This window comes from Allostigmatella hybrida, from assembly GCF_020103775.1.
GTDB lineage: Bacteria > Myxococcota > Myxococcia > Myxococcales > Myxococcaceae > Hyalangium > Hyalangium aurantiaca.
Window position 1 is genome coordinate 1 of the sequence record NZ_JAHXBH010000028.1, and the last position, 53788, is coordinate 53788.

At 66.9% G+C, this 53788-nt stretch carries 63 protein-coding genes (1 of these 63 cut by a window edge); 48 read left to right on the forward strand and 15 right to left on the reverse strand.

The genetic code is table 11. The annotated features are described in order from the left end of the window. The 31 genes from KY661_RS29905 to rplQ all read left to right on the forward strand — a co-directional run. The coding region (locus KY661_RS29905) for an EF-Tu C-terminal domain-related protein (protein ID WP_263437478.1) at positions 1-556 on the forward strand (556 nt) is incomplete at its 5' end. A gap of 185 nt (positions 557-741) precedes the next feature. Beyond that, positions 742-1050, forward strand: coding sequence for a 30S ribosomal protein S10 (gene rpsJ / locus KY661_RS29910; protein ID WP_002614753.1), 309 nt, complete (start codon positions 742-744; stop codon positions 1048-1050). A gap of 50 nt (positions 1051-1100) precedes the next feature. Further along, positions 1101-1724, forward strand: a complete 624-nt coding sequence (rplD, locus tag KY661_RS29915; protein ID WP_075008652.1) for a 50S ribosomal protein L4 — start codon at positions 1101-1103, stop codon at positions 1722-1724. Continuing rightward, a complete protein-coding gene (locus KY661_RS29920) occupies positions 1721-2020 on the forward strand; it encodes a 50S ribosomal protein L23 (protein WP_075008651.1) in 300 nt (99 codons plus the stop codon). Before rplD ends, KY661_RS29920 begins: the two co-directional genes overlap by 4 nt. Positions 2021-2046: 26 nt before the next feature. After that, a complete protein-coding gene (gene rplB, locus KY661_RS29925; RefSeq protein ID WP_075008650.1) occupies positions 2047-2892 on the forward strand; it encodes a 50S ribosomal protein L2 in 846 nt (281 codons plus the stop codon). 22 nt (positions 2893-2914) lie between these two features. Beyond that, positions 2915-3202: a 30S ribosomal protein S19 gene (gene rpsS, locus KY661_RS29930; protein WP_002614770.1), complete on the forward strand. Its 288-nt coding sequence runs from the start codon at positions 2915-2917 to the stop codon at positions 3200-3202. 14 nt (positions 3203-3216) lie between these two features. Continuing rightward, on the forward strand, positions 3217-3561 hold the full coding sequence (rplV, locus tag KY661_RS29935) for a 50S ribosomal protein L22 (RefSeq protein ID WP_075008672.1): 345 nt from the start codon (positions 3217-3219) through the stop codon (positions 3559-3561). Positions 3562-3598: 37 nt separating this feature from the next. Next, positions 3599-4261, forward strand: a complete 663-nt coding sequence (gene rpsC / locus KY661_RS29940) for a 30S ribosomal protein S3 (RefSeq protein WP_075008649.1) — start codon at positions 3599-3601, stop codon at positions 4259-4261. A gap of 58 nt (positions 4262-4319) precedes the next feature. Next, positions 4320-4739: a 50S ribosomal protein L16 gene (gene rplP / locus KY661_RS29945; RefSeq protein ID WP_002614778.1), complete on the forward strand. Its 420-nt coding sequence runs from the start codon at positions 4320-4322 to the stop codon at positions 4737-4739. 23 nt (positions 4740-4762) lie between these two features. Beyond that, positions 4763-4978, forward strand: a complete 216-nt coding sequence (gene rpmC / locus KY661_RS29950; protein WP_075008648.1) for a 50S ribosomal protein L29 — start codon at positions 4763-4765, stop codon at positions 4976-4978. A 72-nt stretch (positions 4979-5050) separates the two neighbouring features. Beyond that, positions 5051-5368, forward strand: coding sequence for a 30S ribosomal protein S17 (gene rpsQ, locus KY661_RS29955; RefSeq protein ID WP_075008647.1), 318 nt, complete (start codon positions 5051-5053; stop codon positions 5366-5368). 106 nt (positions 5369-5474) lie between these two features. Beyond that, positions 5475-5843, forward strand: coding sequence for a 50S ribosomal protein L14 (rplN, locus tag KY661_RS29960; protein ID WP_002614807.1), 369 nt, complete (start codon positions 5475-5477; stop codon positions 5841-5843). Between the two features lie 39 nt (positions 5844-5882). After that, the gene (gene rplX / locus KY661_RS29965) at positions 5883-6212 is read left to right on the forward strand and encodes a 50S ribosomal protein L24 (protein WP_075008646.1); all 330 of its coding nucleotides are present in this window, start codon (positions 5883-5885) and stop codon (positions 6210-6212) included. A gap of 172 nt (positions 6213-6384) precedes the next feature. Then, on the forward strand, positions 6385-7035 hold the full coding sequence (gene rplE / locus KY661_RS29970) for a 50S ribosomal protein L5 (protein ID WP_075008645.1): 651 nt from the start codon (positions 6385-6387) through the stop codon (positions 7033-7035). A gap of 18 nt (positions 7036-7053) precedes the next feature. Beyond that, complete coding sequence (locus KY661_RS29975; RefSeq protein ID WP_002614761.1) at positions 7054-7239, forward strand: type Z 30S ribosomal protein S14; 186 nt, start codon at positions 7054-7056, stop codon at positions 7237-7239. A gap of 169 nt (positions 7240-7408) precedes the next feature. Beyond that, positions 7409-7810, forward strand: coding sequence for a 30S ribosomal protein S8 (gene rpsH, locus KY661_RS29980; RefSeq protein WP_075008644.1), 402 nt, complete (start codon positions 7409-7411; stop codon positions 7808-7810). A 64-nt stretch (positions 7811-7874) separates the two neighbouring features. Then, on the forward strand, positions 7875-8441 hold the full coding sequence (rplF, locus tag KY661_RS29985; RefSeq protein ID WP_225413471.1) for a 50S ribosomal protein L6: 567 nt from the start codon (positions 7875-7877) through the stop codon (positions 8439-8441). Between the two features lie 105 nt (positions 8442-8546). Next, positions 8547-8900 (forward strand): 50S ribosomal protein L18, encoded by a 354-nt coding sequence (gene rplR, locus KY661_RS29990; protein WP_075008642.1) that lies wholly within the window; start codon positions 8547-8549, stop codon positions 8898-8900. 23 nt (positions 8901-8923) lie between these two features. Beyond that, the gene (rpsE, locus tag KY661_RS29995) at positions 8924-9445 is read left to right on the forward strand and encodes a 30S ribosomal protein S5 (protein WP_075008641.1); all 522 of its coding nucleotides are present in this window, start codon (positions 8924-8926) and stop codon (positions 9443-9445) included. Positions 9446-9447: 2 nt separating this feature from the next. Next, complete coding sequence (gene rpmD / locus KY661_RS30000; RefSeq protein ID WP_225413472.1) at positions 9448-9708, forward strand: 50S ribosomal protein L30; 261 nt, start codon at positions 9448-9450, stop codon at positions 9706-9708. 54 nt (positions 9709-9762) lie between these two features. Then, the gene (gene rplO / locus KY661_RS30005) at positions 9763-10293 is read left to right on the forward strand and encodes a 50S ribosomal protein L15 (RefSeq protein ID WP_225413473.1); all 531 of its coding nucleotides are present in this window, start codon (positions 9763-9765) and stop codon (positions 10291-10293) included. A gap of 127 nt (positions 10294-10420) precedes the next feature. Then, positions 10421-11767: a preprotein translocase subunit SecY gene (secY, locus tag KY661_RS30010; protein ID WP_075008671.1), complete on the forward strand. Its 1347-nt coding sequence runs from the start codon at positions 10421-10423 to the stop codon at positions 11765-11767. Between the two features lie 150 nt (positions 11768-11917). Further along, a complete protein-coding gene (locus KY661_RS30015; RefSeq protein ID WP_075008638.1) occupies positions 11918-12565 on the forward strand; it encodes an adenylate kinase in 648 nt (215 codons plus the stop codon). An 88-nt stretch (positions 12566-12653) separates the two neighbouring features. Further along, the gene (gene map, locus KY661_RS30020) at positions 12654-13409 is read left to right on the forward strand and encodes a type I methionyl aminopeptidase (protein ID WP_225413474.1); all 756 of its coding nucleotides are present in this window, start codon (positions 12654-12656) and stop codon (positions 13407-13409) included. Between the two features lie 151 nt (positions 13410-13560). Beyond that, positions 13561-13779, forward strand: a complete 219-nt coding sequence (gene infA, locus KY661_RS30025) for a translation initiation factor IF-1 (RefSeq protein ID WP_002614803.1) — start codon at positions 13561-13563, stop codon at positions 13777-13779. A gap of 75 nt (positions 13780-13854) precedes the next feature. Then, positions 13855-13971, forward strand: coding sequence for a 50S ribosomal protein L36 (gene rpmJ / locus KY661_RS30030; RefSeq protein WP_002614755.1), 117 nt, complete (start codon positions 13855-13857; stop codon positions 13969-13971). Positions 13972-14019: 48 nt separating this feature from the next. Continuing rightward, the gene (gene rpsM / locus KY661_RS30035; protein WP_075008636.1) at positions 14020-14406 is read left to right on the forward strand and encodes a 30S ribosomal protein S13; all 387 of its coding nucleotides are present in this window, start codon (positions 14020-14022) and stop codon (positions 14404-14406) included. Positions 14407-14477: 71 nt separating this feature from the next. After that, positions 14478-14915: a 30S ribosomal protein S11 gene (gene rpsK / locus KY661_RS30040; protein ID WP_075008635.1), complete on the forward strand. Its 438-nt coding sequence runs from the start codon at positions 14478-14480 to the stop codon at positions 14913-14915. Between the two features lie 60 nt (positions 14916-14975). Next, the gene (gene rpsD / locus KY661_RS30045) at positions 14976-15602 is read left to right on the forward strand and encodes a 30S ribosomal protein S4 (RefSeq protein WP_075008634.1); all 627 of its coding nucleotides are present in this window, start codon (positions 14976-14978) and stop codon (positions 15600-15602) included. A gap of 186 nt (positions 15603-15788) precedes the next feature. Beyond that, the gene (locus KY661_RS30050) at positions 15789-16820 is read left to right on the forward strand and encodes a DNA-directed RNA polymerase subunit alpha (protein ID WP_075008633.1); all 1032 of its coding nucleotides are present in this window, start codon (positions 15789-15791) and stop codon (positions 16818-16820) included. Positions 16821-16999: 179 nt separating this feature from the next. Beyond that, a complete protein-coding gene (rplQ, locus tag KY661_RS30055) occupies positions 17000-17434 on the forward strand; it encodes a 50S ribosomal protein L17 (RefSeq protein ID WP_225413475.1) in 435 nt (144 codons plus the stop codon). Positions 17435-17524: 90 nt separating this feature from the next. On the opposite strand, the gene KY661_RS30060 is transcribed toward rplQ, so the two are convergent. Genes KY661_RS30060 through KY661_RS30070 form a run of 3 tightly spaced genes read right to left on the reverse strand, consistent with a single transcriptional unit; the run spans position 17525 to position 20387 of the window. Then, positions 17525-18175 carry a hypothetical protein gene (locus KY661_RS30060; RefSeq protein ID WP_225413476.1) on the reverse strand — a complete coding sequence of 217 codons (651 nt, stop codon included), beginning with the start codon at positions 18173-18175 and terminating at the stop codon, positions 17525-17527. 36 nt (positions 18176-18211) lie between these two features. Beyond that, on the reverse strand, positions 18212-19591 hold the full coding sequence (locus KY661_RS30065) for a tetratricopeptide repeat protein (RefSeq protein ID WP_225413477.1): 1380 nt from the start codon (positions 19589-19591) through the stop codon (positions 18212-18214). A 16-nt stretch (positions 19592-19607) separates the two neighbouring features. Further along, entirely contained in the window at positions 19608-20387 is a 780-nt protein-coding gene (locus KY661_RS30070; RefSeq protein ID WP_075008629.1) for a lysophospholipid acyltransferase family protein, read from the reverse strand. A gap of 242 nt (positions 20388-20629) precedes the next feature. On the opposite strand from KY661_RS30070, the gene KY661_RS30075 reads away from it, so the two are divergent. From KY661_RS30075 to KY661_RS30090, 4 genes are all read left to right on the forward strand, one after another. Continuing rightward, positions 20630-21244 carry a deoxynucleoside kinase gene (locus KY661_RS30075; protein WP_075008628.1) on the forward strand — a complete coding sequence of 205 codons (615 nt, stop codon included), beginning with the start codon at positions 20630-20632 and terminating at the stop codon, positions 21242-21244. Next, on the forward strand, positions 21241-22416 hold the full coding sequence (locus tag KY661_RS30080; RefSeq protein WP_225413478.1) for a DUF2314 domain-containing protein: 1176 nt from the start codon (positions 21241-21243) through the stop codon (positions 22414-22416). Before KY661_RS30075 ends, KY661_RS30080 begins: the two co-directional genes overlap by 4 nt. A 21-nt stretch (positions 22417-22437) precedes the next feature. After that, the gene (locus KY661_RS30085; RefSeq protein ID WP_225413479.1) at positions 22438-23343 is read left to right on the forward strand and encodes a pseudouridine-5'-phosphate glycosidase; all 906 of its coding nucleotides are present in this window, start codon (positions 22438-22440) and stop codon (positions 23341-23343) included. A gap of 143 nt (positions 23344-23486) precedes the next feature. Continuing rightward, a complete protein-coding gene (locus tag KY661_RS30090; protein WP_225413480.1) occupies positions 23487-24434 on the forward strand; it encodes a hypothetical protein in 948 nt (315 codons plus the stop codon). Positions 24435-24452: 18 nt separating this feature from the next. Here the strand turns inward: KY661_RS30090 and KY661_RS30095 are convergent, their stop codons facing one another. Beyond that, positions 24453-26162 carry a dipeptidase gene (locus KY661_RS30095; protein WP_225413481.1) on the reverse strand — a complete coding sequence of 570 codons (1710 nt, stop codon included), beginning with the start codon at positions 26160-26162 and terminating at the stop codon, positions 24453-24455. Between the two features lie 160 nt (positions 26163-26322). Between KY661_RS30095 and KY661_RS30100 the strand changes: the two genes are divergently transcribed. The 3 genes from KY661_RS30100 (at position 26323) to KY661_RS30110 (ending at position 29226) form a co-directional block, all read left to right on the forward strand. After that, positions 26323-27807, forward strand: coding sequence for a hypothetical protein (locus tag KY661_RS30100; protein ID WP_225413482.1), 1485 nt, complete (start codon positions 26323-26325; stop codon positions 27805-27807). Positions 27808-28117: 310 nt separating this feature from the next. Next, positions 28118-28663 (forward strand): DUF2381 family protein, encoded by a 546-nt coding sequence (locus KY661_RS30105; protein WP_225413483.1) that lies wholly within the window; start codon positions 28118-28120, stop codon positions 28661-28663. Between the two features lie 62 nt (positions 28664-28725). Next, positions 28726-29226, forward strand: coding sequence for a serine/threonine protein kinase (locus KY661_RS30110; RefSeq protein WP_225413484.1), 501 nt, complete (start codon positions 28726-28728; stop codon positions 29224-29226). 23 nt (positions 29227-29249) lie between these two features. Here the strand turns inward: KY661_RS30110 and KY661_RS30115 are convergent, their stop codons facing one another. Next, positions 29250-29723 (reverse strand): FBP domain-containing protein, encoded by a 474-nt coding sequence (locus tag KY661_RS30115; protein WP_075008621.1) that lies wholly within the window; start codon positions 29721-29723, stop codon positions 29250-29252. A 119-nt stretch (positions 29724-29842) separates the two neighbouring features. On the opposite strand from KY661_RS30115, the gene KY661_RS30120 reads away from it, so the two are divergent. Beyond that, positions 29843-30379: an NUDIX domain-containing protein gene (locus KY661_RS30120; protein WP_075008620.1), complete on the forward strand. Its 537-nt coding sequence runs from the start codon at positions 29843-29845 to the stop codon at positions 30377-30379. On the opposite strand, the gene KY661_RS30125 is transcribed toward KY661_RS30120, so the two are convergent. The 4 genes from KY661_RS30125 to KY661_RS30140 form a co-directional block, all read right to left on the reverse strand. Beyond that, positions 30376-30870 carry a GAF domain-containing protein gene (locus tag KY661_RS30125; protein ID WP_225413485.1) on the reverse strand — a complete coding sequence of 165 codons (495 nt, stop codon included), beginning with the start codon at positions 30868-30870 and terminating at the stop codon, positions 30376-30378. The genes KY661_RS30120 and KY661_RS30125 overlap by 4 nt on opposite strands. 101 nt (positions 30871-30971) lie before the next feature. Continuing rightward, complete coding sequence (locus KY661_RS30130; RefSeq protein ID WP_225413486.1) at positions 30972-32006, reverse strand: D-alanine--D-alanine ligase family protein; 1035 nt, start codon at positions 32004-32006, stop codon at positions 30972-30974. 52 nt (positions 32007-32058) lie between these two features. Next, positions 32059-33129 (reverse strand): putative zinc-binding metallopeptidase, encoded by a 1071-nt coding sequence (locus KY661_RS30135; protein WP_225413487.1) that lies wholly within the window; start codon positions 33127-33129, stop codon positions 32059-32061. Positions 33130-33255: 126 nt separating this feature from the next. Beyond that, positions 33256-34944: a serine/threonine protein kinase gene (locus KY661_RS30140; RefSeq protein WP_225413488.1), complete on the reverse strand. Its 1689-nt coding sequence runs from the start codon at positions 34942-34944 to the stop codon at positions 33256-33258. A gap of 102 nt (positions 34945-35046) precedes the next feature. Here KY661_RS30140 and KY661_RS30145 point away from each other — a divergent pair, with 102 nt between their 5' ends. Continuing rightward, complete coding sequence (locus KY661_RS30145) at positions 35047-37023, forward strand: ABC-F family ATP-binding cassette domain-containing protein (RefSeq protein ID WP_225413489.1); 1977 nt, start codon at positions 35047-35049, stop codon at positions 37021-37023. Between the two features lie 4 nt (positions 37024-37027). On the opposite strand, the gene KY661_RS30150 is transcribed toward KY661_RS30145, so the two are convergent. After that, the gene (locus tag KY661_RS30150; protein WP_225413490.1) at positions 37028-37423 is read right to left on the reverse strand and encodes an ACT domain-containing protein; all 396 of its coding nucleotides are present in this window, start codon (positions 37421-37423) and stop codon (positions 37028-37030) included. A 210-nt stretch (positions 37424-37633) separates the two neighbouring features. On the opposite strand from KY661_RS30150, the gene KY661_RS30155 reads away from it, so the two are divergent. Continuing rightward, positions 37634-39628: an AAA family ATPase gene (locus KY661_RS30155; protein WP_225413491.1), complete on the forward strand. Its 1995-nt coding sequence runs from the start codon at positions 37634-37636 to the stop codon at positions 39626-39628. Between the two features lie 274 nt (positions 39629-39902). Here the strand turns inward: KY661_RS30155 and KY661_RS30160 are convergent, their stop codons facing one another. Both KY661_RS30160 and KY661_RS30165 read right to left on the reverse strand, forming a co-directional pair. Beyond that, positions 39903-40472 (reverse strand): imm11 family protein, encoded by a 570-nt coding sequence (locus tag KY661_RS30160; RefSeq protein ID WP_225413541.1) that lies wholly within the window; start codon positions 40470-40472, stop codon positions 39903-39905. 14 nt (positions 40473-40486) lie between these two features. Beyond that, complete coding sequence (locus KY661_RS30165; protein WP_450097583.1) at positions 40487-41842, reverse strand: AHH domain-containing protein; 1356 nt, start codon at positions 41840-41842, stop codon at positions 40487-40489. A 39-nt stretch (positions 41843-41881) separates the two neighbouring features. On the opposite strand from KY661_RS30165, the gene KY661_RS30170 reads away from it, so the two are divergent. Next, a complete protein-coding gene (locus tag KY661_RS30170; RefSeq protein ID WP_225413493.1) occupies positions 41882-42280 on the forward strand; it encodes a DUF2721 domain-containing protein in 399 nt (132 codons plus the stop codon). An 18-nt stretch (positions 42281-42298) separates the two neighbouring features. Here the strand turns inward: KY661_RS30170 and KY661_RS30175 are convergent, their stop codons facing one another. The 3 genes from KY661_RS30175 to KY661_RS30185 form a co-directional block, all read right to left on the reverse strand. Continuing rightward, positions 42299-42946 carry a TFIIB-type zinc ribbon-containing protein gene (locus tag KY661_RS30175; RefSeq protein ID WP_225413494.1) on the reverse strand — a complete coding sequence of 216 codons (648 nt, stop codon included), beginning with the start codon at positions 42944-42946 and terminating at the stop codon, positions 42299-42301. A 21-nt stretch (positions 42947-42967) separates the two neighbouring features. Next, entirely contained in the window at positions 42968-44005 is a 1038-nt protein-coding gene (locus KY661_RS30180; protein WP_075008610.1) for a chemotaxis protein CheB, read from the reverse strand. A gap of 68 nt (positions 44006-44073) precedes the next feature. Beyond that, complete coding sequence (locus KY661_RS30185; protein ID WP_225413495.1) at positions 44074-46320, reverse strand: sensor histidine kinase; 2247 nt, start codon at positions 46318-46320, stop codon at positions 44074-44076. 108 nt (positions 46321-46428) lie between these two features. On the opposite strand from KY661_RS30185, the gene KY661_RS30190 reads away from it, so the two are divergent. The 6 genes from KY661_RS30190 to KY661_RS30215 form a co-directional block, all read left to right on the forward strand. Then, positions 46429-48810, forward strand: a complete 2382-nt coding sequence (locus KY661_RS30190; protein ID WP_225413496.1) for a transglycosylase SLT domain-containing protein — start codon at positions 46429-46431, stop codon at positions 48808-48810. Between the two features lie 49 nt (positions 48811-48859). Then, positions 48860-50260, forward strand: a complete 1401-nt coding sequence (selA, locus tag KY661_RS30195) for an L-seryl-tRNA(Sec) selenium transferase (RefSeq protein ID WP_225413497.1) — start codon at positions 48860-48862, stop codon at positions 50258-50260. Next, on the forward strand, positions 50257-50850 hold the full coding sequence (locus tag KY661_RS30200; RefSeq protein ID WP_225413498.1) for an HNH endonuclease: 594 nt from the start codon (positions 50257-50259) through the stop codon (positions 50848-50850). The genes selA and KY661_RS30200 overlap by 4 nt, the downstream gene beginning before the upstream one ends. Before the next feature lie 90 nt (positions 50851-50940). Next, positions 50941-51990 carry a P-loop NTPase gene (locus KY661_RS30205; protein WP_398577267.1) on the forward strand — a complete coding sequence of 350 codons (1050 nt, stop codon included), beginning with the start codon at positions 50941-50943 and terminating at the stop codon, positions 51988-51990. Further along, a complete protein-coding gene (locus KY661_RS30210) occupies positions 51987-53582 on the forward strand; it encodes a helix-turn-helix domain-containing protein (RefSeq protein WP_225413499.1) in 1596 nt (531 codons plus the stop codon). Before KY661_RS30205 ends, KY661_RS30210 begins: the two co-directional genes overlap by 4 nt. A 78-nt stretch (positions 53583-53660) precedes the next feature. Beyond that, positions 53661-53788, forward strand: the beginning of a protein-coding gene (locus tag KY661_RS30215) for a hypothetical protein (RefSeq protein WP_002618271.1). 136 nt of this gene lie beyond the right edge of the window; the window shows 128 of its 264 coding nt (coding positions 1-128); its start codon is at positions 53661-53663; its stop codon lies beyond the right edge, outside the window.

The window sequence follows — 53788 nt, forward strand, 5'->3', positions numbered from 1 at the left end:
GTTCCTGATGCCGGTGGAAGACGTGTTCTCCATCGCCGGCCGTGGAACGGTGGCGACGGGCCGCGTGGAGCGCGGCATCATCAAGGTGGGCGAGGAAGTGGAGATCGTCGGCATCCGTGCGACGCAGAAGACGGTCATCACGGGCGTGGAGATGTTCCGCAAGCTGCTGGACGAGGGCCGGGCGGGAGACAACATCGGCGCGCTGCTGCGGGGTCTGAAGCGCGAGGACCTGGAGCGTGGGCAGGTGCTGGCCAAGCCGGGCAGCATTAATCCTCACACGAAGTTCAAGGCCCAGGTATACGTGCTGTCGAAGGAAGAGGGCGGGCGGCACACGCCGTTTTTCAAGGGTTACCGGCCGCAGTTCTACTTCCGGACGACGGACGTGACCGGAACGGTGAAGCTGCCGGACAACGTGGAGATGGTGATGCCGGGAGACAACATCGCCATCGAGGTGGAGCTCATTACTCCGGTTGCCATGGAGAAGGAGCTGCGCTTCGCCATCCGTGAGGGTGGCCGCACGGTGGGCGCCGGCGTCGTTGCCGACATCATCGCTTAGTTTTCGGGGGCTTTCCCGGCGTCGCTTGGAGGCGCCGCCGGGGAAGCAGCCGAATAGGGTTGCAACCACTGGGGTGAGGTGTTATACGCGCGCCCCTCGTCTGAAGCACGGCTCTGTGACATCCAGGGGACGTCAGTCGTAACCGCCCTCACGTAAGCAGGGGCCGTCAAAGAGGTCTTTTCGAAATGGCGACAACGAAGATCCGCATCCGGCTGAAGGCGTACGACTCGAAGCTCCTGGACCAGAGTGCTGGGGAGATTGTCGAGACGGCCAAGCGCACGGGCGCCAAGGTGGCTGGTCCAATCCCCCTGCCCACACGCATCAACAAGTTCACGGTTCTGCGGTCGCCGCACGTGGACAAGAAGAGCCGCGAGCAGTTCGAGATCCGCACGCACAAGCGTCTGCTCGATATCCTCGAGCCGACCCAGCAGACGCTGGATGCGCTGATGAAGCTGGATCTGTCTGCTGGCGTTGACGTCGAGATCAAGTCCTAGGAGCAGGGCAGGGTTGGTGCAGTTGCACTCCGACCCCCAAGGAAACTGTCATGGCGAAGTTCAAGGTAATCGACCTGGATGGCAAGCAGGTGTCGGAGATCGAGCTCTCCGACGAGGTGTTCGGCGCTGAGCCGAACCCCCACCTCCTGTACGAGGTGGCGAAGATGCAGCAGATCAACAAGCGCCGGGGCACGGTGGGTGTGAAGAACACCTCGCTCGTGAGCGGCGGCGGCAAGAAGCCCTGGAAGCAGAAGGGCACCGGCCGCGCTCGCCAGGGTTCCATCCGCGCCTCTCACTGGGTGGGCGGCGGTAAGGCGATGGCTCCCAAGGCCCGGGACTACTTCTACCGGCCGCCCCGCAAGGTTCGCCGTGGCGCGCTCCGCGCCGCGCTGTCCCAGCGGGCCCGGGAGAACGCCCTGTTCATCCTGGACGGCTTCAAGCTCGACGCCCCGAAGACCAAGCAGGCCTTCGATGTGCTGACCCGGCGCCTGAAGCTGGAGAACGCCCTGGTGGTGGACGAGAAGGGCAACAACCACCTTCACCGCAGCGTCCGCAACCTGGCCCGCTTCGACGTGCTGCCGCCCGAGGGCATCAACCTCGAGTCCGTGCTGCGCCACAAGCAGCTGGTGCTGACCTCGGCCGCCGCGAAGGCCATCCAGGAGGCCCTGTCATGAACCTGCACGACGTCATCAAGGGTCCGCTCATCACCGAGAAGCTGGACCAGGCCCGCGAGAAGTTCCGTCAGTACTCCTTCATCGTGGACAAGAAGGCCACGAAGATCGATGTGGCGCGTGCGGTGGAGAACCTCTTCAAGGTCTCCGTCGAGGGTGTTCGCACCAACATCGTCCGCGGCAAGACCAAGCGCGTGGGCCGCAGCATCGGCAAGCGCCCCAACTACAAGAAGGCCGTCGTCACCCTCAAGGCGGGCGACACTATCGAGCTCTTCGAGGGAGGGACGGTCGAGCCGTAACCGGCTGACCGTCTGAGGAGACCACCATGGGCATCAAGAAGTACAAGCCGACTTCCGCTGCTCGCCGCCTGATGACGGTGTCCGACTTCGCGGACATCACCAAGAGCACGCCCGAGAAGAAGCTGACCGCCCCGCTGAAGCGCTCGGGCGGCCGCAACGTTCACGGCCACATCACCCGCCGTCATCAGGGCGGTGGCCACAAGCGGCGCTACCGCATCATCGACTTCAAGCGCCTGGACAAGGACGGCGTGCCGGCCAAGGTCGTCGCGGTCGAGTACGACCCGAACCGCACCGCCAACATCGCGCTGCTGCACTACGCGGACGGCGAGAAGCGTTACATCCTGGCCCCCGTGGGCCTGGCGGTGGGGGACACCCTGTTCGCGGGTGCCAACGCCGACATCCGTCCGGGCAACTGCCTGCCGCTGCAGAACATCCCGGTGGGTACGGTCATCCACAACGTGGAGCTGAAGCCGGGCCGCGGTGGCCAGATCATCCGCTCGGCCGGCACCTCGGGCCAGCTGATGGCCAAGGAAGACCGCTACGCTCAGGTGCGTTTGCCTTCGGGCGCGGTGCGCAAGGTGCTCATCGAGTGCCGCGCCACCGTGGGCCAGATCGGCAATATCGAGCATGAGATCATCCGCATCGGTAAGGCGGGTAAGAGCCGCTGGCTGGGCATCCGGCCCACCGTCCGCGGTCTGGCGATGAACCCTGTGGACCACCCGCACGGCGGTGGTGAGGGTAAGTCCGGCCAGGGTAACCCGCACCCGGTGTCGCCGTGGGGCCAGAAGACCAAGGGTCTCACCACGCGCACCAACAAGCGGACCGACAAGTTCATCGTCAGCGGGCGCCGGCAGGGCGCGCGCAGCCAGTAGCCCGTAGACTAAGGATTTCGACATGGCTCGTTCGATTAAGAAGGGACCGTTCGTCGATGATCACCTCCTGAAGAAGGTGGAGGACATGATCAAGACGAACCAGAAGAAGGTCGTGAAGACCTGGTCGCGCCGCTCCACCATCCTGCCCGAGTTCGTGGGGCACACCTTCGCGGTGCACAATGGGAAGAAGTTCATCCCGGTGTTCGTGACGGAGAACATGGTGGGTCACAAGCTCGGCGAGTTCGCGCCGACGCGCACCTTCGGTGGCCACTCGGCGGAGAAGAAGGTCGCCAAGGCGCCCGGGAAGTAACGGAGACGATGACGATGGATTCCACTGCACACCTGCGGCACGTCCGCATGTCTCCCCGCAAGCTCTCGCTCGTGGCGGCGCTCGTCCGCGGCAAGTCGGTCGAGGCGGCGCTCCACATCCTGAAGTTCACCCCCCGCGCGGCCTCGGCCCCGGTGGCCAAGCTCATCAAGAGCGCCGTGGCCAACGCGACCGACAAGTCCAAGGGCCAGGTCGACGTGGACACGCTCTACGTGAAGACCATCTCCGTGGACCAGGGGCCCACCCAGCGCCGGTTCATGCCGCGCGCCATGGGCCGCGCGACTCCCATCCACAAGAAGAGCAGCCACGTTCACGTGGTGCTCTCCGAGGCCAAGAAGTAGCCCTCCGGGCCCCACTCGATTTCGAAGGAGAAGCACGTTGGGACAGAAAGTTCATCCGATCGGGTTCCGCCTCGGGGTCATCAAGACCTGGGACTCCAAGTGGTTCGAGCACAAGAACTACGCCCAGTGGCTCCATGAGGACATCCGCATCCGCGAGTTCGTGAAGAAGTCGCTGAACCACGCGGGCGTCTCCAAGGTGGAGATCGAGCGGGCGGCGAACAAGGTGAAGGTCAACGTGCACACCGCGCGGCCGGGGATTGTCATCGGCAAGCGGGGTGCCGGCATCGAGACGGTGAAGAAGGACCTGCAGCAGTTCACCAAGAACGAGGTCTTCCTCAACATCGTCGAGGTCCGCAAGGCCGAGACCGACGCGCAGCTGGTGGCCGAGAACATCGCCACCCAGCTCGAGCGCCGCATCGCCTTCCGCCGCGCCATGAAGAAGGCCCTGCAGACGGCGATGAAGTTCGGCGCCAAGGGCATCCGCGTGGCCTGCTCCGGCCGTCTCGGTGGCGCCGAGATGGCGCGGTACGAGTGGTACCGCGAGGGCCGCGTGCCCCTGCACACCCTGCGTGCCGACATCGACTACGGCTTCGCCGAGGCCAAGACGACCTACGGCAAGATTGGCTGCAAGGTCTGGATCTGCCGCGGAGAGGTCCTCCCGGGCAAGGGCAACCAGGCCCCTCTGCCCCCCACCCGCTAGCTTTGAGCTCCCCGGGGCACCCATAGGGTGCCCCGCCTGGGACTGAAGGACACCAACGATGCTCCAGCCTGCTCGTACGAAGTACCGCAAGATGCACAAGGGCCGCATGCACGGCCAGGCCCACCGTGGCAGCGACCTCACCTATGGTGAGTTCGGCCTGGTGACCCTGCAGCCGGGGTGGATCACCTCCCGGCAGATCGAAGCGGCCCGTATCGCGATGACCCGCCACGTGAAGCGCGGCGGCAAGATCTGGATCAGGATCTTCCCGGACAAGCCCATCACGAAGAAGCCTGCCGAGACCCGTATGGGTACCGGTAAGGGAGGCGTGGAGTACTACGTGGCGGTGGTGAAGCCCGGCCGCGTGCTCTACGAGATGGAGGGCATGACGCCCGAGGTGGCCACCGGCGCGCTGAAGCTGGCGCAGGCCAAGCTGCCCGTCCTCACCAAGATCGTGACCCGCAGCGAGCTGTCGCTCTAGGCTGCCGCGCGAGGAGACCTGAGATGGCGACTGCGAAAGAGTTGAAGGAGTTGTCGGCGGAGGACCTGAAGAAGCGCGCGGACGAACTGCGCGGCACGCTCTTCCAGGACCGGCTGAGCATGCGGACGGGCAATCTGGACAGCCCCGAGAAGCGTACTGAGCACCGCCGTGACCTGGCCCGCATCCTGACCGTCCTGGGTGAGAAGACCCGGGCCGAGAAGGCGGCCAAAAAGGCTTGACGGCGTGTCCCTGCGGGGACCTGGCCGTCACCGGGACGTCCCGGGGACACTGATTGACAGGCGAGATTCACGATGGCTGAAGCGACCCAGACCACCTCCGCTCCCGCGACCTCCACCCGTGGCCGTCCCAAGACGCGCGTGGGGATCGTCACCTCGAACAAGATGCAGAAGACGGTGGTTGTCACCGTCCAGCGCCGCGCCGCTCACCCGAAGTACGGGAAGATCATGAGCATGCGCGAGAAGTACAAGGCGCACGTCGAGGACCACGACTACCCGAAGAAGATCACCATCAACGAGGGCGACCGCGTGCGCATCGCCGAGACCCGGCCTGCCTCGAAGGACAAGCGGTGGCGGGTGGTTGAGGTGATCGAGAAGAGCAAGAACGTCTGAGCCACGTGTAAGCCCGCGGTGCCTTGGGGCGCCCGGGCGGCTCGAGCCGCGCGGCCCCGTCCTCAGCGGAGGGGGCTTGCCGTAGGATCCTAGAGGAGACTTCCAGATGATTCAGATGACGAGCGTGCTCGACGTGGCCGACAACTCGGGCGCCAAGAAGGTGTTCTGCATCAAGGTGCTCGGTGGCTCGAAGCGCAAGTATGCGTCGATCGGCGACGTGATCGTCGTGTCGATTCGCGAGGCCTTGCCGAACTCCAAGGTGAAGAAGGGTGACGTGGCCAAGGCCGTCATCGTGCGCACCAAGCACGAGGTGGGCCGTCCCGACGGCAGCTACATCAAGTTCGACGGCAACTCTGCGGTCCTCATCAACAAGGACCTGGAGCCCATCGGGACGCGCATCTTCGGGCCGGTGGCCCGTGAGCTCCGCGCCCGCAAGTTCATGAAGATCATCTCGCTCGCGCCGGAAGTCCTCTAAGGACGTCCGGCCCGCCGGTGAGCAGCCAGAGAGGAAGCCATGCAGAAGCTGAAAGTGGGAGACACCGTGCAGGTCATCTCGGGCAAGGAGCGCTCCGAGAAGACACCGGCGAGCAAGCGCGGCAAGGTGCTGACGATTGACCGCGACGCCGGCCGCGTGACGGTGGAGGGACTTCGCACCGTCAAGCGTCACCTTCGCAAGACCGCTCAGAGCCCCGAGGGGGGCATTGTCGAGAAGCCGGGCACCATCGCGCTGTCGGATGTCCAGGTGGTGTGCACCAAGTGCGACAAGCCGACGCGGGTGGGCATCAAGGCCGAGGGCGACGCGAAGAAGCGGTTCTGCAAGAACTGCGACGCCCTCATTGACTAGGAAGCCGGGTTCGGGCATGTATGCGCGCCCTTTGGCCCCTAGGCCAGAGGCGGGCAGGCAAGCCTTTTAGAGGGTCCGAAGTTCCGGGGCCCTCTCCGTGTTTTTACGATTCCAGAGGTACTGATCGGATTCGCTGGGTACAGGACGGCGCTCCGAAGCAGAGGACTGACAGATGGCTGACGAGAAGAAGCCCGAGCAGAAGAAGGAAAAGAAGGGCCGCAAGAAGGAAGACGTCAAGAAGGCTGGCTATGCGGCCACCATCGAGGAAGGGCTCGAGGCGAAGCCTGCCCGGATGAAGCTGCGCTTCCGCAAGGAAGGCGTGCCCGCCCTGATGAAGGAGCTGAACCTGAAGAACCCCCTCCAGGTTCCGCGGCTCGAGAAGATCGTCGTCAACATGGGTCTTGGCGAGGCGCTCGCCAACAACAAGATCCTGGAGTCGGCCGTCGACCAGTTGGGTGCCATCACCGGCCAGAAGCCCGTGGTGACGCGCGCCCGCAAGTCGATCGCGAACTTCAAGCTGCGCCAGGGCCAGGCCATCGGCTGCGCCGTCACGCTGCGCGGCGACCGCATGTACGAGTTCCTGGACCGCCTCATCTCCGTGGCGCTGCCGCGCGTGCGTGACTTCAAGGGCGTGTCCCCCAAGGCGTTCGACGGGAAGGGCAACTACACGCTCGGTGTGCGCGAGCAGATCATCTTCCCGGAAATCAACTACGACCAGATCGAGAAGGTGAAGGGGCTCAACATCAGCTTCGTCACCACCGCCCAGAACGACGAGCAGGGGCTGGCGCTGATGCGTCACTTCGGCATGCCGTTCCGCCAGTAATCCAAGGATTCAAGCTCCATGGCCAAGCTCTCCAAAATCGCCCAGGCGAAGCGCAAGCCGAAGTTCTCGGTGCGCAAGTACAACCGCTGCCCGCTGTGCGGCCGTCCGCGCGCGTTCCTGCGGAAGTTCCAGATGTGCCGTATCTGCCTGCGCCTGCGCGCGCTGCGCGGTGAAATCACCGGCGTGACCAAGTCGTCCTGGTAGCCGGTCCCCGGGCGCCCGGCCCCTGAGAAGGGGAGGGCGTCCTGGTGCCCCCGGGGCACCGAAGTGGTGAAGCAGTCTCGAGCGCGGCGAACCCCCGGGATGGGCCCGGCAGGCGCGGCGGTCGGAAATCGCAGAGGGACTCGGACCCTCTGCCTGGAAGGTATCACCCATGTCGGTCATCAACGATCCCGTCGGCGATATGCTGACCCGCCTGCGCAACGCCTCGCGTGCGCGGCACGACAAGGTCGTCATTCCCCACTCGAAGCTCAAGGTCGAGATCATCCGCGTCCTGAAGGACGAGGGGTACATCGGGGAGTACACTGTTCACGAGCGCCAGCCCCAGAGCGAGATCAGCGTTCAGCTGAAGTACGGCCCGGACCGGAGCTCGGCCATCACCGGCATCAAGCGCATTTCCAAGCCGGGCCTGCGCCGGTATGTTCCGGTGCGTGACATCCGCCCCGTGCTGGGCGGCCTGGGAATCTCCGTGCTGTCCACCTCCAAGGGGATCCTGTCGGACAGCGAGGCGCGGAAGCAGAACATCGGCGGCGAGATTCTCTGCACCGTTTACTAGCCAGCCGCTTGGTGCTGCGGCCCCTGAGAAGGGGCGCGCTCCGGGCAGACCGTATGAGGCAATCATGAGTCGGATTGGAAAACTGCCGATCAAGCTGGGCGACAAGACGAAGGCCATCGTCGCCGGCCAGAAGGTCAACTTCGAGGGCCCCAAGGGCAAGCTCTCCGTCGATCTCCCCGCCAAGGTGAAGGTGGAGGTGAAGGACGGACAGGTGAACGTGCTGCGCGAGGATGACTCGCGTGAGGCGCGCAGCCTGCACGGCCTGGCGCGCACCATCTTGGCCAACGCGGCCAAGGGCGTGAGCACGGGCTTCGAGCGCCGCCTGGACATCCGCGGCGTCGGTTTCCGCGCCGAGGTCAAGGGCAAGAGCATCCAGATGGCCCTGGGTTACTCGCACCCGGTGGTGTTCAACCTGCCCGAGGGCGTGACGGCCGAGGTGGACAAGGCCCCCCGCACCGAGGACAGCTTGCCCACGCTGGGGCTGACCCTTCGCTCCGCGGACAAGGAGGCCCTGGGGGCCGCCGCTGTGAAGATCCGCGCGCTGCGCCCGCCCGAGCCGTACAAGGGCAAGGGCATCAAGTACGCGGAGGAGAAGATTCGCCGTAAGGAGGGCAAGACCGGTACGACCTAACGGTCGTCCGTGCCCTGAACATTCAACCCCGCGGGCCCGGACAAGGGCCCGCGCTCATCCGGTGGTGGAAGGCCGCATCACCGCCGGACGGAAAAGGAACCAGCCATGGCCGTTGTGGAAGCCCGTATCAAGAGGAAGAACCGCATTCGCAAGAAGCTCTCGGGGAGCACCGAGCGCCCGCGGCTCACGGTCTACAAGAGCTTGAAGCACATCTACGCGCAGGTGGTGGACGACTCCACCGGCAAGACGCTGGCGTACGCTTCGTCCCTGTCCAAGGAGCTGAAGGGGCAGGACGAGGGCGACAAGAAGGACGACGCCAAGCGCGTGGGCAAGCTCATCGCTGAGAAGTGCAAGGCTGCCAATGTGGAGGCGGTGGTGTTCGACCGCAATGGCTTTCCTTACCATGGGCGCATTGCCGCCGTGGCTGACGCCGCCCGCGAGGCCGGGCTGAAGTTCTAAGCATTCGAAAGGAAGCTCTCCAAGTGGCAACTCCGATCAATCCGAACGATCTGGACCTCACCGACCGCGTGGTGAACATCAACCGCGTGGCCAAGGTGGTGAAGGGCGGCCGCCGTTTCTCGTTCGCCGCGCTGGTGGTGGTGGGCGATGGCAACGGCCACGTCGGCGTCGGCCTGGGCAAGGCCAACGAGGTCCCCGAGGCCATCCGTAAGGGTGGCGAGAACGCGAAGAAGAACCTGTTCCGCGTGCCGCTGATGGGTCACACCATCCCGCACGAGGTGCTCGGTCACTTCGGTGCTGGCTGGGTGTTGCTCAAGCCGGCCACCCAGGGTACGGGCGTCATCGCTGGTGGTGCGGTGCGTGCGGTTCTTGAGGCGGCGGGCATCCGCAACATCCTGACGAAGAGCCAGGGGTCGCGGAATCCGCACAACGTGCTGAAGGCCACGGTGGCGGGCCTGAAGCTGCTGCGCTCGGCCGAGCAGGTGTCCCGGCTGCGTGGCAAGGACGTCGAGGCGGGCAAGCTCGCCGGTGAGGCGCGAGGCTAGTCATGGCGATCAAGGTTAAGCTCATGAAGAGCTTCTCGGGTTCCTCCGAGGAAATCCTCTCTTCCATCCGCGGCCTGGGCCTGAAGAAGTTCGGGGACGAGCGGATTCTGAAGGACACGCCGTCGATTCGCGGCATCGTGTTCAAGGTGAAGCACCTGGTCTCCAGCGAGAAGGTGAGCCAGGAGGCCCCCGCGCCCAAGCGCCGCAAGCCCAGGAAGATCGCTATCCGGGATCGGGCCCGCGCCAAAGCAGCCAAGGGCTAGGACCCACTTCCGCGGTGGCCCTTTCGGGGAGTCCGCCGCGCACGAGGATTGAAGATGTCGACGACTCTCAACAACCTGAAGCGGCCTCACAACTCCTGGCACCGCAAGAAGCGGGTGGGCCGTGGCCAGGGCAGCGGTCTGGGCAAGACGGCCGGCCGCGGTGGCAAGGGCCAGAAGGCCCGTTCTGGTAACATGCGCTTCGAGGGCTTCGAGGGCGGCCAGAGCCCGCTGCAGCGCCGCCTGCCGAAGTTCGGCTTCACCTCGCCGAACCGCGTCATCTACGCGGTGGTGAACCTGTCGGACCTGGAGAACCAGTTCGACGCGGGCGCCACGGTGGACGAGGCCGCGCTCAAGAGCGCGGGCCTGGTCAAGGGCCGCTACGACGGCGTGAAGGTGCTGGGGCAGGGCGAGCTGTCCAAGAAGCTGACGGTGAAGGCGCACAAGCTTTCGGCCAAGGCTCAGGAAGCCATCCAGAAGGCGGGCGGGGCGGTCGAGCTCATTCCGCTGGTGGCGCACAAGCCGGAGTCCGCGTCCAAGGCCCACGCGGGCAAGGGCGTGAAGGCCCCTCGGCAGCCAAAGGCTTGAGCGTGTTAGGCGCGCATCACTTGCGAGTGGTGCGCGCCTTTTCGCTTGTGTAGGCTCTCGCGCCCCTCTCCGTTCTGGACAGGGGCGCTTGTTCTGTCAGCACTTTTTCGAAGGGGATGGCTCCCACGTGGCTCTGAATGCCTTCGCCAACGTCTTCCGAATCGCTGAGCTGCGAAGTCGGCTCGCGTACACGCTGGTGCTGCTTGCGGTCTACCGCATCGGCATCTTCATCAGCACGCCCGGCGTCGACCGCGCGGCGATGAACGCGTTCATGGACGCCCAGAAGCAATCGGGCGGCCTGGTCTCGCTGTTCAACCTCTTCTCGGGAGGGGCCCTGGAGCAGATGTCCATCTTCGGCCTGGGCATCATGCCGTACGTGTCCGCCTCCATCATCATGCAGCTCCTGGCGGTGGTGGTGCCCAGCTTGGAGCGCCTCCAGAAGGAGGGCGCTTCGGGTCGGCAGAAGATCAACCAGTACACCCGCTACGGCTCCATCGTGCTGTCCATCATCCAGGGCATCAGCATCTCCCGGTGGCTGGCGTCGCTGGGCCGCAGCGATGCGGGACAGAGCGGCTTCAGCCAGATCGTCGTGCCGGATGACAGCGCCTGGTTCACCTTCATGACGGTCATCAGCCTGACGGCAGGCACGGCCTTCATCATGTGGCTGGGCGAGCGCATCACCGAGCGCGGCATCGGCAACGGCATCTCGCTCATCATCTTCGCGGGCATCGTGGCGGGCCTGCTTCCCAGCGCCAAGACGCTGCTGGACATGACGGCGCAGGGGGCCATCGAGGCCGCGGCGCTGGTGGGCCTGGCGGTCTTCATGCTCTTCATCATCGCGGTGGTGGTGTACGTGGAGCGCGGCATGCGGCGCATCCCCGTGCAGTACGCCAAGCGCATGGCGGGGCGGCGGATGTTCGCGGGCCAGGCCACCTACTTCCCGATGAAGGTGAACACCTCGGGCGTGATTCCCCCCATCTTCGCCGGTGCGCTGCTGTCCTTCCCGGCGACCCTGGGCACCTGGTTCCCGTTCCTGCAGACGTTCCGGCAAGGGCTGGAGGGAAACCCCTGGCTGTACAACGGCCTGTTCGTGATGCTGGTCATCTTCTTCGCCTACTTCTACACGGCGCTGACGTTCCGGCCGGATGACGTGGCCGACAACATCAAGAAGCAGGGGGGCTACATCCCCGGCATCCGCCCGGGCCGCCAGACCGCTGACTTCATCGAGCGGGTGCTCAACCGCATCACCTTCGGTGGGGCCATCTACCTGGCGACCATCTGCGTCATCCCGACCATCTTGACCCAGTGGCTCCAGGTGCCCTTCGCCTTCGGTGGCACCGCACTGCTCATCGTGGTGGGCGTGGCGCTGGACACGGTTCAGCAGATCGAGGGCCACCTCATCAGCCGGAACTACGAGGGCTTCGCGGGTCCCCGTGGTCCGCGTATCCGCGGCCGGGTGCGGGTGGCGGCCTAACCGAGGCCGGATTTGTGTGGGCGCCTCTTCCCAAAGACGCGGGAAGGGGCGCCTTGCCGTTCAGGGGTAGTCATTTGTGCATGGGGAATGCTTTCGGGGGTTCAGCGCGGAGGATTTCCGTGCGTTCTTTCGAGGGAGTGAGAGGAGCACATGAACCTGATCCTGTTGGGCCCGCCGAACGCGGGTAAGGGCACCCAGGCCAAGAAGCTGTATGCGGACTTCCAGATTCCGCAGATCTCCACGGGCGACATCCTGCGCAAGGCGGTGAAGGATGGCACCGAGCTCGGGAAGATCGCGGGTCCGCTCATGGCCGCGGGGTCCTACGTGCCCGATGACATCGTCATCGGCATTGTCGAGGAGCGGCTGAAGCAGGCCGACTGCGCCAGCGGCTACGTGCTGGATGGCTTTCCGCGCACCATTCCCCAGGCCGAGGCGCTGGACCGGATGCTGGAGAAGAACGGCAAGAAGCTGGATGCCGTCGTGTCGCTCGAGGTGCCGCACGCCAAGCTGATCGAGCGCGGCTCCGGGCGGCGCTCCTGCCCGGTGGACGGCAGCGTGTACCACGTCTACCAGAACCCTCCGAAGCGGGCAGGGTACTGCGACAAGTGCAACACGGGCCTGATCCAGCGCGACGATGACCATCCGGAGGTCATCGAGAAGCGGCTGCAGAAGTACGACGCCGAGACCTCCCCGCTGAAGGCGTTCTACGCGAAGAAGGGCATCCTCAAGAGCATCGATGGCGTCGGGACGCCCGAGGGAATCTACGCGGAGCTCCGGGCCATCGTCGCCCCTGCCTGACCGGAGGCCGGGCGGACGGGCCGGAGCCGCCTGCCAGGTGGCTCCCGGCCCCTTATAGCTTCTGCCAAGTGCACCGGGGCCCGAACGCATGAGCATCGAACTCAAGAGCCAGGATGAGATCGCCCTCATGCGGGACGCGGGCCGCATCGTGTGCGAGATCCTCGATGAGCTCGAGAAGGCCGTGGCCCCCGGGGTGACGACCTGGGAGCTGGATGCCCTGGCCGAGAAGCTCATCTACAAGAAGGGGGCAAAGCCTGCTTTCAAGGGATACCGGGGATTTCCTTGCTGCCTGTGCGCCTCGGTGAACCATGAGGTGGTCCACGGCATCCCCTCGAAGCGGCGGAAGTTGGCGCCCGGGGACTTGATGAAGCTGGACTTCGGGGTGGTCTACCGCGGGTTCTATGGAGACTCCGCCCGCACGGTTCCGGTGGGGAAGGTGAGCCCCGAGGCCGAGGGCCTGGTGAAAGCCACCCGTGAGGCCCTGAACAAAGCCATCGCGGTCATGGTGCCGGGCAATCGCATGGGCGACATCGGCCACGCGGTGCAGAGCCACGTGGAGGTGCGCGGTTATTCCGTGGTGCGCACGTTGTCCGGTCATGGCATCGGCCGCAAGCTCCACGAGCAGCCGGAAGTGCCCAACTACGGACAGCAGGGGTCCGGAATGAAACTGCGGCCCGGGATGGTCTTGGCGGTGGAGCCCATGGTCAACCTGGGGACTTCGGAAGTGGAAGTACTCGAGGACGATTGGACGGAGGTGACGCTTGATCGCAAGCTCTCCGCCCACTTCGAGCACACCATCGCGATCACGGAGGCAGGGCCGGAAGTCCTCACCCGGCGAAGCTGAAAGGGCTCGACGCTGGGTGAAATATGTTGTGAAGTCGAGGGGTTGGTAAAGGTTCAGAATTTCAGCGCGCTGGGTGCTTGCCACTTCGGGACCAAAGTGTTATCCCGCCGCGCTTCCTAGGGTTCGTGCTGGTCCGGAAGAGGGTTTCTGATTGCCGAAGGATGATTCCATCGAAGTCGAGGGGACCGTAATGGAGCCCCTGCCCAACGCGATGTTCCGCGTGGTGCTGGACAATGGCCACAAGGTGCTCGCGCACATCTCCGGAAAGATGCGGATGCACTTCATCCGCATCCTGCCGGGGGACAAGGTCAAGGTCGAACTGTCGCCCTACGACTTGACCCGAGGCCGGATCACGTACCGGGCGAAGTAACACTGGAGTCCCGCCCCACAGGGGTGGGACTCCCCCTGAAGAGCTTCTCTTTTCTCGAAAGAAGGATGTAGCGCCATGAAGGTTCGGGCGTCCGTCAAGAAGATTTGCGACAAGTGCAAGGTGATTCGCCGTAAGGGAATCGTGCGCGTCATCTGCGCTTCCAACCCCCGGCACAAGCAGCGCCAGGGCTAACGGCTCGGCCGTTGGCTCCAGACCAACTCCACTCAGAAGGAACGAACGATGGCTCGTATCGCCGGTGTCGATCTGCCGCCCGCCAAGCGCGCGGTGATTTCGCTCCAGTACATCTACGGGATCGGCAACAAGACCGCCCACGAGATCTGCGCCTCCGCGGGCATTGATCTCACCACCCGGACCAAGGATCTCACGGACGACCAAGCCCGGAAGATCCGCGACTACATTGAGGCCAACCTCAAGGTCGAGGGTGATCTCCGGCGCGAAGTGACGATGAACATCAAGCGGCTGATGGACCTGGGCTGCTACCGTGGCCTGCGTCACCGCAAGGGCCTGCCCGTTCGCGGCCAGCGCACCCACACCAACTCGCGCACCCGCAAGGGCCCCAAGCGCGGCATCGTTCGGGCCAAGCCGGCTGCTCCGGCGGGCCGCTAATCCGTTCCCACCTGCGCCGTTCCGTTTGCGGAGCGGCGTCGATCATCTACTGCTGAGGAGCAGCGACTCTCATGGCTGAAGAAGTCAACACCTCTGCTGCCCCCGCCACCGAAGGTGGCGAGACCGCTGCGGCGAAGAAGGCCAAGCGCAAGGGCAAGAAGAACATTCTCAACGGCGTGGTCCACATCCAGTCCACGTTCAACAACACCATCATCACCATCACGGACGTGTCCGGGAACGTCATCTCCTGGTCCTCCGCGGGCGCGCGTGGCTTCAAGGGAAGCCGCAAGTCGACGCCGTTCGCCGCGCAGGTGGCGGCGGGCGATGCGGCCGCCAAGGCCATGGAGCACGGCCTGAAGAACGTGACGGTGCTGGTGAAGGGTCCGGGCGCCGGGCGCGAGTCCGCGCTGCGCGCGCTGGCCGCCGCGGGGCTGAAGATCAGCCTCATCCGCGACGTGACGCCCATTCCCCACAACGGCTGCCGTCAGCCCAAGCGCCGCCGCGTCTAAACCCCATCCGGGCCGCGCCCATTGGGGCGGCCTCAGACCACCTCTCCAAGGAGAAGTTCCGTGGCCCGTTACACCGCGAGCGCCTGCCGCATCTGCCGGCGCGAGAACCTCAAGATGTACCTGAAGGGCGACCGCTGCTACACCGACAAGTGTGCGATCGAGCGGCGTCCGTATCCCCCCGGCCAGCACGGCCAGGGCCGGGTGAAGTTCTCCGGCTACGGCGTGCAGCTGCGCGAGAAGCAGAAGGTCAAGCGCATGTACGGCCTGCTGGAGAGCCAGTTCCGGGGCTACTACCACCGCGCCTCCGCGGCCAAGGGCAAGACGGGTGAGAACCTGCTGCAGCAGCTGGAGCTGCGCCTGGACAACGTGGTGTTCCGCATGGGTTTCGCGGACACCCGGAACGAGGCCCGTCAGCTGGTGCGCCACGGCCACTTCTCCGTCAACGGCAAGAAGGTGAACATCCCTTCGTTCGCCGTGAAGCCGGGCAGCACGGTGGAAGTCGTCGAGAAGAGCCGCAAGGTGCTCCGCATCTCCGAGGCGCTGGAGACGGTGGATCGCCGGGGTGTTCCGCAGTGGATCGACCTGGACAAGAAGTCCTTCAAGGGCACGGTGAGGACCGTCCCCAACCGCGAGGACCTGACCATGCCAATCCAGGAGCAGCTCATCGTGGAGCTCTACTCCAAGTAGTGACCAGGGCCCTTCGGGGCCCGTTTTTATGGCTCACGCGCCCTGGCGGTCTCCGCCGGGGCGTCGTGCTTCTGTCCGGCCCTGCTTTTCGTGGGCTGGCGTTCTGGCAGTAACCCCCCGCGTGCCCATCCTCCCGCCTCACCGGCGGGGATGTGGGTGGTGGCGCACGCTTCGAGGAGCAGCAACATGGCTGACACGTTCATTGCGAAGAACTGGCGTGACCTCATCAAGCCGCGCCGGCTGGAAGTGGATCAGGACTCGCTGACCACCACGTACGGGAAGTTCGTGGCGGAGCCCCTGGAGCGCGGTTTCGGCACCACGCTGGGCAACTCGCTGCGCCGGGTGCTCCTGTCCTCCCTGCAGGGCTCGGCCATCATCTCGGTGAAGATGGAGAATGTGGACCACGAGTTCACCACGCTCCCCGAGGTGGCCGAGGACGTCACCGACATCGTGCTGAACCTGAAGGAAGTCCTCCTTCGGATGCACACGAACGAGACGAAGACGCTGCGCATCGAGGCGGAAGGGCCCAAGGAGATCAAGGCCGGTGACATCATCGCCGACCAGGACGTGGAGATCCTCAACCCTGGCCACCACATCTGCACGGTGTCCGAGGGTGGCAAGGTGCGCATGGAGCTCTCGTGCCGCCGCGGCCGTGGCTACGTGCCGGCCTCCGTCAACAAGGTGGCGGGCGCCCCCATCGGCACCATCCCCATCGACTCGCTCTTCGCGCCCATCCGCAAGGTGAACTACCAGGTCACCAACGCCCGCGTGGGCCAGGTCACCGATTACGACAAGCTGACGCTCGAGGTGTGGACCGACGGTTCCGTCACCCCGCAGGACGCGGTGGCGTACGCGGCGAAGATCATCAAGGAGCAGCTCACGGTCTTCGTGAACTTCGACGAGACCGAGGAGCCCGTGGTGGCCGAGGCCCCGAAGGAGGAGGCCAAGCTCAACGAGAACCTGTTCCGCTCGGTGGATGAGCTGGAGCTCTCGGTGCGCTCCGCCAACTGCCTGCAGCAGGCCAACATCAAGAGCATCGGTGACCTGGTGCAGCGCACCGAGGCCGAGATGCTCAAGACGAAGAACTTCGGCCGCAAGTCGCTCAAGGAGATCAAGGAGATCCTCGCGGAGATGGGTCTGTCCCTGGGCATGAAGCTGGAGAACTGGCCGCCGAAGACGCCTCCGGCCGCCGCCCCGAGCGCGCAGCCCAAGGCCTAGTCTTTCCCGTGGTTCCGCTGTACCTCGCCCTTCGCCGCGGCACGGCTTCACGCGGCGCGGGGTGAGGGGGCCCTTGAGGCCCATTGGCAATGGCAGCCCCGTGCCGGGCCTGCCCTTCCCACCCGGTACCTGATACGGCCGGAGTGGTGGAGCCTCCCGGGGCTCCGGAGTGAACGGACATGCGTCACAGGCTTGGACAGAGGAAGCTTCACCGCACCACGAGCCACCGGCTCGCGATGCTCAACAACATGGTCACCTCGCTGCTCGAGCACGAGGCCATCCGCACCACGCTGCCCAAGGCCAAGGAGGCCCGGAAGCTGGCGGAGCGCATCATCACGCTCGGCAAGCGGGGCGGACTCGCCAACGTCCGTCTGGCGGCCCGGACCGTGAAGAACAAGGACGTCCTGCAGAAGGTCTTCAGCGAGTACAAGGACCGCTACAACACCCGCAACGGTGGCTACACCCGCATCATCAAGCTCGGCTTCCGCAAGGGTGATGCGGCGGAAGTGGCCCTGCTGGAGCTGGTGGACCGTCCGGCGAAGGTGAAGCCCGCGGCCACCGAGGGTGGCGAGGGCGCCGCGCAGCCGCAGGCCGAAGAGACGAAGGCCGAGTAGCCTCTCGTTTCACTGAAGCCGCATGGGAGCGTCCTTCCCCCCGTGGGAAGGGCGCTCTTGTGTTTTCAGGGACTGGCGGGGGACTGCCGCTCACTGCGTGAGGGGGCGGCCCTCGCGCACCAGCTCCGAGCGGCCCTCGCTCGTGCGCATCTCCGCGTTGATGAAGCGCTCGTTGGAGGGCATGGCCCCCTCGGGGCTCAGCACGCTCTTGGGCGTGAGGGTGAAGATGCCCCCCGCGTCGATCCGCTCCACGGTCGCCCGGTACTTGCCGTTCACCACGAAGATGACGTTCTCCCAGGGCTCATCGTCCGTGTTGGTGACGGTGAGGCTGGGGCTGGCGGTGGGGCGCTCCGGGTTGGGCAGCACGGTGACGCGCGCCCCCAGGTTCGTCGTCTCGATGCTGCGGCCCGGGCAGGCGATGACCAGGCTCATCAGCGAGATGGCCACCCAGCCCCCCACGATGCCGGCCTTGTACTTGAAGAACCGGTCCTGCTCGCGGAGCTCCTCCACCTTCTCCTTGAGCACGGAGAAGGCGTTGAGCACCACGTTGGAGGCCTCGGAGGCCACGCGCTTGCCCACCGGGCGCTCCGCACCCTCTTTCTTGGCAGGGCTCGGGCGCGCGGCACTCATCACCCGGCCCCCCGTGGCGCTGGTCCCCGGGCGGGAGGCGCCCGAGGGCGTACTGGTGGCGTTCTCCTGGGGAGCACCGCCGCGTTCAGGCACCTTTCGACCGTCGCTCATCGGTTCCGGAGTGTAGAAGCCCGGGCCGCTCGGTGGCTACTGTGCCTTGAGTTGTTGCAGCGCCCGGGACGCCTGCACATTGTCCGGCTGGGCCTCCAGGACCTTGAGGAGCCACTTCTCGGCCTCCGCCGCGGAGGTCCGCCGGCTCTCGGCCGTCCGGGCGCGCAGCGCTTGCTCGGTGAAGAGCAACCCCAGGCGCAGGGTGAACTCGAGGTTCTCGGGGTCCTTCTCCACCACGCGCAGCAGCTCGCGCTGGGCGGCCGGGTAGTCGCCCTCCAACTGGTACACCAGCGCCAGCTTGCCCCGGGGGGGCACCGCGTCTGGCTGGAGCGAGGTGAGCACCTGGAAGGCCTCATGGGCCGCGGTCAGCTCCCGGCGGTCCAGGTAGAGGTCTCCCAGGCGGAACCAGGCCGCATCCAGGAGGGGGTTGAGGGCCACCGCCTTCGCGTAGGCCTCCCGGGCCGCATCGGCGCGCTGGCGCGACAGGTACAGCTCGCCCAGGTAGAGGTGGTTCTTGCCGTCCCGCGGGGCCAGCTCGATGGCCTGCTTGAACTCGTCCACGGCCCGCCCCGCGTCATCCAGCCGCTGGTAGGCGAGCCCCAGCAGGGCGTGCACCACCGCCAGGTCCGGGTAGCTCTGGAGGATTTCCTCGAAGGCCAGGATGGCCTGCTGGGGAATGTCCAGCTCCTGGAGCAGCCGCATGCCCTCTTCGAGCTTGGCCTCGGCCGCCTTGGGGAAGCCCACGAACGGGTCGGCGATCTGGTTCATCAGCGCCCGGGCGGTGGCGACCTCGGCCGGTGAGGGGGAGGCCTTCACCAGGGCATTCAGCGCGGCCACCGCGCCCGGTGCGTCTCCCGTGCGGTACAGCGCCTTGGCGAGCGGAAGGCGGACCCCGGCGCGCTCCGGGGCCAGTTCGGCCGCCCGGCGCAAGGGGCCCAGCGCGGCCGCGTACTGCTCGGACTCCAGGTGGGCGATGCCGAGCCGGTAGTGGAACTCGGCCTCGGAGGGGGCCAGGGCGATGGCTCGCTCGAAGGCGGCCACCGCGGGCGCCCCCGCGTCCGAAGCCCGGGAGAACAGGGCCAGGCCCAGCATGTACTGGTTCACCGCCCGCTCGGCCTGGCCGTTGCGCCGCTGCAACTCGGCGATCCACGCCTCCACGCGGCCTGCCTTGACCTGCGCTTCGGTCAGGGCGCGCGCCACGGCGAGATCCTCCGGGGTCTGGGCGTGGAGTTTTTCCAGCAGGGGAAGGGCCCGGTCCGGCTGGTTCTGCTCCAGGTAGAGGCGCGCCTGCTCCGCGGGCCCCAGGACGCGGGCTCCCGGAGCGGCATGCTGACAGCCCGCGAGGAGGCCCAGGGCCAGCACGGCGGGCGTCCATCGGCGGAGGGGGGAAGGGCGGCGGGGCGAGCGGATTTTCACGTTCGAATCGGTGGGGCTAGGCGGCGGAATTGGGCAGGGAGCTGACGCCTTCGGCGCCCGAGGCGGCGATGGCGTTGTCCGGATCACCCCCGCGCCCGCCGAGCTCCAGGCTCTGCGCGATGATGACGTCCCGGACCGCCCGGGCCAGTCCCCCGCGGTCGTTCGCGGCGAAGCCCGTGATGTCGATAGGTGTGCCGATCTTCACATGAATGGGGCCCGGGGTGATGTTCCAGGAGTTTTTGGGCATGATGTTCGCGGTCCCCTCCACGGTCACGGGGCAGATGGGTACGCGGGCCTCCAGGGCCAGGGCGAAGGGGCCCTTCTTGAAGGGCAGGATGCGGCCATCCGGCGAGCGGGTGCCCTCGGGGTAGAGGAAGATGCTGGCCCCGCCGCGAATCTTCTTCGCCGCGGCGCGCAACGACTCGATGGCGCCCGCGCGGTTGGAGCGGTTGACGAAGATGTGCCCCGCCAGCCACAGGTACCATCCGATGAAGGGCACCCAGGCCAGCTGGCTCTTGGCCACGTAGCGGAAGTTCACCGGCACGGCCATGAAGAGCACGGGGATGTCCAGCGTGGACTGGTGGTTGGACACGTAGATGGTGGGCCGCTTCGGGTCCACGTTCTCCATGCCGTGCACCACGATCTTTCCACCGCCGGCCCACACCAGCACGGGGGACCAGATGTGGCGGCAGACCCAGATGTCGCCCCCTCGGATGACCGAGGCCAGCACGGCCAGGGGGAAGATGAGCGCCGTCCAGACCGCCGCGACGAACATACAGAAGAGCTTACGGAGCATTCGTAACCTTCCTTCCGCGGGGCGCGGCCGGCTCACGGGGCGTGAAGGCCTCTGGAACGAGCGGGAGAGCACCCAGGCGGGGGGAGCCACGTCCTTTCCCAGACCGGGCAAGCGCGAAGGTGGGTCCTGGGGGGAGAGGGGTGGGCAGAAGCAACAGGAGCATCACGGCGCGTTGTACCATGGCTCCCTTCTCACCTTGTTTCTGGTACGAGCCGTCCGGTGGGGTTACAAGCAGGAGTGGCGTGGCCAGAAAAAAGTTCATCGCCGTTGCGGGCAACATCGGTGCCGGGAAAACGGAACTCACCTCATTTCTCTGCCGAAAGTACGATCTCACCCCGTACTTCGAGCCGAACGACCAGAACCCGTATCTGGCCTCCTTCTACAAGGACATGAAGACGTGGGCCTTCCGCTCACAGATCTTCTTCCTCACGCACAAGTTCCGGCTGCACCGGGAGCTGGAGCGCCACGCGGGCACCGTGCTCCAGGACCGGACCATCTACGAGGACGCGGAGATCTTCGCCAAGAACCTCCACCGCCAGCGCTTCATCGACCGGCGGGACTATCAGACGTACCGGGAGCTCTATGAGACGATCGCCCAGGCCCTGGCGCCGCCGGATCTCATGATCTACCTGAACTGCCCCGTGCAGACGCTGCGCGAGCGCATCCGCCTGCGCGGCCGGTCCATGGAGAAGGACATTCCGGTGGCCTACCTCAAGCGCCTCAATGCCCTGTACGAGGAGTGGTTCAGCAACTACAAGATGTCGCCCGTCCTCGTCCTTTCGACGGACAAGCTGGATTATCTGACCAACCTGGTGGACCGCGTGGATCTCTTCCGCCAGATCGAGAAGTACCTGTGAACGAGATCTACCTGCTCGCCATTGAGGCCGCCGCCCCGGTGCCCATCGAGACGCTGCGCACGACGTTCGCCTCGGACGAGGTGCGCTTCGTTCCGGAGGCCGAGGGAGGCGGGTTTTCCATCCACGCGGAAGGCACCCGGGTGGAGGTGCGCTTCGACACGGGCACGTTCCCCGGGGGGCTGCGCAAGGACCTGCTGACCGGCAGCGAGGAGTCCCGGCAGATGCTGGGCCGGGCGCAGGGCTTCTACCGCATCGCCGTGGAGCCCGGCACGGGGCCCCAGCCCACCGTGCCCGTCTTCGAGGCGCTGTGGTGCGCGCGCACCCTGATGGAGCACGCCCCCGGCGTCCTGGCGGACCTCACCGCGCACAAGCTGCACGATGTGGCGGACGTGGTGGAAATCACCGAGCTGGACTTCGACATCCGGGACCACGTCAACCTGCACGCGGTGGAGGCCATCGAGGGGGACACCCCGCTGTGGGTGCACTCGCACGGCATGGAGAAGTTCGGCTCGCGGGACTTGGAGATCTTCCACCTCGGGGAGGACGACCTGCTGCCCGCCGAGACGTTCCTGCACGAGCTGTGCACGGACCTCGCCTTCGGCCAGGGGCCCGAGCCCCGCAGCATGGTGGGCACCAGCGAGGGCCAGGCGTTCATGCTCGTGCCCTCCGAGGAGGCCCGGACGAACCTCCTGGGCGTGCCGCTGGAGACGTTCGAGGGCCATGAGGCGCTGTTCCTCAGCGTGGTGTCGCCGCTGGGGCGGCACAACACCGCGGAGCTGCTGCGGCCCTACCGCGAGCGCTTCATCCCCGAGCCCGAGGATCGCTCGGACGCGCTGCGGCGCGAGGCGCAGTCTCTGATGCCGGCCTTCCTGGCCCGGTTCCACCGCAGGGGGCTGATGGAGCCGCTCACCTTCCTGGCGCGGGCGCCCTTCGAGACGCACCCCGAGGGCGAGACGGTGGTGGAGAAGCTCTGGCTGGAAGTGGTGGCCTGGGAAGAGGGCACGCTGGTGGGCAAGCTGGTGGACGGGGCCGTCCACACCACCGAGTGGCGCAAGGGCGCGCACGTGGAGGTGGACGCGGAGCAGGTCAACGCCCTGGCCATCAGCCGCGAAGGCCGCACCCTGGACGAAGAGGAGATGCGCGCGCTGCTGAATGCCGAACGGCCGATGTAGGCCCGGGGTAGGCTCGGGGGGATGAACCTCCATTTCTCCGAGGAAGTGCAGCGCGCCCGGGCCGAGAAGCGGCCCCTGGTGGCGCTGGAGACCAGCGTCGTGGCGCAGGGCCTGCCGTACCCGGACAACCTCACCGCCGCGCGGGCGTGCGAGGAGGCCATCCGGCGCGCGGGGGCGGTGCCCGCGCCCATCGCCGTGGTGGATGGCCGGGTGTGCATCGGGCTCGACGAGCCCTCCCTGCGGCGGCTCGCCGAGGGCAAGGAGCGGCTGCTGAAGCTGGGCTCGAGGGACTTGGCCGTGGCCGTGGCCCAGAAGGCCTCGGGCGGCACCACGGTGAGCGCCACGTGCGAGCTGGCCGCCGCGGCGGGCATCCGGGTCTTCTCCACCGGGGGCATTGGCGGCGTCCACCGGGGGGCCGGTGAGCACATGGACATCTCCCAGGACATCGGCGCGCTGGCGCGCTACCCCGTGGCGGTGGTGTGCGCCGGGGCCAAGTCCGTGTTGGATCTACCCAAGACGATGGAGGCGCTGGAGACCGCGGGCGTGCCCGTCATTGGCGTGGGCACCAGCGAGCTGCCATCCTTCTACAGCCGGGGCTCGGGCCTGCCGCTGGAGCACCGCGTCGAGGATGCCGCCATGGCCGCCCGCATCGTTCAAGCCCGGCAGGAGCTGGGGCAGGGGGGCCTGCTCTTCACCGTGCCGCCCCCGGAGGACGTGGCCCTGCCGCGGGCCGAGGTGGAGCTGCACATCGCCTCCGCGCTCGCCGAGGCCGAGCGCCAGGGCATCCGGGGCAAGGCCGTCACCCCGTTCCTGCTGTCGGACATGACCCAGCGCACCGGGGGCAAGAGCCTCAAGACGAACATCGCGCTGCTCACGAACAACGCCCGCTTCGCGGGAGAGCTGGCCGTGGCCCTGGGCCATGGCTAAGTGCTGGCTGGGACGGCGGCCTTCCGCCGGCGGGTGAGATGAATAAATCAACGGGCGGCAGAGTCCAAAGCGCAGATCCTGCCACCAAGGCACACCGTGGCCCTCGCCAAGTCCTGGGTTGGGTGATTCAGCGGAGAGACGTCATGACTCCTCGATGGTTGTTGTGCTGTGCGATGGCGCTGACAGCCCCGGCCGTTTACGCGCAGACCGCGCCCGTGGCCTCGCCAGGCTTCGAGGCCTCCCCGGACGAGGGCTATTACGGGGACGGCGAAGAGGTGGATGAAGAGCCCTTCTCGCCGGGCCCGCCGCCCGCCCTGCCTCCGGAGTCCCCCTCCGTCCGTCCCTTCTCCGATGCCGTGTGGACCTCCGGCCACTGGTACTGGGATGACGGCCAGTGGCGCTTCAAGCCCGGCGCCTGGGTGGCGCGCATGCCCGGCTACCAGTTCATCAACGGGTACTGGCAGCAGGATGGGGCGGTCTGGCGCTGGGTGCCGGGCGGCTGGGCGCCGTCGGGCTCCACGCAGGTGGAGATCCCCATCGAGGTCAGCGGCGAGGAAGTGATGAGCGCCCAGGCGCCGCCGCAGGTGCAGGTGGAGACCCCTCCGCCCGCGCCCTCCGCGGCCTACACGTGGGCCCCCGGCTACTGGTACTGGTCGGGCGTCGAGTGGGCGTGGATCCAGGGAAGCTGGATCGCTCCGCCCCGGGCGGGCCTGCGCTTCGTCTCCCCCCGGTGGGTCCGCCGGGGACCCTCGTGGGTCTTCGTGGCGGGCGGCTGGGCGGCCCGGGGTTCCGTCCGGGTCGTCGTTCCCGAGTACCGCCACGCCCACGTGTCGGTGCGGTGGGGGCACCCGAACCACTTCTTCCACTCCTGGCGCCGGCACCCGGTGGTTCGCTACCCCGCGTATGACTACGGCCGTCGCGGTTACGGCCACTCCTACCGGTACCGGGGCGGGGGACGCCCCTACCGCCACCACGACGCCTCTCCGGCCCGTCCGCCGCACGGCGGCCGGGGCCCTCACGGGGGTGGCCACGGAGGTGGCCATGGTGGTGGCCATGGAGGTGGCCACGGTGGCGGGCATCACCACCGTTAGCCGGTCCGTTCCCGCCGGTTACTGCGGCGGGGCGACGGTGGGCTTCGGCTGCGCCTGGGGGGCGGGCTGAGGCGAGGCGGGTGCCGGAGAGGGCTTCGGCTCAGGGGCCTTCTCCGCAGGCATCGCCAGCTTGTCTCCCGCGTCCCGGACGATGTGCCGGTACCAGGAGTCCGGGTAGCGCGGGTGGTTCACCTTGCCCGACTCGTCCCGGATGTTGCCGTCGATGTACTTCACGAGCAGCTGCTCGCCCAGGTGGCGCCAGCGGGCGTGAACCTTCTCTCCCTGCTGCACCGAGTAGTCGGTGAGGTAGGTACGGGCCTGCTCGGGCGTCGTCTTGTACAGCTCCAGGGCCACCTTCTCGATGTCCGCCTGATCCGCGAGGAACTGGCCCTCCAGCTCACCCTGCGTCTTGCGCACATCGACGATCATGTCGCTCCAGCGCGCGTAGGCCTGGTTGGACACCCAGTTGAACACCCAGAAGGACGAGTCCCAGGAGAACTGGCCGCGGTTGGCCACGCCCTGGGCGAAGTTCTTCGGCGCGCGGCGGATGCCCGCGTACATGGGCGTGTAGACGGTGGTGTACGTGTCATCCACGCCGAACCAGAGCACGCCGCCCACGGGCGCGGGCATCCAGGAGCGCATCTGCGCCACGAAGGAGAAGCCCGTCTGCTGCGTGGAGATGGCGCGCTCGTGGACGTACTTCTTGCCGTCCACCTCCCACGTCATGGGCCGCCAGCGGTAGGGCACCGCGTAGGGGCCTGCTCCCACGTCCTTCGACATGTCCAGCGCGGTGCCCTCGAAGTGGTCGCGCATGAGCCCCATCACGTCCTGCACGGACACCTTGCGCTCGGGCTTCACCCACAAGGGCAGCCGCTTGGAGGGATCCGAGCCATTCACGCTCTCCACGCCGAGCCCCAGGGAGGGCGCCGCCCGGCGGAAGATGCTCCACACGCGGGCCTCGGCGAAGCGCGCGCCCTCGAAGTCCAGCGGGTGGTAGGTGTCGGCGAAGCTGAAGTCCTTGTCCGCCCCGGTGAACCAGCCCTTCTCGCGCGCGAAGGAGATGACGTCGGAGGAGTAGAGGGTGTTCTCCGGATCCTTCAGGGGGAACTGGCGGATGCGGGCCTGGTTGGCGTGCGCGGACAGGTAGCCCTCGGGCAGGCGGCGCGCGACCCAGACCGCGCCCTTCTTGCCCTCGCCCTTGCCGATCATCTCCAGGATCCACGCCTCTTTCGGATCGGCGATGGAGAAGGATTCGCCGGTGGAGGCATAGCCGTGCTCGGCCACCAGGCGGGTCATCACCTGGATGGCCTCGCGCGCGGTCTTCGCGCGCTCCAGGCCGATGTAGATGAGTGAGCCGTAGTCGATGATGCCGTTGGGCGCCTCCAGCTCCTTGCGGCCGGTGAACGTGGACTCGCTGATGGAGAGCTGGTGCTCGTTCATGTTGCCCACCACCGAGTAGGTGACGGGGGCCTCGGGGATGCGGCCCAGGAACTTGCCGGTGTCCCATTCGAAGATGTCGCGCTGGGCTCCCGCGGCGTTGCGGCGCGCGGGCGTGTAGTACAGCTCGCCGTAGAGCTCGTGCGAGTCCGCCGCGTAGGTGATGAAGGTCGAGCCGTCGGACGAGGCGCCCTTGCTCACCAGCAGGCTGGTGCAGGCGAGCGCCGTGGGGGCTGCCAGCCCTGTCGAAATCGCCAGGGCAGGGAGGAACTTCGAGAAGGAGCGGATCATGCGGCACATGCTACCAAGGCCGCCCTGGATGCACTTCTTCTGAACACGGCCGGCCGGTCCCGCCGGGAAACACACATCGGCGGGCTTCCCAGAAGCGCCAGTTCCCAGGTCGATCCGCCGCGCACTGCATATGGATTCTCTTCTTTTCGGGAGATCCGGCATGGCACAGAAATCAGGGATACGTGGACGGTGTGCGGTGGCGCTGGCGGTGCTGCTCCTCACGGGAGGCTGGAGCGAGCCAGCAGGCAGGGAGGCCCCTGAGGCAGCGGCTGCTCAGACGGCGGCAAGCGGGCGGACGGTGTGGATTCGCAAGTACGGAGGCATGGGGGCCGAGCACCTGGATGCCTTGTCGGCGCACCCACAGGGCGGGTTCCTTGCGGTGGGGCGGTTCGGGCCGGTGGCGTTTCCCCGGGAAGAGGGGCTCGCCCTCGGGCTCTACAACGCGGACGGCAGCCTCGCGTGGAGCCGGGTGGTGACGACGGAGGCGGTGCACGCCACCTCCGTCACGCTGACTTCACTGGGCAACATCCTCCTGGTGGGGAGGTATCGCGGCTCGCCGGACTTGGGCGCGGGGCCCTTGCCCGCCGTCACCGGCAGCCAGAGCTGGGACGGGTTCTTCATCGCCAAGTTCTCGCCCACGGGCCAGACCGTGTGGACCCAGGGCTTCTCGGCCCGGGGCATCCGAGGCCAGTTCCAGCGGGCGGCTCCGTCCGCGGTGGCCACCGATGCGGCCGGGAGCCTGGTGGTGACGGGGGCGTTCCGGGGCACGCTGGACCTGGGCGGCGGGCCCTTGAGCTCGCACCTCACGGGCAACACGGGCGAGGCGTGGGGCGAGGGAGGCTTCGTCGCGAAGTTCTCCTGGGAGGGCAAGCACCAGTGGTCCGCGGCGCTCCAGAGCGGGGTGTTCGACACGCCCGAGAAGACGCCGCGCCTCCAGAGCATCACCACGGACCCCGAGGGCAACGTCCTGCTCGGAGGTTCCTCCGGCGCCTGGATGAACCTGGGCGATGGCGTCCTCGGCGTGCAGGCGCCCTTCATCGCGAAGTACAGCGCCACGGGCCGCCTGCTGTGGAAGCGGCTCTTCGGGGGGGCCTACGGCGATGTGATGGGCCTCCAGGCCCAAGGCACGGGCCAGGTGGCCTTCATTGGCAACTTCGGGGGGAGCTTCACCTTCGGGGGGAGCCGCCATCTGGGAGGCGACCCTCGCAGGGGCCCTCTGGTTCCCCCCAACACCAATGGCTTCGTCGGGCAACTGAGCGCGACGGGCGCCGATGCGTGGCTCACCTCCGTGGGAACCGGGAACGGGGCCAACCTCACATTCGAGCAGCTAAGCATGGGGGAGGGCCGGACCCTGACGGTGTCGGGCTGGGGCGTGGGGGAGTTCGATCTCGGAGGCGGGACGCTGGGCGACGCTGACGGCGCGCCCGTTCCTCAGGCGGTCCGGCCCTTCGTGGCGCGATACTCCGGGGAGGGGCAGTTCCAGTGGGCCCACGTGGTCGCCTACGACCGGCTCTTCCTCATGGCCCCGCAGCCCGCGGGAGGCCTGGTGCTGGGCACCACGCTGTCCGGCACGCTCGAGCTGGATGGACAGCCGTGGACCTCTGCAGGGGCCACGGATCTCCTCTACTGGAGAATGGAGCCCTGATCATATCTCTATAACGCATCATGGGATGACCCGCATGGAGGGGGGAGGTGGCTTTGCCTCCCTCTCCCTTGCACAAGTAGGTGCGCACGGTGGTTTCTGCGAGCCCAGTAAGTTTCGCAATCTCTTTTACGGATACCCCGCGTTCATCGTCACCCAAGCACTCGGTCCCAGAGCTTTCCTCGCGGAAGTCCTCTCAAGTCCCATGCGTAGCGGCATCGGCTTGGACTTGTACAACCTGTCTTGGTAGGTTCGATACGCCATGTGCAACCTTACAAGTCGGCTGGTCCTGCTCTTTGTGCTCGTGGCATCCATGGCCATCGCCAAGGACCGTGAGTCGAAGATCCGAAACGTCACCCTCCCGGACGGGCCCGAGGAGATCGCCCGTTCTGTCTTCGTTGCTGCGGCCATTGCCACCGTCCTTCGCTTCGAGAAAGAGGTGGATCCGGTGCGGACGGAGATGGTGGGCTGGAAAGGCCGCTTTGAACCCCTTCTGGCGGGGGGCAAGAAGGTCGTCATCGAGCCGCTCCACGACCTCACTGCTGAAGACCGCTTCCCGCTCGTGGTGACGCTGATGGATGGAACGCAAGTGCCCTTTACCGTCCAAGCGTCTGAAAAGGAGCGGGTGGATCATCAGGTGAACCTGTATTGGGACCGGGAAAGCGGCGCGTACCTGCGTGCGAGGTTGGAGGATGCGCTCCTGAGGGAGCGCATCGCCCTGAAGGAGAACGAAAGGCACGAGCAGGAGCAGAACTCGCCGGACCATGCCCTTGCCGCGCTCTTGGCAAATGGTGCTCAAGAGTGCGTTTCTCTCGGGGGAAGGGCCCGAGACCTTGGCGCTGCAAATCATCCGCGATGATGGTCTCGTGCAAGCCTTCGTGAGGCTGGATCCTTCTCTTGCCCGTTAGTAAGAGCGGCCCCATGAGCGTCAACAAGCGTGTTCTTTGGTGCTTCACCCTGACCCTGCTCGTGACATCCTCCGGCTGTCCAGCTACCGGCACGGGGGGGGTGGCTCTGCGCCCGGACGGAACTCCAGGCCCTGAGAAGTGTCCCGAAGAAGCACTCAAGGCGATGCGGTACCTGCGTCTTTCCGTTGGAGACGCCGCGTTGGTGGAACTCGACATGAACCAAGACGATGTCAGCCCCATCACGCTGTACGACGGGCCCATCGAGAGCATGTTGGAGGGCAACCTCGGCATTCTGGAGTCGCCCACCCGGCTTTACGGACGAGTCTGGACAGGCGGTCAACAGGCTGTCATCCGGTACTACGAAGCGAAGCCACCTGATGGAGACAGAGTACCGATTTGCGCGGTCGCCCGGTCGTCAAAGGGGCAACTCAGAAAGCACCCGGACTCCAAGCCGGGAACGGCCATCCTCGACTTCTCGAGTTCGATGGCCTTCATCGTCGACGAGTTCCGGTGAGCCCGCTCGGGTGACGCGCCGGTTCACGCGGCTGGCTGAACCTGGATGCCGAGCGCCTCGTGGGCGAAGCGGGACATGCGCTCCCTGAGCCGTGTGAGGGCTTCGAGCGGATGGCGCCCGGTGCGATCCGCGGCGTCCTCCAGCTTCGCCTGGCAGCGCAGGTCCATGCAGAGGTTCACCCCCACGCGGCGCTTGCTGTTCACGTCGGCGGTGAGCAGGCCCACCTCGTTCGAGGAGCCGGAGTAGTGGCACCAGTCGCACATCTGCGTGGTGGGCGGGCCTCCGCTGGACACGTCCCGGCGGAAGATGATGCCAATGGGCTTGCGGCTGCCGGGCGCGGCGAAGACGAGGTACACGCGCCCGCCGGACGTCTCCGTCCAGGCCAGGTAATCGCGCACGAAGAGCGGGAAGGTGATGTCCGCGGGCATCTCGATGACCCGGCGGTCACGGGGCCGGAAGGACTCGATGAGCGTCCGGTCTGTTTCAAGTCGGAACACGGCGGCTCCTTGAGCAGGACTCGTCCACTAACAACCTCACTCCCCCGAATCTACACGGGGAGTGGGGCAGCCATTCCCACGATCGCCCGGAGGCTCGCCTGGAGGGTAATCTCGGGCCCATGACGATTGAAACGCTCGGTTCGAGAGAGGTCTACCGCAACCGGTGGATGACCGTGCGGGAGGACACCATCCGCAGGCCGGATGGCTCGACGGGCATCTACGGCGTGGTCTGCAAGGTGGACTTCGCGCTCGTCATTCCCTACGAGCACGGCACGTTCCACCTGGTGGAGCAGTACCGCTATCCCGTGCAGGCCCAGTCCTTGGAATTTCCTCAGGGCGCGTGGGAGACCCAGGCGGACGCATCCCCGGAGTCGGTCGCCGCCGGAGAGCTCCAGGAAGAGACGGGGCTGATGGCCGGACGCATGACGTACCTGGGCCGCCTGTTCGAAGCCCCGGGCTATTCCAACCAGGGCATGCACGTCTTCCTGGCCGAGGACCTCACACGGGGCCCCCAGAAGCTGGAGCAGGAGGAGGCGGGCCTTGTCTGCACACAGGTGACCGTGCGCGAGTTCGAGGCCCAGGTCCGGGCGGGGCGCATCCAGGACGCGAGCACGCTGGCAGCCTACGCCCTGCTGCGCGTGCATCGGACGCTCTAGCCGCGCGGGCGCGAGAACCACCCCATCATCTTTTCGAGCGCCTGCTGATCCGCGGCGTCGAAGGTGGCCTTGTGCTCCGAGTCGATGTCCAGCACCGCGATGAGCTCACGGTTCTTGCCGAACACCGGCACGACGATCTCCGACTGCGAGCGGCCGTCGCACGTGATGTGGCCTGGGAAGGCATGCACGTCGGGCACCACCACCGTCTCGCGCGTGGCCGCGGCCACCCCGCACACGCCCTTGCCGAAGGTGATCTCCAGGCACCCCAGCGTGCCCTGGTAGGGGCCCACCCGGAGCAGCTTCCCGGGCTGCACCACCCGGTAGAAGCCCGTCCACAGGTGCCCGAAGGCGTGGTGCAACAGGCAACTCATGGTCGCCATCGCGGTGATCTCGTCGTCGATGCCTTCCAGCACCGCCTCGACGTGCTGCTGCAGCTCCACGTACGCCGCGGCTTTCGGCGTACCACGCAGGTCCAAGGTGACTTCGGCCATGGGGAGACTTCCTCGGGGAGGGGAAACTCGCGGGCGCCGGGGCGCCGGGCTTCTCTTTTAGCGAGAAATCCCCCGCGCGGCAGGACTCTGCGCAGGCCTCCTCACCCGATGACCGGGGCTATCGCGGAATCCGGGAGTCCGGCGGCCTGCCGCTTCTCCAGCCCATAGCGTTGGGCCGCCGAGTCCAGGATGCGGCCGATGAGCTGGGTGTAGGACAGCCCCTTCTCCCGGGCCGCCATCGCCAGCTCGCTCTTGTCCTCCAGGTACGGGTTGGGGTTCACCTCGAGGATGTAGGGGTCTCCGGCCTCGGAGATGCGCAGGTCGATGCGCGCGTAGTCCTGGAGCTTGAGGCCCCGGTACGCGAGCAGCGCGGCCCGCTCCACGCGCTGGCGCAGCACCGGCGAGATGTCCCGGGCGATGACGAGCCTGGGCGAGCCCTCCGTCTCGGGGGCGAACTTCACCTCGCGGTCGGAGATGGTCGGCTTGTTCTTGTCCCAGTTGCCGAAGTCCAGCTCCACGATGGGGAGGATCTCCGGCAGCTCCTTGGGGCCGATGACGCCGACGTACACCTCGCGCCCCTGGATGAACTCCTCGGCGAGCGCCTCGTCCTGAAGCTCCTTGCGAATCACCCGCACCCGGTTGGTGAGCTGCTCCCAGTTGTGCACCAGCGACTTGCCGCCGATGCCGATGGACGCATCGCTCCGGGCCGGCTTCACGATGAGCGGGAAGTCCAGGTCCCCGTTGGTCTCCACGGAGATGCCGTCGAAGGTGGCGAAGTCCGGGGTGGGGATCTCGTGGTACTCGAGCAACTGCTTGGTGAGGATCTTGTCCTGGGCCAGCAGCAGGCCCGCCGTGCCGGAGCCCGTGAACTTCACGCGCGCCATCTCCATCAGCGCCGCGACATTCACCTCCAGGCGGTAGTCCTCCGCGAACGTCTCGCAGAGGTTGAAGACGAGATCACACTGCGCGGCCTGGATTTCCTGGAGGAGGTCGGCCACGCGATCACTCACCGCGATGAAGCTGGGCTGGTGGCCCAGCTCCCTCAGGGACTCGCCCACCTGCGTGACGACGGGGTCCACCGGGTCTCCCTCCAACTGGTAGTGGAGGATGGCGATCTTCAAGGGCGGTAGCGGCATGGTGTCTCAAGGGTAGGTATCGAACGGCCCCCGCGCACCCCGCGGCCGCGCCTCAATCCACCTCGAAGAAATGATCCGTGTAGAGGTAGTTCATCGCCAGCGCCGTCACGAGCGAGGTGAGCTTGGTGAGGTACTCGCGCGTCTTGTCCAACTGCACGGTGAGGCGCAGCGCGGCGGTGCGCTCCAGCAGGTGGTCCACGAGCGCCACGATGACGGCGCGGTTCACGCCGCTGTAGCGCGTGACGGACTGGATGAGGGCCTGGCGCTCAGCCCGCACCAGCGTCTCCGCGCTGGCGGCGGAGGGGCTGTCCGCGGGCTCGAAGAGGCCCAGGAGATCGTGGTCGAGGTGCTCGCGCAGCTTCAGCTCCACGCGCTCTTCGAGCTGGCGCTGGCGGTAGTGGTCGGAGACCGTCTCCTCCATCTGCTCCACGTCCAAGTCCCTGTCGGCCAGCTGGACGGCCGGGGGCGTCCGGCCGATGCGCCGGATGACCTCATCCACGTACTGGAGCTTCTTGAGCGCGGCCCAGCCCAGGTAACGCTTGCCCCAGTCCATGCCCGGGGTCAGCCACACGGCGAACGTCTCCGCGAAGTCCTCGTCCGGGTGCTTCTGCGCGTACCAGCCGGAGATGTGCACCACGTACTTGCGGCTGAAGGGACGCGGCTTGTAGTCGTCCTGGTAGGGCTTGGAGTAGTCCCCGAACACCTTGCGCCACTCCTCGGTGTCGTAGAGGCGGTAGGCGTAGTTGAAGGCGTGGCCGGCCTCGTGGCGCAGGTACATGAGGATGTCGCTCTCCGTCTCCGCGTCTCCCCCCAGCTCCGCCTCCAAGGTGTGCAGGCGAGGGTCCGCCAGGTAGAAGGGCAGGCCGATGACCGGCACCCCCGAGGGGCACCCCCACTGATCCGACAGGTAGCACTCGGGCCGGAAGGAGATGCCCTTGGCCTCGAGCTCCGTGTAGAGCTGCTGGATGTGCCGCTCCAGGGGGGTGCCCTGGAGGTGCAGCTTCAGATCCTTGATGCGCGCCTGAAGAAGCGTCTCGCGCTCCGTGCGGCGCGGGGACCCCTCCGCCTCGTGCGGATCGGCGAGGGTCTTTTCGCGGAAGGTAATCTGAGAGGTCGAGAGCATCCCCAGTGAAATGGGGCTGGGAACGCCCTCCTGCAATTCACCGGAAAAACCGGGTGTGGGAGTTGCCAGGGGCTCCATCGCCTGCCTGCCTGGACGCTGGAAGTCCGAGGCGGCAGGAGGGGGGCGCTATTCGAAGATGGAGATGTCGGAGGCGGGCGGACTGGCCGGGCGGGCGGGCTTGGGCTTGCCCGGCGTGGGGGCCGCGCGCAGCGGGGTGAGCGGCACATCCACCGCGAGCATGTCGCCCGCGGCGATGCTGAGGTCCAGCGGGCGTTCCGCGTCCTGGTGGCCTGCCAGCCGGAAGGTGAGCCGGTGCTTCTGGCCTCGCGGCAGGGCCAGCATCCCGGGCGTGGTGCCGATCTGCTCGTCCCGCTCATTGAAGATGGCGGCACCGTCGGGCGTGGTGTTGCACTTCACCAGCACCGTGGGCGAGGGGGCTGCGGGGGGCGCCTCCGCGGCGGCCAGGGCCGGGGGCTCCGAGGGCCAGGGCTGCTGCGCTGGGACGCGTTCGGCCTGCTGCACCCGGGCGGGGGCCTTGTCCTCACCACGCATCTTCACGGCCACCACCCCGAGCCCCGTCAGGAGCAGGAGCGCGGGGACGCCCACCCGCGCGGCCTTCTTCGCCAGGGGCATGCCTTCCGGGGCGGGGGCGGCCCGCGGAGCGGCTCCCCCCGAGGACCTGCTCCGGTTCGAGGAAGGGGAGCCCGAGGCGGCCTTGGCGACGATGACGTTGGGAGACCGGCCGGAGGCGCCCGAGGAGGGCCGGGACGCGCGGGCGCTGGAGCTTCCCACCGGGCTGCCCGGCTTGCGGTGCTTGGAGACGCTGGGCTTGCTGCCACTGCCGTTCTCGCGCCCGGTGGCGCCGCCCGAGGGGGCCGCGTCCAGCTCCTCGTTGGAGAGGCCCTCGATCGCGTCCAGCATCTCCTCGATGAACTCCTCGGCGGACTGGAAACGGTCCTCCTTCTCGCGCGCCAGCCCCTTCTGCATGAAGTCGTCGATGGAGGGCGGCACGGGCGCCCCCTGGCGCTTGCTGTTCACCGCCGGGACGGTCTGCGTGAGCGCGGCGGTGAGCGCCTTTCGCACCGTGTTGGCGCCGTAGGGAGAGGTGCCCGTGAGGCAATAGAAGAGCACGCCCGTGAGGGCGTACAGGTCCGAGCGGGCATCCACCAGCTCGCCGCCGGCCTGCTCCGGGGGCATGTACTGCGGGGTGCCGAGCACCTGGCCGGTGGAGGTGAGCTGCTCCTCCTCGTCCTGCTCCATCGCCTTGACGAGGCCGAAGTCCAGCACCTTGACGAAGTCCTTCCCGTCGAGCTGCTGCACCATGATGTTGTGGGGCTTGAGGTCCCGGTGGACGCAGTTCTCCGCGTGGGCGTGGGCGAGCCCCCGCGCGGCCTGCTCCAGGATGTTCACCGCGCGCCGCAGGGGCATGGGCCCGTCGCGCTTGACGATCTCCTTGAGGCTCTCGCCGCCCAGCAGCTCCATCACGAAGTAGCAGGTGCCGTCAGGCGCGCGGCCAAAGTCGAAGATGGTGATGACGTTGGGGTGGCGCAGGCGGCTGGCCACCTCGGCCTCGCGGCGGAAGCGCTCGAAGAAGGTGGGGGCGACGGCCAGCGCCGAGTTCAGCGTCTTGACGGCCACGGGCCGCTGCACGGAGGTCTGCGTGGCCCGGAACACCATGCCCATGCCGCCATGGCCGAGCACGCTGTCGATCTTGTACCGGCCATCGAGCACCTGCCCCAGCAGCGCCAGGTTGGCCCCCGAACAGAGGTGGTCAGGACCAGCAGTGCTGCCGCAGTGAACGCACGGAGAGGCCATTGCGGGCCAGTATACGCAAGCCCGTCATGACGCGGCGAGTAGGCGAGCAGGCATGCAAATCGTTTCCGAGGGGGCTCCGGGCTGCTACACCCCACACCTGCCATGAGCCTCATCATCGCCCAGGACCTCTGCCTCGCCTACGGCAAGAAGGTCCTCTTCGACGACACCAGCTTCACCCTCGGCCCCCGGGATCGCGTGGGGTTGGTGGGTGCCAACGGAACTGGAAAGAGCTCGCTGATGAAGCTCCTGGCCGGCGCCCAGCACGCCGACTCGGGCACCATCATCTACGCGCGGGGCGCCCGGGTGGGCTACCTGCCCCAGGAACTGGCGGGCTTGCCCGAGGGCTCGGTGGTGGAGGCGGTGATGAGCACCGTGCCCGGCCGCGACGCGATGGAGGCCCGGCTGAAGAAGACCGAGGCGGCCCTGGCCCAGGAGACGGACGAGGCCGGGCAGCTGGAGCTGTCGCAGGAGCTGGCGGACCTGCACACGGAGCTGGACCACTTCGAGGACCACTACGGGCGCCACCACGCCGAGCGCATCCTCAAGGGGCTGGGGTTCCGGGACGCGGACCTGGCCAAGCCCACCAGCGCCCTGTCCGGCGGCTGGCGGATGCGCGCCGCGCTGGCGGGGCTGCTGCTCCAGGATCCGGATCTGCTGCTCCTGGACGAGCCCACCAACCACCTGGATGTGCCCACGCTGACGTGGTTCGACGGGTTCATGCGCCGCAGCAACAAGGCGCTGGTGCTCATCTCCCACGACCGGGACTTCCTCAACCGGCAGGTCAACCGGATCGTCTCGCTGGAGATCGAAGGGTTGCGCTCGTACGTGGGCAACTACAACGATTACAAGCGCCAGCGCGCCGAGGAGATGGAGCAGCTCAAGGCGCGGGCCGCGAAGGTGGAGGCCCGCCGCGCCGAGCTCCAGTCCTTCATTGACCGGTTCGGCGCCAAGGCGACCAAGGCCCGGCAGGCCAAGAGCCGCGAGAAGATGCTGGAGCGGCTGGAGGAGGTGCACCTGCTGGAGGAGCGCTCCACGGTGCACTTCCGCTTTCCGGAGGTAGAGCGCTCGGGCCGGGACGTGGCCACGCTCAAGGGCGTGAGCAAGCGCTACGGTCCGCAGGTGGTGTACTCGGGGCTGGATGCGCGCCTGGAGCGCGGCCAGCGCATCGCGGTGGTGGGGGCCAACGGAGCCGGTAAGACGACGCTCCTGAAAATCCTGGCCGGGGAGCTGGCGGCGGATGGCGGGGAGGTGTCGCTGGGGCACAACGTGGTGATGGGGTACTACGCCCAGCACCACGCGGACACGCTCGACAAGCGCAACTCCATCCTGGAGGAGGTGCAGCCGCTGGCGGCGGACAAGCCCCAGAGCTACGTGCGCGGGGTGCTGGGGGCGTTCCTCTTCTCGGGGGATGACGTGGACAAGCCCATCGGTGTGCTGTCCGGTGGAGAGCGGGCCCGCGTGGCGCTGGCGAAGCTGCTCCTGCGGCCCTCGAACTTCCTGCTGATGGACGAGCCCACCAACCACCTGGACCTGGACTCGACGGAGATGCTCATCGAGGCGCTGCAGGGCTACGGCGGGACGCTGCTGTTCGTCTCCCACAACCGGGGGTTCGTGAACAGCCTGGCCACGACGGTGTGGGACGTGGTGGACGGCAAGGTGGTGCCGTACGCGGGCAACCTGGACGAGTACCTCTACCACCAGGAGCAGCTCCGCCTGAAGGCGGAGGCCGAGGCGGCCGGGGCAGGGGAGAAGGGGAAGCCCGGGGACAAGGCTTCCGCAGCCTCCGTGAGCGAGAAGGATCGCAAGCGGTTGGAGGCCGAGGCCCGTCAGCGCCGGAACACGGTGGAAGGGCCCATCAAGAAGGAGATCGCCAAGATCGAAGAGCGCATCGCCAAGCTGGAGGCTACTCAGAAGGAGCGGGAGGCGCAGCTGGCGGACCCGGAACTCTACAATGACTTCGCGAGGGCCAAGCCGCTGATGGACACCCACCGCGCGGGCAAGGAAGAGCTGGAAGCGCTCTACGCGGCATGGGAGACGGCCCAGGAGAAGCTGGCCGAAGCGGCCGCTTCCCTGGGGTAATCCGTTACTGCGCGGCCAGCTCGCGCAGCACCTGGAGCGCCTGGGGGCCATCGGCCGCGCTGACGAACAGATGGTCGTGGTAGAAGCCAGCCACGACATTGCAGCTGATGCCCGCCTGGGCCAAAGCCGTGGACAGGGCTGCGGTGAGCCCCACGGCCTCCAGGGCCGAGTGGATGGAGATGGTGATCCAGGCCGCGACGTACGTGTAGGGGAGCTGAAGCCGGTCGGCCTGCGAGCGCTCCAAGATGACTGTCAGGCCTTCACGCTCCTGGAAGCTGCCAAGAGGCCGGGTTCCTTGAAGCACCCGTTCATCGCTCACGGTGCAGAAGACGTAATCACCGGGGTTCAGCGTCGGGGAGAGGCCGCGCAAGAGCGCGCTCAGTGAGATCTCGCCAATCATGGCGGCACCATAGAGCCTACTTCGGTCGGCGCAAATGGAACCAAGTGGCGATGCCTATCGCCAGGCGGAGCATCACCAAATATGTGTTCTCTCGCTTCGCACAACGCACTTCGACTGCGCTGAATTACTAGTTGATTCCGGTGTGCTGCCTAGAAAGAATGACTGTGGTTCGTTGAGTCGGCTAAATGATGACGGTTCGAAGGAGGCTGTGTGGGACGGATTTTCGATGAACTTGAGCCAGTGCTTACGCTGAACCCATCCCTGCGGATGATGCTGCGTGCGTTCTTGCATGGTTTTGATGTCACTTGGGGCTCATCGGAGAGGCTGTTTGGGTCTCACGTTGTGATGTTTTTTCTCAAGCCGGAAGCTTTTGTTCGTGAAAGATTTGGAATGGATCGAGAGATCCTATTGGTCTACTCCGAGTATAATAGTATTGAGCCTAGAATACTTCAGATTGCAAGCGCGCTCATGTCTCGGACTCCTGCGGCAGGAAGGGTCGAGCCACTTATGTATTTTTTGGTTAGCCCAGCTCCGGAACTGGTTGAAACGGTTGGCCGCCTAATGGCGGAAAACAGTCAATCTCGTGTGGCTGTGCCTCTCCCTGAACAGGAATGCCGTGAAGCAGGTGACCTCACTTTGGTGCAGACTGCTGTTCAAAGGCATCTGTTTAGCCGAGATCTCTTTGATATTGAGCAACCAATTACAAACGACTTGTTTTTCTTTGGTAGGACCGGGCTTGTATTCGAGCTGAGGGATGCAGCGCTTCGCGGCGAGAATGTCGGTCTTTTTGGGCTGCGGAAGGTTGGCAAAACATCGGTTTTGTTGAGGCTTCAACGGCTTTTGGAGGAAGAGCAGTCAGGAAAGGTTGTTTATGTAGACCTCCAGGATGCAGCACTGTACTCGCTCTCTTGGTGGGAGTTGCTTGACGAGATTAGAAAACAACTGCCTTACATTCCTGTCAAGCCATCAGGGGGGGTTAAAAGAGCAGCTAAATTGTTTCGGACGGCTGTCGAAGAGATTAAGAAGGTTGCTCCAGATAAGCATGTCATCATTGCTGTAGATGAGGTGGAGCACATTACGCCGAATCTCCGAATGCGCCAACATTGGGATCAAGATTTTCTCGATTTTTGGAAGACTTTGCGTGCGGTACAAAATGTAAATAGACACATCTCGCTCATTGTTGCTGGTGTGAATGCTTCGGCGATCGAGACGCCTATGTATGGTGAGCATGATAACCCACTATTTAGTCTGGCCAGAACTCGATACGTGCCTATATTTTCTCGTGAGGAGCTTCGGCAAATGGTACGGACTCTCGGAGCTTATATGGGGCTTCGCTTTGAAGAGGCCGCTTTCGATCAATTGCGTGCTATGTATGGTGGGCACCCTCTGCTCACTCGGCTGGCTTGTAGTTTTATGCATAAAAAGCTACTTTCTGAGGGTGTGGCTCTGCCCGCTTTAGTAACGGTGGGAATGGTGGAAAGAACTACAGAGGCTCGTGATAAGAGCTTATTTCCATTTGGTAGTCATATTCTTGGAATGTTGCAGCGATGGTATAAGACGGAATATCAGTTGCTTGAGCAGTTGGCGCAGGGGAATGCTGGCTTTTTTAATGAGCTTATCAACGAAGTACCTCAATACGGCGAGCATCTAAAATCATACCAACTTGTTGCTGGGGAGCCGCCCGAGCTTACAATTCCGTTCTTGGCCAAGTATCTTAGGTCGCAAACTCGAATGCAAAAAGATGTTGTTTTGCAAGCTGCCCCAGTGGCTGCCGCTCCAGAAAGCTCGCTTCTCGAAATAAGTGCACTTAGAAACCGCCTTGAACCTAAGCTACGCAAGCTGGTTAAACGTGTGCTGAAAGCGCATTTAGGCGCGGAGCGCTGGATAGATCCTGTGCTGGATAGTATTCCAAGTGAACAGCGAAAGACTTTTCAGGGAGTTGATAAGAATGAAATATTGGAGAAGCGGATATTTCTATTAAATTTGATTACTGTTGTTAGTGTGCAGTGGGAGAAGTTCAAGCACTTTGAAGCCGCGCCGCCTGAACGTAAGGTTAGTCGTGAACAGTTCAAGGTGTTGCTCGACTATGTTAACGCTCATCGAGAGGATGCCCATGCCAAACCGGTTTCTCAGGCAGAACTCGCCGCGCTCCGTGTAGTCGTCAACGCAATTGAGACGGCGGTCGATCGGCTCTTGGAAGACTAGTGGAGTGTCCACGAAGTTTTTGGACATAGTCACGTTGGACATAGTCACGACTGATGACGATCCACCCATCGGTGCATCTTGGTCCGCGTCCAGGACCAAGTGAACGGGTGTGCATAAAGGCGGTTGTACTCGGGCCAACTGGCGTTGAGGTGCTCGACGAGTTCGTCCCGGCCGGCCCAGTCGCCCCTGAAGGTAGCGCGCCCCGAAGGCGCGCAGCAGCAGTTCGGCTTGGTCAAGCCAGGAGGCATGGGCTGGAGTGGATTGATCTGACGAACTACACTTCCTTGAACTTTGTCCCCATGGCTCCGATGCGCTCCAATGCTTCTTTGATCTCTTCGGAGACGATAAGAGCCACCGTCCACCCCCAAGAGCGGAAGACCTTGGTGTCACCCACTTTCGAGGGATCGATGCGCATCCCGTACACGTCCCGGTACTGCCCAACCTTCTCGGGTCTTCCATCCTCTGGCGTCCAATACTCCACCTCCTCCGAGGCCTTGTCATCGATACACCGGACAAGCCGCGTGGCAACGAGGATGCAGAACTGGTCTGGCTGACCGTGGATGTCCACCGGCAGAATCTGAACGTCACGTGGGGCCAGTTCGTTGAAGACGGAAGCCACCCTGACATGAACGACCGGGATGCTGAAACCTGCGAGGGTGAAGTCGAGGGCCTTGCCCGGACGGCCGATGGGGATCTTCAATCGTCCTGGTGCCGGAACTGGCATGCCTTCTCTGAACATCCATGGGTTGTCCACCTCCCGGCCCTGAGGATCCGTGGGGTTGCCAAGATCCCATCCCCCAGAACCCCCAACCTCTTGAGACAGCTTGAAGTACTTCATCAGGATGATGATCCTCTCCGTCACTGACTCCGGGTTACCAGCTTGTTGAGGGTCGTGCCCTCCGTCGAGATCTGTTTCGCCAGCCGCTGGAGTTCCGCCGCCAACGCCTTCCGGCACTGTTCGATGCTGCTACAGCCCTTGGTCGCTTCATCCAGCCGCTCGTAAATCCGCTCGTGGTACTCCTGTGGGTGGGGGCCTTGGTGGCCTTTGACGTGGACCCTGTTGGCCGGGTCATTCAGCGACATTCCCGCCCGATCAAAGATTCTCTGGAATTTCGGCGTCCACGGACCACCACTGTGGGTAGCCTCGGTCCACTTGTCGGTGGCGATGTGGTGCTCGGGTCCCTTCGCATCCACCGGCCTGGAAGCCGCGCCGCGCAGGCCCTCTGCCGTCGCGGCGACCGCATTGGGAGCCAGGGTGATGGTCACTGCCTCGGCGGTCACAGCCACCGCTTCCACCTGCGCCACCTTTGCCAGCCGCAATCCCGCCTGTGCCACACCCACCGCTGACGCCTGAGCCGAGCCGGGCAGCGTGGGCACCTTGGCCGAGAAACTGGCAGCCGTCTGTCCAATGGCGGTCGTGAGCAGAAGGGCGAACGCCCGCGCCGCATTCTTGCCCATCACCTTGCCATACTTCTTCCCGGCCTCGCGGATCGCAGCAAAGGAGATGGCGTGATCCAACTCCTCCACCAACCGTCTCCAGCCCTGGATGAGCGTCCAAAAGGTGTCCACCCCGATGTAGCAGACGAAGCCTGCCGTGACGGCCGTCGCAAGCCCCTTGGAGAACACCGGCTCGGGCGCCAGCCACATCGCGGCGTAGATCGTCATCGTCCAGTACAGAGAAGCCTTGAGCGCCTCCGGGTCGGTCATGTCCTTGAAGGACTGCATCATTTCCGGAACGATCTCTTCGATGGCGAAGGACATGCCCAGGGCGTAGCGGCCATCTCCGGTGAGGAGGGGATTGTTCATCAGCACGTTCCGGCAGTCCCCTGGCTTCCCGAGAGCCTCGCAGAATTGCAGGTACTCTTGGGTCACTCGCGCATTCACCTTGGCCCACTGCGAGGCCGTGGGCATCCCGTCCAGAGGAACGACACCGTCGCGCTGGGAGTACTGGTACCAGCCACTGCGCGGGGGGACTTCGAACAGTTCTCTCGCGGCCTTCTCAGGGTTGAGTGAGGGCGTCATCCGCTGGGTCTCCCTCGCGATGGCCTTGGTGAACTCTTCCTTCCCCAGTTCCACGGGCCTGGCCTCGTCTGTGCGGGGGACGTGGATGAAGGACTCGCCCTGTCCCGGGTCGAGGCGCACTACGTGCGTGCTGCTGCAAGCGGTAGACAGTGCCCAGAGGAGGACCACGACGGATAGATGGCGCGGAGTCATAAGACATCCTCCAGATTGCGAGGGTTGTATTATGCCGGAATGGAACTGACGCTCACCACGCCCGGTCTGCTCTTCCCGACCGTGTCATTGTTGCTGCTGGCGTATACCAACCGGTTCCTCGCCCTCGCCGCGCTCAGCCGGACGATGCACGCGCAATACAAGGCGAATCCCGATGCCTTGCTGCTGCCTCAGATCGAGAACCTGAAGGTCCGGGTCCGGTTGATTCGCGACATGCAGTTCCTGGGCGTCTCCAGCCTGTTCCTGTGCGTGGTGTGCATGCTCTTGCTCTTCGCGGGCATGAGCGGGGCAGGGGAAGCGGTCTTCGCCGGGAGCTTGCTGCTGCTCCTGGCATCCCTGGCCCTGTCCATCTGGGAGATTCAGATCTCCATCCGGGCGCTGCAAATCCAGCTTGGCGATCTGGAGCCCCGAAAGCCGTGAGGGGCTGCGGCTCTGGGCTCAGTCGTTGATGTGCGAGAAGAGCCAGCCCAGTGCGCGAGAGACCGGATCTGTTGAGGCGGTGGGGCGGTCGCCGTCCCGGGAGGCGTGGGACGCCCGTTCGGCGTCGTAGGGCGAGGACTCCTCTGATGCACAGCTTCCGCAGTAGAGCTTGCCGCCCGAGGTGAAGGCATGTTCGGCCCGGAGGGCCCGCTGGCAGGAGGCACAGCGCAGCGTGTCCTTCTTCCGGGCAGGGGTGGCCGCAGGAGGGGGCGCGGGGGCAGGCTCGTCTCCTGCCCGCTCCAGCAGTTGTTCCAGCTCACCGGTGTCCAGCGCCATGCCGTGACAGCGGACGCAGACATCCACCTCCACGCCCCGGATGTGCGTCACCGACAGCGGGGCGATGCCGCACTTGGGACAGCTTGGCGCGTCCCGGCCACACTCCGGGCACCGGGGCTCCTGGGCCGTCAGGGGCGTGTCGCAGTCCTTGCACTCCCCATGCTTGCCCTGGGCCTTCGCCAGGAGCGCCCGCGTGGCGGCGGCGCCCATCACGGTCTCCAGCCCCTCGCCCTCGAACCAGAGCGCGGCGCACCGGCCGCACTTCTCCCGCGGAAGCCCGTGGGTGAAGGTCGGTAGCAGCGTCCCGTAGCAGAAGGGGCAGGAGCTCATCCGGGAGCCTGGCGGCCGGGGCTACATGCCCGGCGTGCTCGGCACGAGCTGCACGCCTTCCAGCGAGCGCAGCACCGTGGCCAGCGTCTCGGGCGAGACGATCTGCTCGGTGGCCTTGTTGCGGAGCGCCGCCTCCGGCATCCCCGCCACCAGACACGTCTCCGGCTCCTGGGCGAAGGTGAGACCGCCCGCGCGCCGGATGGCCATCAGCCCCACCGCGCCCTCCTCACCCATGCCGCTGAGCACCGCGCCGGCCGAGTGCACGCCATAGGCGCGCGCCATCGAGGCGAGCAGCAAGTCGCCTGACGGGAACGTGCTGCCCGAGGCGCGCTCCACCACGAGCTCGCCCTGGGGCCCCACGCGCAGGTGGTGCCCATCCGGCGGCAGGTACACGGTGCCCGCCCGGGGCTGCTCCGTGGCGCGGGCGATCTCCACCGGCAGCGGCGACAGCGAGGAGAGCCACCGGTGCAGGCCCACGGTGAAGCCCGGGGTGATGTGCTGGGCGATGAACAGCGGGAAGGGCAGGCTGCGCGGCAGCAGCCACAGGAGCGAGGCCAGCGACGTGGGCCCGCCAATGGACGCCGTCAGGCCGAAGCCCGCCACGCGCGAGCCCGGCGGCAGTGCCGGCGCCGTGGCGCGGCCCTCGTGGCGCTGGGTCACCAGCGGCACCTCGGCCAGCAGCCGGATGGCCGACAGCAGCCGGACGCCGAAGCGCGCCACGTCCTCCGGGGCGCCCTGCGGCTTGGCAATCACCTCCAGGGCTCCGGCCTGGAGTGCCCGGAAGGACAGGTCCGTGTCCGGCGCGCCCGACACCATGAGGATGCGGCAGGGCGACTCGGACATGATGCGCTCGGTGGCGCCCAGGCCGTCCATGCCCGGCATCTGCACGTCCAGGGTGATGACGTCCGGCTTCAGCGAGCGCGAGAGGGCCACGGCCTCCTCGCCGTCTCGGGCCGTGCCCACCACGCTCACGTCCGGCTGCGCGGACAGCAGCCGCGTGAGCACCTGGAGCATCGTGGGCGAATCATCGGTGAGGAGGACTTGAATGGGCTTGCTCATGAAGGATCTCCAGGCTTGGGGCCTTTTCTACTCCACCCTGCGGTGCGCGCCTATGGCTCCGAGGTTCATTACAGGGACTTGCTCTTCTTTTCCCGTTTTGACCGGCTCTCGGCGGGTGGGGGAAGGGGACCCTCCCGGAGTGTCTCCTGGGGCAGACTCTGGGAGGAGGCGGGGGGCAGCATGGGTGTCCACTCCGGAGCAGGAGCCGCCTCCGCGGGCGGCTGCTCGGAGGGAAGCGCGGGAAACCGGACGATGATGGTGCACCCCTCGCCGGGCTTGCTCTGCACCGAAATGCTGCCGCCGTGATTCTTGACAATGCGCTGGCAGATGGCCAGCCCCAGCCCCGTGCCCTTCTGCTTGGTGGTGAAGAAGGGCACGAAGATGTGCTGCTGATGATCCACGGGGATGCCCGGGCCGGTGTCGAACACGTGCACCTCGACGGACTCGGCCGCGTTGCTGCGGAACTCGCCGAAGCGGTCCGGCTTCAGGGTGCGCACGGTGATGCGCCCCCCGGAGGTGTCGATGGCCTGCACCGCGTTCTGCACCAGGTTGATGAGCACCTGCTTGAGCTGCTCCGCGTCCGCGTCCACCTTGGGCACGGTCAGGTCCAGCTCCACCGCGAGGTTCATCTCCTTGGGCACGTCGTTCTGGATGAGGCGCATGGTGCGCGTCACCACCTCGTTGAGGTCCGTGGGCCCGAAGTTCTGCTTGAGCGGGCGCGCGTAGTCGAGAAACGCGGTGACGACGCCGTTGAGCCGGTTGACCTCCTCGACGATGACGCCCAGGAACTCCCCGTCCTCGCCCGGCAGCCGCCGCGGGTCCAGGCACTGCGCGGCGCCCTTGATGGCGCCCAGCGGGTTGCGGATTTCATGCGCCAGGCCCGCCGCCATCTCGCCCAGGGCGGCCAGGCGGTCGCGCTCGCGGATCTTCTCGTACAGCTTCGAGTTCTCCAGCACGGTGGCCAGGCGCTCGGCCACGGTGAGAATGAGGGCGATCTCGTCGGACGCGTAGGCCTCCGGCACGCGCTCGTCCCACAGGTTCAGAAAGCCGATGACGCGGTCATTGCCCATCAGCGGCACGGTGATGCCCGCCTGCATCTTCACCAGCGCGGCCCGGGTGTCATTGAGCCGCTTGAGTTCGTCGCGGAAGCGCTTGCCCTCGGTGAGCTGGGCCCGGATCGCCTTCACCCGGCTGTCCAGGTTCTCCAGCAGCACTGCCTTCTGTCCGGAGGCCACCGCCAGGAGCAGGCCACGCGCCGCGGCCGTGTCCAGGAAGGCCTCCGGCGGAGGGCCCCGGGAGTCCAGCAGCCGGTAGCCCGGCTTGTCCTCCGCCAGCAGGTAGATGGAGACGTGGGTGACGCGTCCCGTCTCGTGGAGGGTGTCCAGCGTCATCCGCGTCACCTCCCCGATGTCGATGACGGTGGCCATGCGCGCCTGGAGCGCGCCCAGGGCCCCGAGCAGCTCGAAGCGCTCGCGGAAGAGGATGCGCACCATCTGCGCGTCGACCTTGGCCCCCAGGGGCTCCAGCAGGATGATGATGATGAAGGTTGCCACCACCGTGTTGAAGAGCAGCTGGAGGGTGTTCTCCTTGACCCACGAGGTGAGCACCAAGAACACGGCCGCGAGCAGCAGCGCCAGCACCGCCTGCGCGGCGAGCTTGCCCAGGAGCTCGTTCAGGTCCATCAGCCGCAGCTTGCGGAGCGTCTGGTACAGGAAGACCAGGTAGAGCGTGGTGAAGACCGCCCCCAGCGAGGGCAGGGGAAGCCCGTAGTGGCTGCTGACCAGGTCCACCAGGGACAGGAGGATGCAGACTCCGGCGCCAATGGCCAGGTACGTCAGCCGCAGCCGCTCGATGCGCGACTGCTGGCTGCGGACCCGCAGGAACAGCAGGCTCACCGAGATGAGCAGGACCCCCAGCACCCACACGCCCAGGCCGAACTGGGCCCACGAGCGCTCCGCCAGCGGCGTCACCGCCACCGACAGCCCCAGCACCGCCGATAGCAGGGCAAGCCGGCGGGCGGCCGCATGGGTGCCCTTGGCGACGCTCAGGAATTCCAGGAAGAACCCCACGGCCGCGCCCGGCACCAGCGCCAGCAGCAGGAGGACGGCGCCCAGCGAGATGCGGGCAATCCACGGATAGTCCGCGGCGGGGGCGATGCTGTGGACGAAGGAGGCGAGGTAGTACCCCGCCACGTTCAGGGCGAAGAGGGAGTACAGCGTCATCGCCCGGGAGCGGCCCGACCGCAGGAGCATGGCCAGTGCCAGCGCCAGGCCGACAAACGAGGCGAACAGCGCGTTCTGGGTAGGGATATCCATGGGTGGGCGAACAGTCTAACCTGTGTCCGCCTCCGGAAATTTTTCGACTGCTCTCCGTTGTCCTCGGGCGTGCCCGAGCGCATCCCACAGGGCCTTAGGCCCCCCCGCATGAAATCCGTCCTCCTCTTCCTCGCTCTTGCCTCCTTCGTGTCGCTCGCGGCCGCGCAGCCCGTGGCCTCCGAGCCCACCTCCGCCCCGCAGCCGCGCACCGAGGGTGCTCCCTCGGAGGCCTTGCTGGGGCCGCCTCCGGACGCCGAGAAGACGCCGCTGCCCGAGGGGTATGTGGAGGTATTCAACCCCGCCTTCCCCCTGCCGTGGGTCGAGCCCGCCAAGGTCCGGGTCGACAAGGGCCGGGCGTACGGGCTGAACGATCTGTCGCCGTACTTCGCCGAGGGGCGGCTCAAGGAGGCCAAGGAGGCGTTCGACCGCGGCCTCTACGTCCGGGCCCGGGCGCTGCTGCACCTGGAGGGCAACGCGCTGCCCGTGCGGTACCTGCGGGCGCTGAGCGCCGTGCGGGCCGGGGACAATGCGCGCGCGGCCGAGGAGATGACGGCCCTGGCGGAGGACTACCCCGCGCTGCGCGACCGGTGCCTCACGCATGCGGGCATGGCGCTCGAGCAGCTGGGGCGCTTCGAGGAGTCGGCGGCGCTGCTGGGCCGGGTGCCGGAGGACTCGAAGCTGTACGTGGACGCCCGGTTGGGCATGGCGCGCGTGCTGCGCAAGAAGAAGGACCATGACGGGGCCATGGCGGCGCTCGCGCCGCTGACGGCCCGGCCCGCCGTGTCCTTTGGCCGCAGCGTGGGCGCCGAGGCGCTCCTGGCCACCGCCGACATCGCCGTGGAGAAGAAGGACCGCGAGCGCGAGCGCGAGGCGCTCTGGAAGCTGTGGGCCCGCTACCCCCTGTCGCCGATGACGAAGCAGGCCGAGCGCCGGCTCAAGGGGCTCAAGCCGCCCCTGGAGGCCCAGGTGGCGCGCGCCGAGCAGCTCATCGAGCTGCACCGCAACAAGCAGGGGCTCACCGCGCTCGAGCCGCTCCTGCCCACACTGAAGCTGCCGGAGCCGCTGGCGTGCCGGGCGCACTTCGCCTTCGGCAAGGGCATGCGCAAGGAGCGCCAGCACACGCGCGCCATCGCCACGCTCGTGCCCGTGGTGGAGAAGTGCCAGGACGCGGACCTGCTGCCCCGGGCGCTGTACGTGCTCGGCTCCTCGCGCTCCATCGTGGAGCTCAAGCGCGGCACGGAGACGTACGAGCGCCTGGCCCGCGAGTTCCCCGGCCACTCCTTCGCCGACGACGCGCTCTTCTACGCGGCGGACCTGTACGTAAAGACGGGCCAGTTGGATCCGGCGCTCGCGCGGCTGGAGGAGCTGGAGCGCAACTACCCGAAGGGCGACTTCCTGGGCGAGGCGCTCTTCAAGGCGTTCTGGATCGCCCGCACCCGGAAGGCCCCGGACGGAGGGCTGGAGCTGCTGTCGCGCATCGAGCAGCGCTTCGCGGACGCGGACGAGTCCTATGACGTGGAGCGGGCCCAGTACTGGCGGGCGCGCACGCTGCAGGAGCGCGGGGACATGCCCGGCGCGGTGGCCCTCTTCGAGAAGCTGGCCGTGGAGCACCCGGCCACCTACTACGGGCTGATGGCGCGCACGCAGCTCGGCGAGGTGGACAAGGAGCGCCTGGAGCGCATCGCCCCGCAGCTCGTCTTCGCCCCGGAGGCCGCCAGCCCCTGGCCCCTGCATGCGGGCACCATGCAGAAGGATCCCCACTTCCTGGCCGGCGTGGAGATGATGCGCCTGGGCTTCCCGGAGGCGGTGTCCTCCGAGCTGCTCGCGGTCAACCGCACCGGGCTGCCGCCCGAGTCCGTGCGCCTCATCGTCCACCTGCTGTCCCTGGCCGGGGACGAGCGCTCCGCCCACGCCGTGGCCCGCGTGGCCCTGCGCCGGGACCTGGGCGGGCGGATTACCCCACAGACGCGGTCCGTGTGGGAGATCGCCTACCCCAATGCGTTCCGGGAGCTGATCGAAAAGCACACCCGGACGGCGGGGGTGGAGCCGGACCTGCTGCAGGCGCTGATGCGCGAGGAGAGCGCGTTGGATCCCAAGGCGCTCTCATGGGCCGGGGCGCTGGGGCTCACGCAGCTCATGCCGTACACGGCCAAGGGCGTGGCCCGGCAGCTGAAGATCAAGAACTTCCGGGTGGAGGCCCTGCTGGAGCCGGACCTCAACATCCGCCTGGGCGCGCACTACCTGGGCGAGCTGATCAAGAAGTTCGACGGGCACACGCCCTTCGCGGTGGGCAGCTACAACGCGGGCTCGGGGGCGGTGAACCGCTGGCGCTCCGAGCGCCCGGGGATGCCGCTGGACGCGTGGGTGGAGGAAGTGCCCATCGCGGAGACGCGCGGCTACATCAAGCGCGTGCTGCGTTCGTACAACACTTACCAATTGCTCTACGGGCGCCCCGCGAAGGTTCCTGTGGTGAAGACCGCGGGGCTCTGAGCAGGGGGGCTCGCTGGCGCCCGGGGCCTGGGTCCCCTAGACTTGGGCCATGGGCGCACCTTCTAAGAGAGGGGAGAGCGGGAAGAACGCGCTCCTGCGCTCGCTTCCGTCCATCGAGCAGCTCCTGCGCCGCCCTTCGCTGGATCCTCGCCTGGCGGCGCTCCCCCGGGCCCGCGCCGTGGCCGCGCTGCGGCTGGCGGTGGAGCGGGTGCGCGGGCGCCTGCTGCGCGGAGAGGCCCGGCCCTTCGAGGATGCGGACGTGGACGGCGCCCTGCGCAGCCTGCTCACCCCGCGCTTGCGTCCAGTACTCAACGCCACGGGCGTGGTGCTGCACACCAACCTGGGCCGTGCGCCGCTGGCCGCCGAGGCGGTGGCGCGCGTGGCGGCGGTGGCCCGGGGCTACTCCAACCTCGAGTACGACCTGGAAGAGGGCGAGCGCGGCAGCCGCTATGCGCCCGTGGTGGAGCTGCTCACGGCGCTGACCGGCGCGGAGGACGTCCTCGTCGTGAACAACGGCGCGGGCGCGGCGCTGCTGGTGCTGGCGGCGCTGGCGGCGGGCAAGGAGTGCGTTGTCTCTCGCGGGGAGCTGGTGGAGATTGGCGGCGGCTTCCGGGTGCCGGACGTCATGCGCCAGTCCGGGGCGCGGCTGGTGGAGGTGGGCACCACCAACCGCACGCGCCGCTCGGACTACGAGGCGGCCCTCACGCCGGACACGGGCCTGCTGGTGAAGGTGCACCGCTCCAACTTCGAGATGGTGGGCTTCACCGAGGAGGTGGCGGTGGGGGCGCTGGCCACGCTCGGCCAGGCGCGCGGGGTGCCGGTGTTCCAGGATCTCGGCTCGGGGCTGCTGGTCCCGCTGAGCGGAGAGGGGCTCACCGCCGAGCCCTCCGTGCGCCACTCCGTGGCGGCGGGGGTGGATGTGGTGGCGTTCTCGGGCGACAAGCTCTTGGGCGGCCCCCAGGCGGGCATCATCGTGGGACGCAAGGCCCTGCTCTCCCGTATCAAGGCACACCCGCTCACCCGGGCGCTGAGGGTGGACAAGATGACGGTGGCGGCGCTGGAGGCCACCCTGGAGCTGTACCGGGATGGCCGGCCGGAGGCCGTGCCCACCTGGCGGCTGCTCGCCCAACCGTCCGAGGTGTTGCAGGCGCGGGCCGAGCGGCTCCGGGAGCTGCTGGCGGCGCGGGGTGTACGGGCGCGGGTGGGGGCGGTGTCAGGGCAAGTGGGAGGCGGGGCGATGCCGTTGGCGCGGCTGCCGTCCTTCGCCTGCATCCTCACGGTCCAGGAACCGGAGGGATTCCTGGAGGCCCTGCGTGGCGCCGAGGTGCCGGTTATTGGAAGGATTGCGGATGGCGAGGTGCTCCTCGACGTCCGTTGTCTGGCGGAGGACGACCTGGGCCCAGTGGCCGAGGCCGTCGTTGGCACCGCAGGACAAGAAAGAGGCCCATGATCGAAAGTGCCGTCCTGGTTCTTAACCGGAATTATCAGCCGGTCCATGTCACCTCGGTGAAGCGTGCCTTCTCCCTGCTCTACCAGGGCGTGGCCAAGGCGATCGACGATCAATACAAGCTGTACGAGTTCGAGGACTGGGCGGCGCTGAGCACCACGGGCGAATGCATCGTCACGGTGAACCGGGCGATCCGGGTGCCCCGGGTGCTGGTGCTCTCCGCCTACGAGTACCTCCCCAAGGGGCGGGTGCGCTTCTCCCGGCTCAACATCTACGCGAGGGATCACGACACCTGCCAGTACTGCGGGCGCACCTTGCCGCGCTCGGAGCTGAACCTGGACCACGTGAACCCCCGCTGTGAGGGCGGCAAGACGACGTGGGAGAACGTCGTCTGCTCCTGCGTGCCCTGCAACCTGAAGAAGGGGGGACGGACCCCCGAGCGTGCGGGGATGAAGCTGCTGCGCCGGCCTTTCCGTCCCCGGTGGACGCCGCTGTTCCGGGGCGCCATCCGGCGCATCACCTACCGGGAGTGGCTGCCGTTCCTGCGGGTGGAGGATGCCTCGTACTGGAACGTGGAACTGCTGGACGAGTAGGAGCGCTTCCTCGCCTGCTTGCTGGGCCCGCAGGGCCTGAAAAGGTCAGGGAGTCGACGCGGAGGGCAGGACGGGTTTTGATACGGCTGCTTGAAGCCCGTCACATCCATTCCTGTCGATCCCCGCCGCATTGCCCCTCCCGCCAAGGACGTCCGGGACGTGGGGGCCCCGGTCCTGCCGGCGAGCGCCGGCCCGCCGGGGCTCTCCAAGCGTGCCCGGCCCCGGCGCATCATCGCCGTGGGCGGTGGAAAGGGCGGCATTGGCAAGACGCTCGTCTCGGCCAACCTCGGCATCGCGCTGGCGCAGGCCGGCATGCGCGTGCTCCTGGTGGACGCGGACCTGGGCGGGGCCAACCTGCACACCTGCCTTGGCGTGGGCCAGCCGAGCGCGACGCTGTCGGACTTCGTGCGCAGCAACAAGACGCGCATCGAGGACATCATCCTGCCCACGGGCGTGCCCCAGCTCTCGCTCATCGCGGGGGCGCAGGACGTGCTGGACGCGGCCAACATCAAGTACGCCCAGAAGCAGAAGCTGCTGCGCTCGCTGACGGCGCTGCCGGTGGACTACCTGCTCCTGGATCTCGGCGCGGGCACCAGCTTCAACACGCTCGACTTCTTCCTCGTGGCCGACCACGGCGTGCTGGTGGTGCTGCCCGAGCCCACCGCGGTGGAGAACGCGTACCGCTTCGTCAAGGCGGCCTTCTTCCGCCGGCTCCAGCAGGTGGAGGCCCAGTACGGCATCGAGGACCTGGTGGAGAGCGCCCTCACGACGCGCGAGGGCAACCTGCGCACGCCGCACGACTTCATCGCCCAGGTCCGCAAGGATGATCCGGCGGCGGGGGCGCGGCTGGAGAAGGACCTGATGTCGTTCCGCATCCGCTTGGTGGTGAACCAGGCGCGCACGGACGCGGACATGACGGTGGGCAATTCCGTGGTGTCCGCCTGGAAGAAGTTCTTCGGCCTGGAGATGGATGACCTGGGGGCCATCCGCTACGACGACGAGGCCTGGCGGGCGATCCGCAAGCGCAGGCCCGTGCTGCTGGAGCGGCCCGAGTCTCCCGCCGCCCAGGGACTGCAGCGCATCGCCGGACGTATCCTGGCCCTCGACGGTATCGCCATTCCCACCCCTTCGACGCCATGAAGCCCTTCGAGCAGCAGACCTATTACGAACTCCTCGAAGTGCCCGTCACCGCGCCCGGTGCGGAGATCCGCGCCGCGTTCGAGCGGGCGCTCGAAACGTACTCGCCGGATTCCGTGGCGGTGTACATGCTGGTGGATCCGGGACAGCTGGATTCGTTGAGGGCCCGCCTCACCGAGGCGGTGGAGATCCTCACCGAGCCGGAGCTGCGGGAAGAGTACGACCAGATGATCGGCGTGAAGCAGGCCAAGCCGAACACGCTGGCGGCTCCGGCCCAGGCCCTGGCGCCCGCGCCGCCCCCGGCCGTGGCGGCCCCCGCGCCTTCCACGCCCCCCCGTGCGGAGGCCGTGGCCAGCCCCACGGAGCCCACGGTGCGGCCCGTTGCGGACACGGCCCCGGTGGAGCCGCCCCCCGTGGAGCGTGCCGCGCCAGCGGTGGCCGCCGTGGAGACACCTCCCGAGGAGAAGGCGCCAGCGGCGGCGGCCCTGGCGGCCTCGGCGGGGGCCTTGCCTGAGCCTGGGCCAGCGGCTCCGGCGCAGGAACCTGCTCCGGAGGTCCCGGCCGCAGCCTCGCCCACGGTTTCGCCGCAGCAAATCCACGCGGCGTTCCGCAGCTACGCCCTCTCGTATGTGCCCCTCCTGGTCCCAGCGCAGTCCCTGACGGGCTCGGCGGGCCTGTTTGCGTCCACGGGCCCGGTGTCCGCCGGGGCGCTCGACCCAGCCCCAGAGGCTCCCGCCCCGGAGCCCGCTCCGGTGGCCACTGTCGCCCAGACGGCGGCTTCCCCCGTGGCGAGTCCTCCCGGGGAGGTCCAGGAGAAGGCCGCGCCCGAGGCTCCGCCCCCGCCGGTGGCGGCCGAGCCCCCCACGCCCGTGGCTGCTGCTCCCGTCACGCCCCCCCTGGAGCCAGCGGCTCCGGTGGCTCCGGCCGTGGCGGCTCCAGCGCCTGTTCCGGAGCCCGCGGTGGCCGCACCCACCCCGGTGCCCGCCATGTCGCAGGACGAGGAGGTGTCCGGTGTCGGGGCGCCCCTGCCGCTCCGGGAGGAGCCCCGCGCGCCCGCGGCCGGTCCGGCCCGGCCCTCCCGCTACGAGCGGGGGGCCACCCCTCCACCGCTGCCGCCAGGTGGCCGCCGCTTCCACCGGCCCACGCCCGTGCCCGCGGCTGTGCGGAGCGCGGCGGCGGAGCCCGAGAAGGCCCCCCCGGCCGCCGCTTCCTCCGGAGGACGGAACCTGGACGAGGCCCAGCAACTGGCCCAGGAGTCCGCCATCGCCACGGCGGAGGCGGCGCTCGCGGTGGTGGCGGCCAAGGCCCGCGAGCCCCGGCCCAAGCCCCCGGAGATTCCCCCCAACACCGAGTTCAACGGCGAGGTGCTGCGCCAGGTTCGCGAGGGCAGGGGGCTGTCACTGCACCAGCTGGCCGAGCGCACCCGCATCTCCGCCAAGCACCTGGAGAACGTGGAGGCGGACCGCTATGCCGCGCTTCCGGCGACGGTGTACCTGCGCGGCTTCCTGATGAGCCTGGCGCGCGAGCTGGGGCTGGACCCGCTCAAGGTGTCGCGCAGTTACCTCACCCTGGCCTCCGGGTCGCAGAAGAAGTGAGCCCTTGGAACGGCCGCCGCGGGGAAGCCCGGCAGAAAAGTTGACTCTCCGCGGTACCGTGCATATGAAAGAAGTACAATGACAGAGGAAGAGAAGGTCAAAGCGATGCGTTTGGCCCGCGCGATCGCCTCGGATATCTCGCTCTACAACGAGCAGAAGATCATCAAAGGCATCGAGCAGGACAACCTCTTCGAGGTCCTCAAGGA

What these genes read in the sequence shown, in the direction of transcription:
- KY661_RS30085 (WP_225413479.1), top strand. Translation starts at nt 22,438, where the DNA reads ATGAACCTCCATTTCTCCGAGGAAGTGCAGCGCGCCCGGGCCGAGAAG.
- KY661_RS29920 (WP_075008651.1), top strand. Translation starts at nt 1,721, where the DNA reads ATGAACCTGCACGACGTCATCAAGGGTCCGCTCATCACCGAGAAGCTG.
- KY661_RS30130 (WP_225413486.1), bottom strand. Translation starts at nt 32,006, where the DNA reads ATGCCGCTACCGCCCTTGAAGATCGCCATCCTCCACTACCAGTTGGAG.
- KY661_RS30100 (WP_225413482.1), top strand. Translation starts at nt 26,323, where the DNA reads ATGGCACAGAAATCAGGGATACGTGGACGGTGTGCGGTGGCGCTGGCG.
- KY661_RS30070 (WP_075008629.1), bottom strand. Translation starts at nt 20,387, where the DNA reads ATGCTCCGTAAGCTCTTCTGTATGTTCGTCGCGGCGGTCTGGACGGCG.
- map (WP_225413474.1), top strand. Translation starts at nt 12,654, where the DNA reads ATGAGCATCGAACTCAAGAGCCAGGATGAGATCGCCCTCATGCGGGAC.
- rplQ (WP_225413475.1), top strand. Translation starts at nt 17,000, where the DNA reads ATGCGTCACAGGCTTGGACAGAGGAAGCTTCACCGCACCACGAGCCAC.
- rplF (WP_225413471.1), top strand. Translation starts at nt 7,875, where the DNA reads ATGAGTCGGATTGGAAAACTGCCGATCAAGCTGGGCGACAAGACGAAG.
- KY661_RS30120 (WP_075008620.1), top strand. Translation starts at nt 29,843, where the DNA reads ATGACGATTGAAACGCTCGGTTCGAGAGAGGTCTACCGCAACCGGTGG.
- KY661_RS30110 (WP_225413484.1), top strand. Translation starts at nt 28,726, where the DNA reads ATGAGCGTCAACAAGCGTGTTCTTTGGTGCTTCACCCTGACCCTGCTC.
- KY661_RS30125 (WP_225413485.1), bottom strand. Translation starts at nt 30,870, where the DNA reads ATGGCCGAAGTCACCTTGGACCTGCGTGGTACGCCGAAAGCCGCGGCG.
- KY661_RS30105 (WP_225413483.1), top strand. Translation starts at nt 28,118, where the DNA reads ATGGCCATCGCCAAGGACCGTGAGTCGAAGATCCGAAACGTCACCCTC.
- rplE (WP_075008645.1), top strand. Translation starts at nt 6,385, where the DNA reads ATGGCTGACGAGAAGAAGCCCGAGCAGAAGAAGGAAAAGAAGGGCCGC.
- KY661_RS30050 (WP_075008633.1), top strand. Translation starts at nt 15,789, where the DNA reads ATGGCTGACACGTTCATTGCGAAGAACTGGCGTGACCTCATCAAGCCG.
- KY661_RS30165 (WP_450097583.1), bottom strand. Translation starts at nt 41,842, where the DNA reads ATGACTCCGCGCCATCTATCCGTCGTGGTCCTCCTCTGGGCACTGTCT.
- KY661_RS30150 (WP_225413490.1), bottom strand. Translation starts at nt 37,423, where the DNA reads ATGATTGGCGAGATCTCACTGAGCGCGCTCTTGCGCGGCCTCTCCCCG.
- KY661_RS30095 (WP_225413481.1), bottom strand. Translation starts at nt 26,162, where the DNA reads ATGATCCGCTCCTTCTCGAAGTTCCTCCCTGCCCTGGCGATTTCGACA.
- selA (WP_225413497.1), top strand. Translation starts at nt 48,860, where the DNA reads ATGGGCGCACCTTCTAAGAGAGGGGAGAGCGGGAAGAACGCGCTCCTG.
- KY661_RS30185 (WP_225413495.1), bottom strand. Translation starts at nt 46,320, where the DNA reads ATGGATATCCCTACCCAGAACGCGCTGTTCGCCTCGTTTGTCGGCCTG.
- KY661_RS30180 (WP_075008610.1), bottom strand. Translation starts at nt 44,005, where the DNA reads ATGAGCAAGCCCATTCAAGTCCTCCTCACCGATGATTCGCCCACGATG.
- rpsH (WP_075008644.1), top strand. Translation starts at nt 7,409, where the DNA reads ATGTCGGTCATCAACGATCCCGTCGGCGATATGCTGACCCGCCTGCGC.
- rpsK (WP_075008635.1), top strand. Translation starts at nt 14,478, where the DNA reads ATGGCTGAAGAAGTCAACACCTCTGCTGCCCCCGCCACCGAAGGTGGC.
- rpsS (WP_002614770.1), top strand. Translation starts at nt 2,915, where the DNA reads ATGGCTCGTTCGATTAAGAAGGGACCGTTCGTCGATGATCACCTCCTG.
- rpsQ (WP_075008647.1), top strand. Translation starts at nt 5,051, where the DNA reads ATGGCTGAAGCGACCCAGACCACCTCCGCTCCCGCGACCTCCACCCGT.
- rplD (WP_075008652.1), top strand. Translation starts at nt 1,101, where the DNA reads ATGGCGAAGTTCAAGGTAATCGACCTGGATGGCAAGCAGGTGTCGGAG.
- rplB (WP_075008650.1), top strand. Translation starts at nt 2,047, where the DNA reads ATGGGCATCAAGAAGTACAAGCCGACTTCCGCTGCTCGCCGCCTGATG.
- KY661_RS30200 (WP_225413498.1), top strand. Translation starts at nt 50,257, where the DNA reads ATGATCGAAAGTGCCGTCCTGGTTCTTAACCGGAATTATCAGCCGGTC.
- rpmC (WP_075008648.1), top strand. Translation starts at nt 4,763, where the DNA reads ATGGCGACTGCGAAAGAGTTGAAGGAGTTGTCGGCGGAGGACCTGAAG.
- rpmD (WP_225413472.1), top strand. Translation starts at nt 9,448, where the DNA reads ATGGCGATCAAGGTTAAGCTCATGAAGAGCTTCTCGGGTTCCTCCGAG.
- rplR (WP_075008642.1), top strand. Translation starts at nt 8,547, where the DNA reads ATGGCCGTTGTGGAAGCCCGTATCAAGAGGAAGAACCGCATTCGCAAG.
- KY661_RS30145 (WP_225413489.1), top strand. Translation starts at nt 35,047, where the DNA reads ATGAGCCTCATCATCGCCCAGGACCTCTGCCTCGCCTACGGCAAGAAG.
- rplX (WP_075008646.1), top strand. Translation starts at nt 5,883, where the DNA reads ATGCAGAAGCTGAAAGTGGGAGACACCGTGCAGGTCATCTCGGGCAAG.
- KY661_RS30175 (WP_225413494.1), bottom strand. Translation starts at nt 42,946, where the DNA reads ATGAGCTCCTGCCCCTTCTGCTACGGGACGCTGCTACCGACCTTCACC.
- KY661_RS30135 (WP_225413487.1), bottom strand. Translation starts at nt 33,129, where the DNA reads ATGCTCTCGACCTCTCAGATTACCTTCCGCGAAAAGACCCTCGCCGAT.
- rplN (WP_002614807.1), top strand. Translation starts at nt 5,475, where the DNA reads ATGATTCAGATGACGAGCGTGCTCGACGTGGCCGACAACTCGGGCGCC.
- rplO (WP_225413473.1), top strand. Translation starts at nt 9,763, where the DNA reads ATGTCGACGACTCTCAACAACCTGAAGCGGCCTCACAACTCCTGGCAC.
- KY661_RS30015 (WP_075008638.1), top strand. Translation starts at nt 11,918, where the DNA reads ATGAACCTGATCCTGTTGGGCCCGCCGAACGCGGGTAAGGGCACCCAG.
- KY661_RS30210 (WP_225413499.1), top strand. Translation starts at nt 51,987, where the DNA reads ATGAAGCCCTTCGAGCAGCAGACCTATTACGAACTCCTCGAAGTGCCC.
- rpsJ (WP_002614753.1), top strand. Translation starts at nt 742, where the DNA reads ATGGCGACAACGAAGATCCGCATCCGGCTGAAGGCGTACGACTCGAAG.
- KY661_RS30090 (WP_225413480.1), top strand. Translation starts at nt 23,487, where the DNA reads ATGACTCCTCGATGGTTGTTGTGCTGTGCGATGGCGCTGACAGCCCCG.
- rplV (WP_075008672.1), top strand. Translation starts at nt 3,217, where the DNA reads ATGGATTCCACTGCACACCTGCGGCACGTCCGCATGTCTCCCCGCAAG.
- KY661_RS30140 (WP_225413488.1), bottom strand. Translation starts at nt 34,944, where the DNA reads ATGGCCTCTCCGTGCGTTCACTGCGGCAGCACTGCTGGTCCTGACCAC.
- rplP (WP_002614778.1), top strand. Translation starts at nt 4,320, where the DNA reads ATGCTCCAGCCTGCTCGTACGAAGTACCGCAAGATGCACAAGGGCCGC.
- KY661_RS30170 (WP_225413493.1), top strand. Translation starts at nt 41,882, where the DNA reads ATGGAACTGACGCTCACCACGCCCGGTCTGCTCTTCCCGACCGTGTCA.
- rpsM (WP_075008636.1), top strand. Translation starts at nt 14,020, where the DNA reads ATGGCTCGTATCGCCGGTGTCGATCTGCCGCCCGCCAAGCGCGCGGTG.
- KY661_RS30060 (WP_225413476.1), bottom strand. Translation starts at nt 18,175, where the DNA reads ATGAGCGACGGTCGAAAGGTGCCTGAACGCGGCGGTGCTCCCCAGGAG.
- rpmJ (WP_002614755.1), top strand. Translation starts at nt 13,855, where the DNA reads ATGAAGGTTCGGGCGTCCGTCAAGAAGATTTGCGACAAGTGCAAGGTG.
- KY661_RS30190 (WP_225413496.1), top strand. Translation starts at nt 46,429, where the DNA reads ATGAAATCCGTCCTCCTCTTCCTCGCTCTTGCCTCCTTCGTGTCGCTC.
- KY661_RS29975 (WP_002614761.1), top strand. Translation starts at nt 7,054, where the DNA reads ATGGCCAAGCTCTCCAAAATCGCCCAGGCGAAGCGCAAGCCGAAGTTC.